Raw genomic sequence first — 57,137 nt, forward strand, 5'->3', positions numbered from 1 at the left:
TATCCGCGTGATCTCGTATCGGCCCTTCTCGCGCCGACGGATACGGCCACCGAGGCGTTCGAAGGCGGGGAGGAAGAACGCCGCGATGTATCCGGGCTGCAGGCGTCGCTCGCGGGCCTTCTCCATCCGCTCACGGATCTCTTCGAGATTGAGCGAGGAGTACATCTCGGGGTGCAAGGCTCGTTCAGCGACCATGGTGTCGAGCCCGTGGGCGACGCTCGCGTCGATGACTCGGTCGAGCTCGGCCTTGCGTTCCGGCTCGTCGCCGTACCGGATCGCCTCGATCAGCAGTTCACGGAGCGACTTCTCCTGGAAAGCATCCGCGTCGCCGAGAACGTTGAACAGGTTGCCGTTGTACGCGATCGACATCTGGTCGATCTTCGACAGCAACCGCGTGAACACGTCCCCCTCGCGTGTGTCCTTCGCGACCATGTTCCACAAGTGGCACACTTCCCGCTGGCCGATGCGGTGGATGCGGCCGAAACGCTGCTCGATCCGGTTCGGGTTCCACGGCAGGTCGTAATTGACCATGAGGTGCGCCCGCTGCAGGTTGAGGCCTTCGCCCGCGGCATCCGTCGCCAGGAGCACGACGGTGTTGCGGTCGTAGGTGAACTGCTCGCGCGCCGCCTTGCGGTCTTCGCGGCGCGTGCCGCCGTGAATCGTGATGACCGACTCCGGGCGACCCAGCTGCGTCGTGATCTTCTGCCGCAGGTAGTCAAGGGTGTCCTTGTGCTCGGTGAAGATGATGATCTTGCGCGGTTCGCCCGAGTCGTCGTGCACGAGTAGCCGAGGTTCTGTAAACGCACCTACCTCTCGATGAGAGCTAGGAAGGCGGTGGCTGAGATGAGCCACGATCAGCAGGAACGAACCGCAGGCAATGAGCCGAACGACCAGGCGACGGCGCAGGCGTCGCCGTCGTTGCGGGCGGTGGTGTATGTGCGGATCAGTGATGATCCCGAGGGCACCGAGCGCGGTGTTGACCGGCAGGAAGCTGACTGCCGGGCGTATGCGGCAGCGCACGGGTGGGAAGTCGCCCAGGTGTACCGGGAGAACGACACGTCGGCGTTCAAGCAGCGCACGATCACACTCCCGACGGGTGAGCGGGTGCGGCGCGTGGTGCGCCCGGAGTTCCGCGCGATGTTGAAGCACCTCAGCGAGCAGCGCGCCGGGGTGATGATCGCCTACGACCTGGATCGGGCGGTGCGCGACCCGAGAGACTTGGAAGACCTGATCGACGCCAAGGTACTCAACGGCTTCAGCGTCCGCTCCGTGACCGGCTCGCTGAGGTTGGATACGGATTCTGATGTGGCGATGGCGCGGGTGCTGGTCGCGATGGCGAACAAGTCCTCAGCCGACACCGCCCGCCGTGTCGCTCGGGCGGCGAAGCAGCAGGCCATCGAGGGCACTTGGCATGGTGGGCAGGTGCCGTTCGGCTACCGCGCCGAGAACCACACGCTCGTGATCGACCCCGAGGCTGCCGAGTTGGTGCGGGAAGCCGCGCGGCGGGTGCTGGCCGGAGAGACGTTGTACCGGATTCTCACCGACTGGAACCGGCGGGGTATCCGTACGACGCACGGGTGCCGGTGGTCGGATCGGACACTCAAACTGGTGCTGCGCAACCCCTCGATCAAGGGGGTACGGGAGTATCGACCGTTGTTGCCGGACGGCACCCGGTCGAAAACCTCCCTGATGCAGACGACCGCCGCGTGGCCCGCGATCTTGGACGAGGACACCTGGCAGCAGGTCTCCGATGTGCTCGATGCCCGCAAGCAGGCCCGAAACTTCCATCAGCCCGGCAGTGGGGCGGCGAAACGGCTGTATCCGTTCTCGGGTCTGATCCGCTGCTCGACCTGCGGACGCGCCATGCTGCATCGCGGCCAGGTGTATCAGTGTGTGCAACAGGTGCCGGGCGGGTGCAACCGCTCGATCCGTTCCGGCGACCTCACCAAACTCGTGGAGGAAGCCGTGCTCGCGACGTTCGAGCAGATCACCCTCAACCCCGCCAAGCGCCAGTCTCCGGGCGCGGATCAGGCCGCACGAGTGGGGCTTGCCGCGACGCTCGATGCCGACCGGGAACGCCTCGCCCGGCTCGATGATGACTACTACGACGGGTTGATCGACAAGTCGATGTGGGTGCGGCAACGCTCACGGATCGCCGAACGCATCGAACGCACCCGCCGCGAGTACGCCGCCACGGTGCCGGAGCACACTGGCCCGTCGATTGATATGACGACCGTCGCACAGGAGTGGGCCGACCGTACCCCGATGTGGCAGCACCAGGCCGCCAGTCTCGTCCTTGAAGCCGTCCTCGTTCACGCCCTGCCCAGGGGGATGAACGGCGCGACACCGGCGAGGCGGCGCAATGAGACCGTCGAAGCGTTTCATGCCCGCCGTGAGGTGTACCGGGCGGGGATTCTCGCACATCGGGTCGAGTTCGTCTGGCGCGCCTAACGCCCCCGCGCCTTCGGCAGGCCGCAGAGGGCTTGCAGTTGCTCACGCACCCGTGGGTCAGCGATGACCGGAGGCAGGCCCTGCGCTGCGCGGCTCTCCCGCGCGAGGCGTGCGCCGAGTGGTTCGGGGGCATCGGTCGAGGCTGGTTCGGGCGTGGTTGTGGTGGTCTGCGTCGAGGTATCCATGTAGACAGGTACGACAGGCAAACCACAACATCTAGTTGTACGGGGTCAGGACGTTGGTTGCAGTCGGCTGATCGGGGGGTTGCCTCCGAGGGCTGAGTGGCGTCGTCCAGTGTTGTAGTGCTCGAGCCAGGGGTCAAGTGCTGCGGTGCGGTCGTCGTTCGAGGTGAACGGTTGCCGGTAGGCCCATTCGGTTTGCAGGGTCCGGTTGAACCTCTCCACCTTGCCGTTCTGCCACGGGCAGTGCGGTTTGATGAACTTCTGCCGGATGCCGTGCGCGCCGCAGACGCCGCGCAGCGACCATCGGTAGGCCCAGGCGTTGTCGGTGATCAGCCGCTCGATGCGGGGGATGCCGTGCGCGGCGAAGTAGCCGATGGCGCGTTCGAGGAACGCGGCGCAGGTCGGGCCCTTCTCGTCGGGGAGGACCTCGGAGTATGCGAGCCGGGAGTGGTCGTCGACGACGGAGTGCACGTAGTCGTAGCCGACGACGGTCTGTTTCCGGGCGGCTGTGGAGCCCATCGCTCTGCCGTGCGCCTTCCACCCGCCGCCGTCGGGGATGCGACCGAGCTTCTTCACGTCCATGTGCACCAGCTCGCCGGGCTGCTCGCGTTCATAGCGGACCGCTGTGGTCTTCGACGCGCGGATCCGCTCCCCGGTCATCGGGTCCAGATCGACCAGACGAGGCAGCCCGGACCGGGCGATGATGCGCGACACCGTCCGCGCCGGCACCCCGGTGCGGGCCGCGACCTCGTCACGGCCGACTCGTTCCTTCTTCCGGATCGCGACCACCGCCGCGGCCCTGGCATCGGGGGTGCGGTTGGCGACGTGGTGAGGCCGCGAGGAGCGATCGTAGAGACCGGCTTCACCCTCGGCGCGGTAGCGGTCCAGCCACCGCTTCACGCAGCGTCGGGACACGCCCATTGCCGCGGCGATATGCGCCTGCTTCCACCCGGCACCGGCACGATGGACGATGAGCAGCCTGCCGTGCACGGTCAAGCGGGCATTACGGTGGGACACGAGAACCTCCGAGTTCGTGAAGACGTCAGACATCTCCACTAAGCCCGGAGGTTCTCCCCTTTCACAAGACCGGAAACGCCACCAACCTCATGGCCGGGTACATCTAGTACCTGGCATCGAGTTGAGGTACTATATGCAGACTTATCCACAGGGAGCTACCTGCGACCGACCCCAAACGGGGTATGTCACGGGGGTGCCGATTCGGTACCCTCGTGAACCGGCTCAACGGTGCCGCAAATTTTGCGGCACCGTTCGCGCCCGTGACGGCCAGCCGAGCGGAGCGAAAGCGCAGGTCCGACGGTGGTGGCGATTCGACACCACCGTGAACGGTCGCGGTGAGGTCGCAGCGGATGCGGCTTGGTTCGCGGGGGCAACGGCGAAACTCCTGGTCGGACGGTGGTGCCAATTTGCCACCACCGTCACGAGAACCACAACGAGCAGCACAGCGGGCCGAGGTCGCAGGCTGGACGGTGTGGGAAATTTTCCCCGACCGTCGCCCCGCGAGTGTGGTGCCGCCGATTCGACGGAACCACCCCGGCCGGGAGTAAAAGCCCTGGTCGCACGGTTCCGGCAATTTGCCGGAACCGTCACCCCCACCCCGACATGCAGGCGCGCCGGAGCGTATCGCGGTCGCGTGGTGGCGGTGCTCATCGTCGGGTTCCTCCGGTCGTGTGGGCAGGTGTCAGTAGGTAGGTGCGCACCCGTTCCCACGGGAGTCGTCGGCGCGTGCGGTGGCGATGCCGACGCCCGGCCCCGCCCGGCTCGCGGACGGTGGGCCGTAGCGCCGGTACTCGATGGGGGTCACGCCCATGTAGCGGCGGAAGATGCGCGAGGCTTGCCCGCAGTGGTGGCACCAGCCGACCCGTTCGGTGATCGTGCCGATGAGCAGATCGGTTTCGCGGATCAGGCGCGCCATCTCCTGTACGCGCAGGATCGACAGGTACACCGGCGGCGTCACCCCGAACGAGTCCTTGAACACCCGATTGAGCTGACTCGGCGACAGGCAGGCGTGCGCGTCCAGTTCGGTGAGCGGCCACTGCCTGGCGATGTTGCTCTGCATGAGCGCCGCCGTGCGCATAATCTCGCGGCGCACCGGCTTGAACTCCCGCCACCGGGGAGGCGCGACCCGCACGGCCCGCTGCCGAGAGGTCAGCGGCGGCACCTCCACCGGCGCGTGACGAACCAGCGGCGCGATGGCGGCGAGCACCGTGAACAGCAGCGCATACGCACGGAAGTAGCCGCGCGGCGATTGGTCTTCGCCGGTGAGTGTGGCGAGTTCATCGAGGATCGGCCCGAGCCGTTCGGCCTGCGATTCTCCGACGCGCAGCACCTGCACCGGATCGGGATACAGGTGAGTTGCGAGGTCGCGTGCGGCTTCGCCGTCCGCGAGCACGTCGAGGTGCTGCCAGAACAACTGCTCGACCAGTAATCGGTATCCACTGCCACTGTCCTCACCGTGACGGTGCCCTCGGGTTCGTACCCGAACTCGACGTTCGGGGCGACCAGCACCACATCACCCACCGACGCCGACCCGCCCGCATCGGCATCGGCATCGGCATCGGTGAGGATGATCGAGCCGTCGCGCACGACCACGAAGCGCACACAGTCATAGGCGGTCGCCGCCAATATGCGACGGTGACGGATGCTGGTGACATAGACGCAACTCCACGGCTCGACCGGCTGCACTATCGCGGGGTGCGGCGACTGCGGCGTCCTTGTAGGCTCATGACCGGTCGGCGTGGTCGCCGGGCGTTCGAGTAGCAGCGACATGACGACCTCCCTTCTCTGACCACCCCCGAGCAACCAGGGGGAAGAACCGGCCTACCAAGCACCGGCGGTCGCGGCGAAGCAGGAGACGAGCAGGCCGGGCGTTTCCCGGTCACTCCGGCACTTTGCCGGGCAGCGCGACCGGCTCGGTCATGGGAGGTCGGTCATGAGCGGGCGCATGTCTCGGTAGCGGCTCGGTGTCACTCCGGTGTGCGCTGTGGATGCTTCTACCGCGCGCGACCGGCTCCGCCACCCCACCCGCTGCCCGGTGGCGGTGACGGTGATGTTCGTCTCGCGTAGGAGCCGCGCCATCTCTTGCACGCGGAGCATCACCAGGTAGGCGGTCGGGGTCTTCCCGAACGTGTCCGTGAACACGCGCACCAGGTGCTTCGGAGAGAGCCGCACCAGGGCTGCCAGTTCCGCGAGCGTCCACGGGTGCGTGATCCGGCTGTGCAGCGCGTCGCGCACCAGCATCGCCTCACGACGCAACGGTTCAGGCACCCGACTTCGAGCGGAGAACGGGCGAGCGCGGGCACGTTGCAGCCGGGTCAGCCGCACCGTCGAGACGCGGATGCACGGCGCGATCACATCGGTGATGAGGAACCAGAGCGCCTGCATCCGATGGAACCGTTCCAGGTACTTGCCCTCGACGGTGAGGGCGACCAGCTCGTCCAGCCACGGCAACAACCGCCCGGCTCGATCCCGGCCCAGGTGCAGTACCTGGGCAGGTTCGGTGTACACCTTTCCCGCGAAGTCGTGGGCGTCGAGGCGGTCGTGCAAGATCGCGGAGTGTTGCCAGAAGAACTGATCCAGCGCCATGTCGGTGTCGATGTAGACCGTCGTATAGGTGACCCGCCCCTCGGGTTCGACGCCGAACAGCACGCTCGGCCCCAGCAGCACCGCGTCGCCAAAGCTGACGGGTTGCTGTCCGAACTCGCTGAACACGATGGCCGTGCCGTCACGGATCACAACGAGCCGGACAACGTTGTACGCCGCCAGGCCCACAGGTCGATGCGTCGTCCGTGTCCGAGCCGACAACGGCGGGGAGATGCGCCTATCCACTCATCGGGTGCTTTTCTGTCAGTTCACTGGGCCATGCGATGAGTTGCGTGCGAGTGTCGTCCTTGGTGGAAGTCTCCGCGACTGCCGCTCCGAAGTCGGCATAACTGATCGCTTGTCGGGTGAACGCAGTCTCGTCTGTGGAAGGGGAGACTCGTTCCCAGCGTGCTGTCGTCGGCCCCTCCGGTTCGTAGACGGGCGGCGGGATCAGATACGCCCATTCTGATCCTGCGTTGCCCGCTTCGAGGTGGTCGCGCAGCATGGCGTGTGCTCTCCCGCGCGGCAGTGTGGGTTCTGGGAACCGGGGGTCTTGCCAGAACCGTCTGTCTCCAGGGAGTCGGAGTGCTCCTGCTCCGCCGACCGTGACGATCCGGGCCGGAGCGCCGTTGGCCTTGGTGCTTGCCTCGATGAGTCGATCATGTACGGCCACGAGTTCGGTCGGGGCGATGTCCTCACGCAGTCGGATCGCGTTCATGACGACGTCGATGCCGTGCATTGCTTGCGTGAGACTGGCGTTCTCAGCGATGTTCACGACCGTGGAGGTCAGCGATGCAGCAGTCTTGGCGAGCCGCGTGGTGTCTGCCGGATCGCGCAGCGCAGCGGTCGCCTCGATGCCTGCGGGGAGATGAGCGAGGATGGCGGCTCCGGTGCGCCCGGTCGCGCCGAGAATCAGGATGCGAGTCATACAGGTACCTCCGAAGCGGGCGTGCGGGTGAGTCGGGCGAACCCGGTGAGGCTGGCGACGGCGAGCACCATGAGCGCGGCGAGACTGACGAGCAGGATCGGGAAGTCCAAGCCCAGGTAGGCAGTGAGTGGGCCGACGCTGGCACCGAGGAACAGCACGAATCCGTTGAGCGCCATCCCACCGGCCCGGTTCGGGGCGGCGGTCTCGCCGAACAGGGTGATCATCGCGGGCACCGCGAGCGCGACCCCAGTGACTCACACGAGACTCGCCAGCGCCGTGCCCGCGAGGGATGCCGAGAGTGCGGCTTCGATCAGCAGCCCAATCGCGGCGAGGGCGAACCCGGCACGTGCAACCCCCGCGCCGCCGAGACGCTTCGCAATAGCGCCCGCGAAGAGGGAGGCGAACATGCCCGGCAGCCCGACGAGGCGGAGCCAGATCACCTGCGATGAGTCCAGGCAGAGGTCGGTCAGGTGCGGGCCGAGGCCGGTGTACATGCCGACGAACGACAACAGCAGCGTTAGGTGCGCGAGGCTCAGTAGCAGCACCGAGGGGCGTGTGGCGACCCTCCCGACTACGGCGAAGCGACGCACCAGGCTCGCATCGTCTCTGCGACTGTGCGGCTCGGTGACGAGCACGGCGACGCCGATCATGCCGAGGCCGAGCATGATGCCGGAGAGGATGAACACCCACTGCCAGCCCAACGTCAGGCTGAGCGCGGAGGCGAGTACTTGGCCTGCGATCCCGGCAACGAGGAATGCCGTCGACATGGCCCCGATCGCCGTTGCCCGACGCTTCAGCGGGGTCGCTTCGGCCAGATACGCGAGCGCAACCGGCGCGAAACTCGACGCCATCACCCCCTGCACCCCGCGCAGCGCAGCAAGCATCGGCACCGTGGAGGCGAAGCCGCAGGCGATGGTCGCGACGGTGAGATACACCAGGCCGATGAGCATGATCCGCTTCCGCCCGTACTGATCGGCCAACGGCCCCCAGATCAGGAACCCGACCGCATAGCACACGCTGAACACCGTCGAGAGCGCGAACGTCACATCAGAGCCGAGTTCCGCACCGATCGGGGCGATCAGCGGGATTGCCGCGTACAACTGCGTGAGCACCAGCAGCGCCGTGACCACGAGCAGCACGACCACGCCGTTCCCTGCCGGGTGCTCGCGCGCCTCGCCTGCTCCCGCTATCTGTTCCGTCGAGTTCGCAGACACCACCACTCCAAATCCAACGTTTCCGTTGGATTTGACTGTAGTAGGCTAACCGCGAAGACGCAACGTGAGCGTTGGGTTTACCGCACGAGACGGGAGGTGGGAACGATGGGCTGGGATGTTGAGGGCAGGAAGCGCCGCATCCTCGACGCGGCGGTGGCCGAGTTCGCCGCGCACGGGCCGCACGGCACGACCATCGAGCGCATCGCCAAGGCCGCCGGGGTGAACAAGGAGCGCGTCTACACGCACTTCGGGGGCAAGGACAGACTTTTCGCCACCGTACTGCGCGAGGAACTGGCGAAGGTAGCCCGCGACGTGCCCGTCGAATCATTCGCAACCGAGGACGTGGGCGACTACGCCGGGCGCGTCTACGACTACCACCGCGAGCACCCCGAACTCGGCAGGCTCATGCGCTGGGAAGGGCTCGTCTTCGACACCGAAGTACCCGACGAGGCCGAGCGGCGCGAATACTACGGATACAAAGTCGCCGCCATGACCGACGGACAGGCCAAGGGCACAGTAACGAGCGACCTCGACGCCGACCACCTGATGTTCCTCGTGCTCTCACTCGCCGGATGGTGGTCAGCGGTACCGCAGGTCGCCCGCATGATCACCGGAGCCGAGAGCGACGCCGAACACGCACGCCGCCGTGCCTCCGTCGTCACCGCTGCCCGAAGACTCATCGGGCAGTAATCAGGTCACGAAGTTCGCCGAGAAGACTAGTCACTTCATCGAACCGAACTCCGAAAGTTCCCTCGAACTTTGTGACGCCAACTCTTGCCAGCGACACTCTGTGCGACGCTCTCGCGCTGACGCTCGGCTCCATCAGTCATCTGCCCCCTATCTCAGTGAGGCACGTATTTTACGGCGGGGCCGTAGTGCGCACCTCTCTCACGAGACGACTCGTGAGGGAGGCCAGAGTGAAGGGTGGAGTGAAGCTGTTCCACGGCAGCGGTGCTGCCGCGCGCGCCTATGTCGAGGCCGACCGCTCCCGCGCTGACGAGTACTACCTCGGCGCAGACCAGGCCGTGGCCGAGTACGCCGTGATCGACGCGACCGGCGAGGTCACCGCTGCTCGGTCGCTGTCGGCGGATGAGTACGAAGCCTGGGTCGATTGGGTGAACCCGGACACCGGGGAGTCGATGGGTACCCCGCGCAAGCCGGGCAAGGTGCGTCGGGGGTCGCCGTTGTTCGCGGAGATGACGATCAACGCGCCGAAGAGCCTGTCGGTCGCCGCCGCACTCCACCCGGACGTGTCCGAGGCGTTGGACGCGACGCAGCGGGATGCGGCGCGGGAGATTCAGCACTTCCTTGGTCAGCATTCGGTCACGTTGGCGGGGCCGCGCGGCGCGCAGGAGGTGCTGCCGGTCGAGCACATGCAGACCGTCGCGATCACGCACAAGACGAGTCGTGCGGGTGATCCGCACCGGCATATCCATTTCCAGATTGGCACGAGGGTGTGGGCGGGCGGGAAGTGGCGGGCGCTGACCACGGCGGCGTTGTTCCAGCAGCAGGGCGCGATCCGTGCTCTCGGTACGGCGGTGATCGCCGCGCACCCCCAGCTCGCCGCCACGCTCTCCGAGCATGGCCTGACCCTCGACCCCGTAAGCGGTGAGGTTGTGGAGTTGGAGCCGTTCAACGCCGTCATGTCGAAGCGGTCGGCGCAGATCAGACGCAACCTGGAACGCATGGAGGCCGAGTGGCAAGCGAAGCATCCCGGCGAGACGCCCGGCCCGGTGTTGACCGCTCGGATGCAGGACGCGGCGTGGGCGTTCCAGCGGCCCGGCAAGAAACCGGCGGACTTGAAGAACGAGCAGTGGTGGCAGCAGGAACTCCGAGACGCCGGCTACCACCCCGAGAGCTTGCAGCACCCCGACACCGTTGCGCCGGCATCGCTGGATGACCTCAGCGTGCAACAGGTCGCCAGTCGTGCGCTGGATCGCTGCGCGGCGGCTGCATCGACCTGGACACCGCACACCGTGCGAGAGCACGTCACCCGCATCACCACCGAGGCAGGCGTGCAAGCGACCCCGGCGGAGTTGCGCGAGTTCATCGACCTCGCCACCGGACTCGCCGCCTCGGATTGTTTCTCGGTGCTGCCGCCGGGCATGGTGCAACCCGAGCACGTCGCCCACCTCACCAGCCTTGGCGTCGTCGCCGCCGAGACCGCACTCCGCGACCAACTCACCGCCGCGACGCCGGAACGGGAGCCGAAGCACCCCGACGTGACCGACGCTGCGCAAGCCGCCGGACTCGACACCGGGCAGACCGTGGCCGCCGCTGCCGTCGCCTCGACCAACCCGCTCGTGATTGTCGAGGGCGCGGCGGGCGCAGGCAAGACCACCATGCTCGGCGTCGCCATCGAGGTTGCAGCCGAGCACGGGCGATCCTCGCGGGTGGTTGCGCCGACGTTGCGTGCGGCGCAGGTCGCCCACGAAGAACTCGGCGTGCCCGCAACCTCCGTCGCGGCGCTCGTGTATGCGCATGGGTGGCGGTGGAACGAGGACGGCGTATGGACACGCCTCGCACCCGGCGACACCGACCCTGCAACCGGGAACATCTACACCGGCCCACCAAACGACGCCGTGCTGTCGCGGGGTGAGCGGGTGATCGTGGACGAAGCGGGGATGCTCGACCAGGACACCGCCCTCGCTCTGCTGACCGTCACCGCCGAGGCAGGCGCGTCGGTCGCGTTCGTGGGCGACCGGGCGCAGCTCCCGGCGGTCGGGCGCGGCGGGGTGCTCGACATGGCCGCCCAGATTCGTGGCCGTACCTACGACATGACCGAACTCCACAGGTTCACCGATGCCGAGTATGCGGCGTTGACGTTGGTCATGCGTGACCGGGAGCACCCCGGCGACGTGTTCGACCGACTCGCCACGATGGGCCTCGTGACCTTGCATGCCGACGAGGAAGCGGCCCGCGAGCACATCACCGCCCACGCCCACGACGGCGAAGCGATCACCGTCGCCACCAACGACGAGGCCACCGAGCTGAACGAGCACATCCGCGCCGGGCGGGTCGAGCGCGGCGAGGTCGACGACACTATGACGACGACCGGCAGCGACGGGCTGAGCATCGGCGCTGGCGACCTGATCCAGACCCGGAAGAACAGCAGCGACCTCGGCGTGGCAAACCGGCAGCAATGGATCGTGCAGCATGTGACCGACGAGGGCAGCGTCTACGCCCGCGAAGTCAGCGGCGGAGGCAAGCACAGCCGCACCGTCGCCCTCCCCGCCGAGTACGTGAGCGAGTGGGCGCACCTGTCGTATGCCGCGACCGCCTACGGCGTCCAAGGCGCAACCGTCGATGCCTCCCACACGGCCTTGTCGGAGGCGACGAGCGCGGCAGGCGTCTACGTCGGCATGACGAGAGGCCGCCAACAGAACCAACTCCACGTCGTCGCCGCTGATATGGCGGATGCGCGGGCGCGGTTCGTTGAGGCGATGGAACGCGACCCGGCAGACCGTGGCCTCGACCACGCCACCGCCCAAGCCATCGACGCCGTGCAAGGCCTCGTCAGCGATGGCCCCGTGCAGCTCATCACCGAAGAACTCGCCCGCCTCACCGCCGAAGCCGAACGAGCCGAACGTGCGGCGGAACGCTGGGAGCAGACCGCTGCCAGGTTCGACGCCCAGCGCGCAACACACAAGACCGAGGACGACGAGCACGCCGACGTGCTCCGCCACGCCGAGGACGAGGCGGCGCGCATCCGTGCCGAAATCGCGGAACCGTTGACGGTGCAGGCCGAGGCAGACGGCACCACCTATCTCGATGCTGTCGAGCGCGAGGCCGCCGCAAGCAGCCGACTCGCCACCGTCGGCAGGCTCGGCAGGCGCAAGGCCCGCGCGGAGCACCGCCAGACGAGCGAGCACACCCGGACGGTTCGGGCACGGGTGCGCGAAACATGGGGCGAACCACCCCGCACCACCGACACCCTGCCCGAGTGGGCGGCACGACAGGCCGAGCGTCGCGCCGAGGCCGATCCCCGCGTGATCGACGCCGCCCAGCACGTCGAGGCCGCGCGAGCCGACCGTGACGAGTTGCGGCAGCGGCACGAGCAGGAACGCCGGGCGTTGCTGGTCAGCGAGTACGGGCCGCAGGCGGTGATGCGCCACCGGGTCGGGATGCGACTGCCGAACCCAGCACAGCAAGCAGGACAGGCGCACCAGCAAGCCACCGCGCTCCGAGCCGAGGCCGACTACCTCCGCGCGCTACCGATCCGCGACGCCGCCGCACGGATCGAAACCACCCGCGCCGAGCACGAAGCAAGGCAGCAAGCACTCGCCGAACGCGAACGGCAACTCCGCGAGCCGACCGAACGCGACCCGCGGCGCAACGACCCGCGACATGACGGGCCAGCACGCGGCCTATGAGCATCAGCAGCACGTCGCGTCGGCGTGACGTTCACAGCAGCCCCGCAACCCGAGCCACAGACGCCCAGCGCGATTGTCGGCCGTTCGACGTACACTTGAATACATGACACCCGACACCGCAACTCTGATCCGAGACGGCCTCGCGCTCGACGCCGATCAGCGCGCGGTCGTCGCTAACGCCCTGCTCGAAAGCCTCCATGATGCAGACGACGAGAGCGAGGTCGATGCAGCCTGGCGTGCCGAGGCTACCCGGCGACTGGCCGAGGTGCGTGAGGGTGCGGTCGATCTGGTGGATGCCGACGAGCACTACGAGCGTTTGCGCGCCTTGCTCACCGCATGACCTTGGCCCAGCGAGAGCACCCCGAGGCCGTCGCGGAGTTCGACGCCGCCGTGCGCTGGTACGAAGACCAGGAGCCAGGGATCGGCCTTGCGCTCATCGACCGAGCAAGGCAAGCCCGGAAAGACCTCGACCAATGGCCGAACGCCGCCCCACCATTCACGACCGCTGACGATGGCACCGTGATCCGCAGCAAGGCCGTTCGCGGATACCCGTACCGCATCGTCTACACGGTGGAGCCGGACACGATCCTGATCCTCGCCTACGCCCACGAGCGCCGCGAACCCGGCTACTGGCTCCACCGGCTGAACGACTGAACAGCACGCCGCCGGGCTCATGGCTCGGATCGGGTCTCGCGTACATTTCTGGCGCCGTCGAACCCGGTGGTGAGGTCAGCGAGGAGCAGCTCCGCCGTCTCATGGGGCACGGCCAGGACCCCAACACGAGCGAACAGTTGGGTCGTCCGTACCGCCGATTCGCAAGCACTGCCGAGCGAGTTGCCCGTCGGCTTGAGAAGCTTCCCGAGACCCTCGCTCCCGCTGATAGGGGTGCACAGGTGGCGTTGATCGAGGCGGAAGAGGCAGGGAAACCGACGGGTGTGTTCGGCGAAGTCGGTGAGGCGGGCGAGGTTCTGTCGGGTCTTGACGGCGAGGTAGCGGCCGTTGACTTTCCGGTCTTCGTTGATCTCAAGCAGGGCTTCGGCGGCATGCTGGCGGACGTAGGGGTCTTCGGCGTCGTCGGCGGCGATCTGTGGCCCAGACTTCGCGAATTCGGGCAGGGGTACTAAAGCCCACCCCCTGTTCCCGATCGGGCACACTGCAGAACTTACTCTCTCCCTCGCCGCCATCTGCAGTGCACGCGACTTCGCGATGGTTTGGACGCGGCTGTCGAGCGAGCCGAAGGTGAGGCGAGCAAGGCAGATCGCGCCTACGTTCGAGCCATCACCTTCGCCGCCGGTCAGTTGCTTCGCGCAGTCGCCGAAGTCCACCGGGCAAGCCTGGCGAGCCGTATTCGTCGGCGGTCTCGAGGCAGCGGTCGTGTGTGCAGCGCATGATGGCGGAGAGCCGGTCCTGCGTGTAGTCGAATGTCCAGGAGCCGCGCGAGGCGTTCTGCTGCGTCTCCAGAGCGCGCTGAATTTACCAGATCGGTGACGATTTTGGTGTTCTTGGTGGACTAATGACCGTTCTCGGGCAGGTCAGAGTCCCGCGCGGCGGCTTCGCCGTTGTCGAGGGACGCAAGCGTGGCCATCTGGTCGGTGCTAAGGCGGAAGTCGAAGACCGAGAGGTTCTCGACCAGGCGTTTGGGGTCTGACGATCTCGGCACCGGCACGAGGCCCTGCTGCACGTGCCAGCGGAGCACCACCTGTGCCGCCGTTCGTCCGACGTCCGCCGCGATCTGCACGATCGTCGGGTTCTCCCGCAGCTCGGGCCCGCGGCCGAGCGGGCTCCAGCTCTCGGTCACGATACCGAGCACCTCGTGCGCGCGTCGAGGAACGGTACGGGCGATGTCGGGGCTGAGCTGGATCTGGTTCACGTCGGGCACGACCCCGGTCGCGGAACCGACGACGGCGGTGCGAGTCGCTTCACGGTTGGGCAAGGAGATGCCGGCCCATTGCACCTCCACGGGAAAGGTTCTCCTGGCGCAGCTCCCGCGAGAACAATTGGACCGTCTCTACCCCGACGAGCAACTCTCACAGGTGACTCCGCAGTCGATCCGTACCAAGACCGAGCTCCTCGCACAACTGGATCTTGTCGCGAAGCAGGGCTATGCAACGAACCGGGAGGAGAGCGAGGAGGGCGTGGCCTCGGTGGCCGTGGCCGTTCCCTCGGCGAGCGGGCTGCGGTTGGCGATCAACGCATCTGCCCCGGTGTTCCGCTTGCCTCCCCGCAAGGTGAAGACCCTCGTCGCACTCCTCGATGAGGCAGCCGTACGTCTGGCCGACCTGACCTCCTGAAGGCTCGTCGTCTCTTTCCCCTGCGACCTGGTGCAGGGGTCGTTCGGCGCGTTCTGAAGAGAGCTCGAGCCATGCTGGACTGTTGGCGCCGCGCAAGCTATTGTGTCTTCTAGTTAGGAACAAGTTCTGCTCAGCAGATAAATATGCGAAGAGGATGATCAATGCAGATCGTACTGGTGCACGGCGGATGGGTAGGCGGCTGGGTGTGGGACGGCGTCGCCGACGAATTGCGCAGAATGGGGCACGAGGTGATCGCGCCGACGCTGCGCGGTCTCGAAGACGGTGACGTGGACCGCTCCGGCGTCACGATGAGCATGATGGCGCGCGATCTGATCGATCAGGTAAGAGAGCTCACCCAGCTCGACATCGTGCTCGTCGGTCATAGCGGCGGAGGTCCGCTCATCCAACTCGTCGCTGAGGCGATGCCCGAGCGCATCGGCCGGGTCGTCTTCGTCGACGCCTGGGTGCTGCGCGACGGCGAGACCATTAACGACGTGCTCCCCGATCCGTTGGTCGCAGCGACGAAGGCGCTTGCGAGTCAGTCCGACGACAACACCATCGTCATGCCGCCTGAGCTCTGGGCCGCGTCTATGCAGGACATGTCCCCGTTCGAGCAGCAGCAGCTCGCCGCGCTCGAGCCGAGGCTCGTCCCAGCGCCGGCAGGCTGGTCCGATGAGCCGATCCGCCTCGACCGGTTCTGGGCGAGCAGCATCCCGTCAAGTTATGTGTTCCTCGCTCAGGACCAGGCCGTTCCCGCTGAGATCTACCAGGCCGCGGCCGGGCGGCTTGATAGTCCGCGCACGATCGAGATCGACGGAAGCCATTTGGTGATGCTCACGCATCCGGAGAGGCTCGCACGGGCCCTCGACGCCGTCATTGCCTAACAGGCCTGGGGAAGCTATGGATTCGATTTCACGCCCAGACGACGTCGCGCCGATCTCGTACACCGAACTGGCGCCGTCGGGTGCGCCTGCTCGGTGGATCGTCCTCGTGCACGGGGGTGGTGCCTCGAACGAGTACTATCTCGAGACGCCCGACGGCCGACAGGGCTGGGCGGCACGATTCGTATCGCATGGCTACGGTGTGCTGGTGGTGGACTGGCTGGGGTTGTCCTATGAGGCGGCCCAACACGTCGATGATCGTGCGGCGTCTGCGCGGCTGGACTATGAGAGCGTGTGCCGAGGGATGGGCGTGTTCCTCTCTGGTCTCGGCCGGAACGTCGTGCTGGTCGTGCACTCGATGGCAGGTCCGATTGGCTTCCGCCTCCTAGAGACGCATGGCGATCTCATCGACGGGCTCGTAGCCGTCGCTCCGGGCCCGCCTGGAAATATACAGGCGGTGCCCGAGATCGTGAGGGAGTCCGACCAGGAGGTCTCCATCCGTGGAGCGGCCATCGACTGGACCATCCCGAAGATGGGTTTCTGGGAACCCACAAGCGCCTTCGTGAACGACAAGGCCATCGGACCCAGCCGGCGGTTCCCCCGCGAGTGCATCGAGGTGTTCCGCCGCACCCTTCGGCCGATCCCGGCCCGGATGCTTTATCAGCGTCAGAACATCGGTGGGAGCCAAATGAGGATCGGGCCGACCGACGCGTTCACGAACAAGCCGATTCTCGTCTTCACGGGTGGAGCCGATACCGACCACCCCTCGCAGCTGGATCAGGACATCGTGGCCTGGCTCACCGATCAGGGCGCCGCCGTCACCTTCTGGTCGTCCGAACTGCCTCTTCTCGCTGGGAACGGCCACTCGCTGATGGTCGAAGACAATAGCGACGAGATCGCTGACGAGATCGCGCGGTGGATCACGGCGCTCTGACTCGCCACCGTATCGTCCCGGCCATTATTTCAGCCGACCCGACGTCCCCAACAGCGGAGGAGAACGCCAGTCGTTTCCTTCGTGTCACTCGAGGGAACGCTGTGCCAGCTCGTTGCCGACTACGACTTGGTCGATCGGGCCCTTGCTCGAACTCCTCATTTCATACGTCTGGCGATGGACTCAAGGGAGATGTTCGCCGACGGCCGCGTGCAACTCCAGGTCATCGGTGGACAGCTGAGGCGTCTGCCACGACGCATCGAGACGATCGGTTCGCAGCTCGAACGGAACGTTCGGGCTGAGCATAAGGATGTTCCGAGACCTCCAGGAACGCGGATGGATCGGTTCGTTGGTCGGGGAGCTGACGACCACCCTGGTTGGCGTGGCGCTTATCGTCGCTGCGGTGCTACTTTCGGTCTCGGGGGGTGGCCCCCAGCTCGCCCCGACGTCGCACTCCTACCGTTCCTAGGGGCGGGGTGGTCGGCCTCGCGGGCAGGCTCCTCGTGCTGAGGCCGCTGCGCACCTCCTTGATGCGCACCACGCTGATCGCCGGATCCTGGCAAACTATCCCGCGACGCGAATTCGCAGGGGGTGTCGGCGCGACTTTCGATCGACGTACAGTGCCGTCCGTTAACAAACGATCGGTTCGTGCGACCGAACTGTCGAACGCCTGTGCATCGCTGCGGCGAGTTCCTCATGGCGCAGTACCTGGGTTTCGCTTCCGGAAGAAGATTTCACGAACCCCAGCGACACGGTGTTGCGGTGACGTTCGACGAAAGAGAAGAAGGATGGCCCGGCGAATCCCAATCGCGCGAAGTCTCGCCTTCGAAATGACAGAAGCGCTCCTGTGCTCGCGCGTCGGTTACTTCGCACCTTCTAGGTGTGACGTTATCAATTAGGGTGATGACGACCGGTGACGGGTACCGGTACCTGCTGAACTCTGTCGTGTCCGGTGACGGCGACCGCGACGCCTCGTCTGTGTTGACGCGGTATTACGCGGAGGCCGGGACTCCTGGCTCGATGTAGCGCCGAGGGGGTCGCTACTGGTCGGTTCCGACGTTGTGTTCAACCCAGTCGCGCAGATGCTTCAACGGGGCGGCTGCGCTGTGTCCGAGGTCAGTAAGTTCGTACTCCACGCGAGCGGGAACCTCGGGGTAGACGGTGCGAGTGAGCAGGCCGTGGTCTTCGAGACGCTTGAGGGTCTGGGACAGCACCTTGGGGCTGACGCCTTCCAAGCGTCGTTTGAGTTGCCCGTTGCGTTGCGGCCCGTCTTCGAGCGCACCGATGGCCAGGGCGCTCCACTTGTTGGCGAGCAGGTCGAGCATGTCGCGGCACGGACACATGGCCGCGTACACGTCGTTCCGGTCGCACTCATCCACGGTCTGACTCATACGTTCATGGTATCCGATGGGTACTAGGTTGCCTTGACGGTAACCAGTAGGTCTGGGGAACCATAATTGGCATGACGGCTACGACTGCGATCGGATACGAGAAGAACCTCCCCGCCACCGACCCCGAGGCGCTGACCGCCCGCGAGGTCGAGGTGCCCGAACTTGGACCGCATGACTTGTTGGTCGAGGTCGAGGCGGTCTCGGTGAACCCGGTCGATGTGAAACTGCGGGAAGGCGCTCCTGCGAACGGGTTCAAGGTGCTCGGCTTCGACGCCGCCGGTACGGTGCGCGAGGTCGGCTCAGCGGTGACGCTGTTCGCTCCGGGTGACGAGGTGTACTACGCGGGCAGCATCGACCGGCCAGGTACGAACCAGCGCCTGCATGTTGTGGATGAGCGGATTACGGGGCGCAAGCCGCAGGTGCTGTCGTTTGCCGACGCTGCTGCGCTGCCGCTGACGGCGATCACCGCCTGGGAGACCCTGTTCGAGCGGCTCGCCCTTACCGAGGACTCGACCGGCACCCTGCTGGTGATCGGCGCGACCGGCGGAGTCGGATCGATCATGCTGGCACTGGCCGACGCGCTCCTGCCGAACGTCACCGTGATCGCCACCGCCTCCGACGATGAACGCTCCGCCTGGGTGCGCAACCTGGGCGCGGAGCATGTGGTGAACCACCGCGACGACCTGGCTGAGCAGGTGCTCGCCGTCGCGCAGGATGGCGTGGACTGGCTGTTCACCGCGCATTCCGCGGGGCAGATCGAAACCTATGCGCGGATCGTTCGAGCGTTCGGGCATATTGTCGCCATTGACGACGGTCCGCGCGACGTGTTCCCGCTCAAGGGCAAGAGCATCGCTTGGCACTGGGAACTGATGTTCACCCGCCCGCTCAGGCAGACCCCGGACATGATTGAACAGCACCAGCTCCTGAACACTGTCGCTGACCTTGTAGATCAGGGCCGCATCCGCACCACGGCCACAACGACACTCGCGCCGATCTCACCGACCACACTCCGCGAGGCGCACGAGTTGGTCGAGAACGGCCGCACAGTCGGCAAGGTCACCGTCCACAGATGGGAGTAGACTGAAACCGCGCGCACGCGCATGTTCACAGGCGAGTGCGTTTGCAGAACCTCGGCTAGCTGGTCGTCGAGGATCGTGCGCAGCTCCACCCACTTCTTGTCGTCATCCAGCAACCGGACGCGGCGCGCGACGCGGATGAGGTCTTCGAGGATCGCGATCTCAGCGCGGAGTTCACCGATCGACTCGGCCGCAGTGGCAAGGTCGACCACCTGGTCGACACGGGCCTCGAACTGTGCTCGTTCTTCTTCGGAGATTTCTTCATCGAGGTCATCGAACTCGTCGGGGTTGAAGCTTGGCGCCGAAGCGGAGGCGTCCTCGAAGTCGAGTGCGACGCGGCCGGTTGACCACTCGTCAATAGACGCAGTCATGGAGGTGCTGTAGCGGGCCTCGTCGGTCGCGCGCTGCCATTCCCGCAGACGGGTCTCGAGTCGCACTTGGCGTCGCTCGAGCGATCGGAGGATCGCCTCCGGACTTGAGGCGAGGCGTCGCTGCAGCACGGTGAGCGCGAACCCCACGTTGTTGCCGCGCTTCTTGTCGCCCGCCTGCGCGAGCCGTTCCGCACGACCCATCTCGGTGCGCACGTAGCCGGTCACCAGCTCATATAGCTCACGCTCGGGGTCGCTCAGCTCGTACTCGACCGTGTACGCGCGACGCTCGGGGAACAGAGGCTTGCCCTCGAAGGTGAGGAGCTCTTCCTTCACCATGCGCCGCATCAGGCCGCGCGTGTCAGTGCGGTGCACGCCGGCGCGGAACTGGCCCTCGAACCGGTCGCGGTCCAGCAAGGACATGAACAGCTGGAAGTCTTCTTCCTTGCCTGCGTGCGGGGTCGCGGTCATGAGGAGGAAGTTGTGCGCGGTCTCGGCGAGCAGCCGCCCCAGCCGGAACCGCTTCGTCTCGTCGACTTGACCCGCCCATGACGAGTAGTGCGCGGACATGCGATGCGCCTCATCGACGACGACAGCGTCCCAGGTGACGTCGGAGAGCTGCTCGATCAGGTCATCGCTGCGGGAGAGTTGGTCCATCCGTGCGATGAGGAACGGGTGCTCGTCGAACACATTGCGGCCCTGCGCGTCGTCGACCATCTGACGGTTGAAGATCTCGAACGAGAGGTCGAATTTCTGCGACAGCTCTTCCCGCCACTGCTCCACGAGGCCGCCGGGCGCGACGATGAGCGCTCGTTCGCAGTCGGCGCGGAGGATGAGCTCCTTGAGGTAGAGGCCGGCCATGATCGTCTTGCCCGCGCCGGGGTCATCAGCGAGGAGGAACCGCAGCGGGATTCGCGGGAGGAGTTCCTCGTACACTGCGCGGATCTGATGCGGCAACGGATCGACGTCCGAGCTATTCACCGCCGCCATCGGGTCGTAGAGCGCGGCGTACTTGATGCGGAGCGCCTCGGCCGCGAGGCGGAACTCATCAGGGTCGCCGTCGAACGCGGGCGCGTTACCCAGCTCCGTGACTAGTTCGAGCTTGCCGGCATCGAGCTCGGTGATGGTGCGTTCGCCGGTCCGACCCGAGTCATCGCGGAAGAAGATCTCGACGAGCGCGTCGTCCAGCGGTGTCACGCCGACGAGTGTCACCGGCTGCCCGGGCAGGACACCGCGCAGGCGTTGCCCGGCGCGCAGCGATGCCAGCGTCACCGCAGGTGCGTCCACGTGGTTCCTCCCCTGGAAAATGGCAAGTCGATCAGGATACGTCGTGCCGCCGACATCGCGGCCGACTGGGTCAGTCCGGAGATCCTGCGTCCCCTCTGCGTACCCAGTCGTCGACCTCGCTCGCCTGGAACTTCCACAGACGCCCGACCTTGTGCGCCGGCATCCCCTTGTCGGAGATCCAGGCGTAGATCGTGTCCTTGGTCACGCCCAAGTGCTCAGCGATGTCGTCGGCAGAGAGCCACGGCTCGGACATTCACGCCCCCATGCGGATTGAACCGGATTTATCCGGGTATGGCCGATCCTATCGGGACCCCTTGCCCTCGTCGCCATTAAGGTGCCCGACTTCGTCAACGGCCGCCAGCAGCTCTTCGAGGTGCATGTGAATTTCGTCGTACGCCTGCATGAAGAACATCAAGTCCATGTTGAGTGGGGGCGTATCGTCCAGGTCGGCGAGGACCTCTCGAGCCTCGCGGACCGCTGTCTGCAGCCGAGTCTCGATTCCCGGCAGGCTCAGGATCCAGCCGTCGATCACGCTGAACGGGACTGGTGAGAAGTCGTGGGCGTCGACGCCGACGTGGAACTGATGCCCATTCGGGCCATGGTCCCGTGCGTGGGTGTGCCCGTGGATGAGCGGGATGCCGTCGTCCCAGCGCGGGCGATGCGAAGTGTGTCGATCCTGTTCCTGGCTGTCGCCGGCGTAGGGGTAGTGCGAAGCGATGATCCGGTACCCGCGGCGGGTGCCCTCGACGACCTCTGGGAGGATCTCCCAGCCCGCCGCTTCGTACATGGGCAGGAATCGCTCGATCGCCCGTTTCGACTGCGTCGCGGGCGAGACACGATCGTGGTTGCCGGGGACGAGGAGTCGGCGTCCGTGCAGGTGTGCGGTGAGCGGAAGGGATTCAGCGATCGCTCCGAGCGCGAGATCTCCCAGGTGCAGCACGACGGAGTCAGGAGCGACAACGTCGTTCCACCGGCCAATCAGCGCGGCATCCATCTCCGCGACGGTTGAGAAGGGACGGTCGGCGAGCTCGCTGATGCGGGCATGACTGAAGTGGGTGTCAGAGGTCACGAAGTCGACTTGGTCGAAGTCGAACCAGGGGTACTCACGCATCGCCAGGATCCGGGGCGTCGGGATCCATCTCGAAGGCGCGAAGCAGCGTTCGTTCGAGGTCGCTGACCGGCTCCGGCGGCATCCCAGCGATCTCGTCACGCAGCTGACCGAGAGCGGCCTCGATTGCGGTCCGATGCTCGTCGCGCCAGGCGCGAACGCTCGGATCGCGGAGGACTCCGTCGTCACGACTGCCCGGATAGTCGAGCAGGAGCTCGGTCTCGATCGCCGACGCCATTGCGCGTGCATCGACTGCGCTGGTCATGCGGAGAATCGAGAGGTGGGTCGCGGCGTCCGAGCCCGACACCTCGACGAGGTAGCGCTGGATATCGCCATCCTCGCCGTGCGTGGTCGCGACGAGCGAGACCGTGACCGTACGGCCTGCGATTGAGATCTCGCGCATGCTTCCTCCTCGACGTAGAACCGGCCAACCTATCAGGCGGTGATGGATCAGTCAGTCTCCGGCTCGGGATAGATTCGTCCCGGCCGTACGACGTCGTCGTGTCCGGGGATGAAGGCGATCGCGCCCAGTCGGGTCCAGTAGCTGATCAGCCAGCGCTGGATGAGCTCGGTCTGTTCACGGCGTTCGAGGAGTGTCCGTCCCGGGTCTTCGATGACGTCGTCCCACGCGATGCTCGTGAACATCGCGTTCAAGAGTTCGGCGCACGACGGCCCAGTGCCATGTGTGTCCCACCATGCGATCGTCAGCCTGCCGGCTTGGGCTGCGGTGCTGGATCCGGCGGGCTCCTCGATCGTTCCGATCAGGGCGGTGAGGTAGGGATCTTCCACCGCCATGACGAACGACTCCTGGTTGAGTTCCGCAGCGCCCATACAGTGCAGAATGCCATACAGATTAGGCCTCTCCTGGTAGTCGCGGGCTGTCACCCGCAACGCCGAAGTGCCTCAGCGGATCGTGAGGTCGGGCGTCACGCTGGGCAAGAGGTCGGTGAGCTGAACGTCGAGCACCTGAGCTACCGCCAGCAGAGTCTTGACGGTCGGATTCGCGGGAGTTCCGGGCTTCGACTCACCCTTCTCGAGCTTCTGGTACGTGTAGCGGCTCAGGTTGGACTCGTACGCCACACGGTCCTGGCTGTATCCGACACGCGCTCGTTCCCGCTGGATGTTCTGGCCGAGCTCGCGAGCGTAGTGGTCCCACGCATCAGGCGAGGTCGCGGGGGAAGGCACCCATCAAGCGTCACGAGTAGGCCTCTGCAGTAAGGCCTAATCTGTATGGCAATCTCGATGGCTCGACAACCCGGCTCGGACACAAAGACGCCCTCCACGAGGGAGGGCGTCGGGCCACGGTTGGGATGAACAACCGGGCGGGGTGTATCCACACTATACACACGATCGCTGGTAGGAAGGTGATCACCTCGTGCACCGATTTGGAGTCGTCTGTTGTCAGCCTCACCCGTTCCTGGACCGCCGCACGAGCGCCTCATCGTCTACATCGACGGCTTCAACTTCTATCACGGCATGCACGACAAGTTCGGACGCTCGACGCTCTGGATCGACTTCGTCGCACTCGCGCAGAGCCTGCGCCCACGCAGCCACATCGTCGCGGTGAAGTACTTCACCGCACCTGTGCTGGGCGATGCGGGCGCGGCCAGTCGTCAGGCCTACCATCAGGCAGCCGTCGCTGCGCGTCACACCAACGTCTTCAGCGTCACGCAGGGCCGATATCAAGCGAAGACCGTGACGTGCTTCAACTGTCGCGCAACGCGTACGGTGCACGAGGAGAAGGAGACCGACGTCAACATCGCCGTTGCTCTTGTGGGCGACGCCGCTGCGAACGCGATGGACTCGGCACTGATCATCAGCGCCGACAGCGATCTTGCGCCCGCGGTCAGGGCGGCCAAACAATTCCGCCCGCACATGTTCATCGGCGCCGCCTTCCCACCCAAGCGGTTCTCGAGCGAACTCAAGCAGCTGATGCCCGCGTCGTCGCAGATCGGTCGCGACAAGATCCGCCAGGCTCTTCTGCCCGAGAGCTTCACCGTCGGCGCGACCACGTACACCCGACCTCCGAAGTGGCGATGACACGAGCAGCAGCAGCGCCCGTCATCCCCGGCGTGAGTCCGCGTTCGGGCGCTTCATCGGAGTGACGTTGTGGCTCGGGTCATCGCCACGCAGCAACTGGTTCTCGACGTGCAGCTCGGCGATGGCGGTCGCGGCGATCGTCAGCTGTGCTTCGAGGCTGCTCACTCGCTCGCGGAGCTGTTTGATCTGGGCTGCACGATCGGCCAGCGAGCTTCGCAACGACTCGATCTCACGATCTCGCGGCTGGGACCCGTCGACGCGACGTGCCCACTCATCCATGACCGCAGTCGCACGGTTCATGGTGGCGCGGCTGACGCCAGCTTCGCGATAGAGGTTCTCCTTGATGAGGCGTCCGTCGGTGCGGATCGCCGCGCCGGTGAGCAGGCGCTCCATCGCGTCGCGCAGTCGGCGTTCGGTCGCGGCAGAGATCTCAGGCATCCGTGAACTTCCTCGTGATACGGCGAACGTCTTCAAGTTCTGTCTCGAGTTGTTCGCGATTGTGTGGTGCCATCTTTCGGTCGCGCAGCTTCGCGACGAGGTCGCGTTCCTCCGCGATCCAGATCGGCGCGTGCTCCTCGGTGACGACGGAATTGCCGCAGGCGGTGGGTTGGCAGCGATTAGGCATGACGCCTCCTGCGGCCGCTTCGGCGGGCAGCCCCTTCAAGCACGCCGCCTGCTCAGGGATGCCGAGGCAGTGGTTGACGGTTCCCCATCGGAGCGTGCTGAAGCGATCGCGCAGGAGTGCGCGCAGTGTGCGCTCGTCGCCGACTTTGACCTCGTTGCTTGCGACGGCCTCGACCTTCTCGAGCTCGTCTCGGAAGCGCTGTGCGCCTGCGCCTGCGAGCCTCATCTCGTGGTCTTGGTGAGAAGACCAGGCGCCGACCAACCGTGACGCGACAGCTTCCTGAAGCTCATGCTCGAACTCCGCGGCCCACTCCGGCGTCTCGCTCGCGTACCCGGAGGTCGTGCCGTTCGCGACGGCGCGTCGCGCTGCGTGCTTGAGCTGGATGCCGAGGGCGATCTCGCCGTCTGGCTGTTGCGCGGTGATCACGGCCATCGTCCGCCGGAACATGTGCGGTGCAAGCTGGAACGCGGGGATCGGTTCGAGACCGGCATCCGCGGATTGACCATTGAGCTGAGAGATGAACTGCTTCAGCTCGCTGTGACGATCGAACCGACCTGCTCCGTCGTGCGCTCGATGTTCACGTCGAACAGAGCTGAAGACGTCGTCGCCGAGAGCAAGTCGTTCCGCGACGGCGATTGCTTGCGCAACGGGTTCGATGATCCACCAGTTGCGTCGCTGGGTCCCACGCCGACCCTTCCGGAGCTGGGAGGTGACGGCGGGCGCCCCGTACGAAGTGGTGAGCGCTCCCTTCTTGATGCTCAGCAGTTCCGAGTCGCGCATCATCGTGAGAGCCGCGCAGAAGACGTAGCACGCGTTGCGGAGGAGCTTCAGTTGGACTCGGATCGTCGCCGGGTCGAATCCGTCGATCCACGGACCGACGGATCCATCGGCGCGTTCGATCGCCGTCGCTTTTGTGGCGAGCCCACCGCGCGCGGTCGCGAGCGTGCCGGAGCCGATCGCGTCGACGATGTCCTGACGTCGGCGGAGGACGTCAGGACGGTCCAACTCGGAGAACATCTGCTTGCTGTGCCCATCGGAGACGAGCAAGGAAAGAAGTGTCCAGTGGATCTCGCCCTCGCGGAATCTGCCGTACGTCATCCGATGCAGGGGCACCCGATTTCCGGGCGTTACGATCCATCGCGCGAGCGTGTCCTCGGGGTGTCGTACCTTCACGCGCTCGGCTTTGGGGCGGTCGAGCGCCGACCATTCCGCGGCGGCCGCAAAGATGTCGTGCGAGAACACGTTGATGTACTGCCAACACGCCCGCAGGAGCGGCCACCACACCTGCGGTGGAATCACCGGCGTGCTCAGCTCGGCGCTGGACTTCTGCCCGCTGAGCGCGATCGTGTGGAGATCTCCCCATGGACGGAATGGGATGCCTCCGCCAGAGAGGACTGCCGCGTAGGTGTGCAGTTCGCGAACAGCATCGACTGCTTGTCGCGTTCTGGAGGGGATCCCCATCGTCTTGACCTCAGTGAGGAAGCCGTCGAGGTGCGACTGATGGAGATCACGGAGTGGAGTGTCAGGGAGGTTGTCGGCGTACCACGCGGCGAACCGCTTCAGGCCCTCGAGCTTGGAACGGATCGTCTTCACATGGGCGGGCGTTGCTCGCAGATAGATCATCTGCCCGCGCAGCACGGGATGCACAGGGTTGAGAAGTGCCATTGCGAGTTCGCGAGCACGAAGGTTCCACTCACCGATGAACGAGTCGAACAACAGCACCGCGGAATGGCGGCCCGCAGCAGGGTTCCACCCCAGGGCGCTGAGGTCCCAGCGATCCTCATCTCCGAAGAAGGGGATGGGGAAGTCATGTTCGAGGTGTCGATCTGAGATGACCGCCGTGTCGCTCGCCCAGTAGTCGCTCGCGAACAGCGACACCGGCTCGGCAGAGTACTCGCGATCGACGCTCACAGGTGGACTCCTCTCTGGGTGAGCGGCACATGGACAGAGGCGGTCTCGCACGCCGTCCGCGCGTTCTCGATCTCCGTCGGGGAGAACTCGTGGAGGATGCGTTCGACGTTGACCAACTGCTGACCGTGTACCGCCGCGAACTGGGCCGGGGGCATCTCGTTCTCGTGACCGCGGAGAATCTCTCGGTACGCGAGGACTCGCGGCAGGTGATCTGCGAACACGATCGCGTTCGGGCACGCGAAGCACATCGATGGCCGATGCTCGCAGAGCCGCCCCGCCGGCGTGAAGGGCGATTCGTACGGTGACGTGCACTGAGTCACGTTGATTCCCTGGTCAGTGGCGCTCGAGGCCAACTCGGCGGCTGCGGCAGCACCCAGGTCGCCTGCTGCGTCGTCGACGGTGCTGGCCGCAGCACGAACGAAGACCGGCCCTCGTACTCGATCGAACACCTGACTCTGCGCCGCGTTGACTGCGTTGCCGGCCAGAACATGCACGGTTGTCGACTGCGCGTAATGGCGTTGGTAGACAGCGATGCTGTGGTCGTCTCCCGCCGCGGCGTCAGCGCTGCGGAGCACTGCTGCACGAACACTCTTCACTGTCTTGCGTAGCCGGCGGGAATCGTATGGCTTTGATATCTCGGGCGAGATCGCCATCAGAAGCGACGTGAAGGGGCGGCGCGAGAATGACTCCTGGCGCGCGACGAGATGCCTGGACGCGGTGCGCTGCACGGTGATGAACAAGGCGTCCGCGTCGGAGCCGCCCACCTCCTTTGCCTCCTCCCGAGCTGCCTCGGTGACAGCGATCAGGCGAAGTATGAGATCCCCTGCTCTCCACCCGGTGCCATCGCGAGACCCGGTGATCGCGCATCGCACGGTTCGAGTTCGGTGGGCTCGCGCCTTGTGGAGCCGTACGCGGACCGAGTCTGTCGTGTGCTCGATGTCTGTGAGTCGAACGTCCGACCACTCTTCCGGCGCCGCACCACTCTCCAACTGCAGGAGTGTGCGAAACGCAACGAGGTCCTCGCTGGACGGATAGAGGTGGGTCAGTAGTCGTCGCGTGATCCGGCCGGCATTGGCGCGGACCGGTGACTGTTCGAGCGCGAAGTCGTCGTGGAGGTCGTCGAGCACACCCGATGCGCACGCGCGGAGGACATCAGCCTCGATCGATGCTCCGGGACGTCGTCCGAGATGGCGAATGCCCCACAGGACATCGGCGCTTCGTTCCCACCCTGTGCTTCGGGGATCGTCTGCGCTGGCGAGCAGCCGACGTCCGACTGCCAGACGAGCCTCCAATTCGCGGATTCGGGCGCGGCAGGCGTTGCGAATCGCGAGTCGCTCCGCGTTCGAGAACTCATCGAGCGGCGTGGAGTCGCCGCCCTGGTGCAGCACGTGCGCCTGCGCCCAACGGAGCGTGGCGTCGCTGACGTCACGACCGTTCGCTGCGTGGACGCGGACGAGAGCGCGGATCTGTCTGCCGTACTTGTACGGGATCGCGCTCTCTGGCGGGTAGTTGCCGGCCAACGCGGATTCCCACGCGTGCAACGCGTCGATGAGGGCGAGTCCCGGCGTTGCGAGACTCACAGTTCGCGGGCAAGCGTCAGGTAGACCGCGCAGAAGGCTCATCAGCGCCCGGCGGTACTGATACGCGGTGCCGTCGGTGTGACCCATGGCTCGACGCATGTCGATCAGCGCGTCCGCGAGCTCAGCCGCAAGGACGGGGTGTGCGAAGTCGAGCGGGGCGAGTGTTCCATCGACGTTCGCGGTCGGAAGAACGAACAGCATCTGCCGCGGGGTGAGGTCGATGTTCGTCACGCGACGTTCCGATCAGCGAGGACTGCGTCCGCGTATGTCATGCCCTCGTCGCTCCAGCTCTCGAATACGTCCTGGATGAGCGCATCGGTGTCCTCGATGTAGCGCAGGTAGACCATGGTCGTCGCCGGGTTCGAGTGCCCCAGCAGCCGCTGCACTGTAAGTCGCGGGTTGATGGCGATGTGCTCGGAGATCGTGGCTGGTCCCACGTTGCCTGCCCGTCGCTCCGCCTCGCGGGCCAGCGCCACATCGGTCAGCGATTTCAGGAGCACGACAGCGAAAGTGTGGCGCAGATCGTGCGGAGTGATCCGTGCACGGCGACCGCCCATCTCGTCCTGAGCGAGCCTCAGAGCACGCCCGCTTGCAGCCTCGAACGTCGCGTGCCATTGCCTGCGGCTGATCGGCAAACCGCCTCGACCGACGAACAGCCCCAGCGCCTCCATCCCGTGGTCCCGCTCGATGACGGCAATTCGTCGCAGGTGCGGAGGCAGCTGGTGCAGCCGCCATCTCGATCGCCGCCCATTCACCCGGCCTCGCAGGATGCCTGCCGACACGTCGATCTCGTCGACGACGAACAGCTCGGAGCGGCGTCGCCAGAGGGAGGCAGCTGACGCGCGGACGACCGCTCGGCGCTCCGTCTGCCGGTAGAGATCGACCGCCCGAAGCGTCGTGAGGGGGACGTGGACGCGTCGACGCTTCTGGTACTTCGCGCACGCCTCGAGCAAGACGGAGATGCCGGTGCCCGTCGGCGGCGGGACTTCAGCGTCGAGCAGTGTGGAGAACTCACCGAGGCGCATCCCCGTCGTCACGGCCAGCTGCGCGCCCGCCTTTGAACGCAGGCTCGTTGTGCCCCGCCAACTCTCGTCCAGATCGCCCGCGGCGGTTCGTCCGCCGAGACCGACGTCGAGGAACGTGCGCCACTGCGCCTGCGTCAGCGGCCGAATGTCGGGCTCGCTCCTCCAACGCATCCGGAGCGGCGACGACCTTCCGATGGTGATCCACGGTTCGCGCTGGATCTGCCCGGTCTGAGTGAGCAGCTGATAGATCCCGCGTATCACGACCACGTCGCGTCGCCACGTCGCCGGCGACACCGGGCGCTCGGAGCCGCTCAGCCGCCATTCGCGGAACGCGACGATGTCGTCGCTCGACGCATGGATCACGTCGGTCTGTCGCGTGGCGAGGAACGACGCAAACCGCCTGGCGTCGTATGCGTACGCGCGCAGCGTCGCCGGGTCTGTCGACGCTGCGACGATCCGGAAGTACGTCAACCACGGCTCAACCGGCCGCCACCGATCGTCAAGAAGGATCGGCATCCCCTCGGGGAGCGAACGGGTGCGCGAGTAGATGTCGCTGGCGCGCGCGTCGAAGTCGGTTGAGGGGGCGAGTTGGTGGTCGACGAAACGCAGATACATCATGCTCCGGGGGTGCAGTCGGGTGGGTCGTTGAGACACTGACCGAACGTACACATAACCGCCGTCGGCACCGCCGGCTTCCTCGTCGCCGCGGAGGAGTACCTGCGCGACCACCACCCCGAGATGTGGGCGGATGCCGGGGCGCGGGCGCACTTCAACGGCCCGATGTTCACCGGCTATGACTCGGATGGCGCGATGGCCCGCATCGCGAGCATGAACATGCTGCTCCACGGCGTCGAGAACCCCACCATCGAGCGTGCGGACTCGCTCTCGGAAGGGCACCCCGGCGACGACCGCTACACACTCGTGCTCGCCAACCCACCGTTCGCCGGGTCGCTCGACCAGGAGACGGTGTCGAAGGACCTGCAGAAGCTCGTCAAGACCCGCAAGACCGAGCTGCTCTTCCTCGTCCTCATGATCCGGATGCTGCGCAATGGCGGCCGCGCCGCCGTCATCGTGCCCGAGGGGGTGCTGTTCGGGTCGAGCAACGCGCACAAGGCGGTGCGCAAGATGCTCGTCGATGATCACAAGCTGGATGCCGTCATCAAGCTCCCCAGCGGAACCTTCAAGCCCTACACGGGCGTCTCTACCGCGATCCTGCTCTTCACGAAGACCTCATCCGGCGGCACCGACGACGTCTGGTTCTACGACGTGCGTGCCGACGGCATGACCCTCGACGACAAGCGCACCCCGATCGAGGCGAACGACCTGCCCGACGTCCTCGCCCGCTGGCGGAACCGGGAGGCGGAGGCGGACCGGGCGCGCACGGATCAGAGCTTTCTCATACCCAAGCAGGAGATCCTCGACAACAACTACGACCTCAGCCTGAACCGCTACAAGGAGATCGAGATCGAGGAGGTCGAGCATCGTTCGCCGGTCGAGATCCTCGACGAGTTGGATGCACTCGAGGTCGAGATCCAAGACGGTCTGAAGCGGCTGCGGAAGATGCTCGCGTGAGCATGGTCCCCCTGAACCAGCTGATCGCGCCAGTACAAGGTCGCGCCGGAGCAGCGGAGCTCCCGGTGTACTCAGTGACTAAGCGCGCAGGCTTCGTGCCCTCTGCCCAATACTTCAAGAAGCAGGTGTTCTCTAGCGATCTCTCGACATACAAGGTCGTAGACAAGGGCCAGTTCGCGTACGCGACCATTCACCTCGACGAGGGATCGATCGGTATCGCACCGACCAGGTGCGTGATCAGTCCGATGTACACCGTGTTCTCAATCGATGAGTCGCGGGTGTCCGCTGAGTACCTCATCCGCTTCCTGAAGTCCCCGCGCGCACTAGCGTCGTACCCGCGTCTTGGCCGTGGAACGGCAGAGCGCCGCAAGTCGATATCGCTGGATGCGCTCGGGCGCCTTGAGGTCCCCCTCCCACCCCTCCCCGAGCAGCGTCGCATCGCCGCAATCCTCGACGAGGCCGACGCTCTCCGCACGCGCACGGGGGTCTACCTCGACGCGCTGAGGGCGGCGAACGCCGCTGCTCTTCGGTCAACGAGGACTGGCGACTGCGCCGAGCGACTGCTCGGCGACTTCGTCACGCGAATTAGCTCGGGCAAGAGCATCGTCGGCGCCGATCATGAAGCTGGTGCCCAAGTCCTCAAGATCAGCGCCGTGACGTCTGGAGCATTTCGGGAGGAAGAAGCCAAGCCGCTCCCTGTCGGGTATGTGCCGCCACCTGAGCACTTCGTTCGGGCGGGCGATCTCCTGGTCTCGCGCGCCAACACCGAAGCGCTGGTCGGTGCGAGCGCGTATGTCTGGGGCGAGCCGTCGGAACCAAGAGTGCTCCCCGACAAGCTTTGGCGCGTAGCCGTCAAGGATATCGATCCGATCTACCTTCAGGCAGTAATCTCGGCCCCGGACTTCCGTCGCCAAGTATCTCGCCGGGCGTCTGGTAGCGGTGGTGCGATGAAGAACATCGGTCAGCGTGATTACCTTTCGATTCCGGTGACCGTCGCTCCGCGCAACGTCCAGGAGCAATTCGTAGAGCAAGTACGTGAACTGCGACGCGTCGAGAATTCAGTCATTGTACGTGCGGCAGGCCTCGACGGTCTCTTCACGTCCCTCCAGCACCGCGCCTTCCGTGGAGAGCTATGAGCGGCAAGCCGAACAAGCTATTCCTCACCGACGAGAGTTCACAAGGGCGTCACCGTCCCGCCTCCGCGAGCCAATGTCAGAACTCGCGGAGGGCCTGCGTCGCTTCCCATCCGTCGAAGTCGGAGGGAGGCTGCACGCTCCAGCCGTTCTCACGAAGAACCTCCGCAACTTCCGCCGGATAATCACGCGCGATGGTGCGAACCTGAAAGCGACGGCCCAGCTCCCGGCTGTCTTCGAGCACACGCCGCCAGCCCTGCATCGAATCGAACCCGCATTCCTGGACGAGAAACTGGATGAAGTCCTCAATGCCTGGGCGGAAGCGTCGCCCACCCGTCGGAAAATGAAGGGCTGACAGCGACATCGGTACGCCCTCGTGCTTGCCGTCCTGCCGGGTTCTCGCCAGCATGAATGACAGTGCACCGCGCTCAGCGTGGAATTGCCAATGGGATACCGGCGGCTTGGTAGAGCGATTCTCATACTCGAGTCGCACGACGGGTGACTCATCGAATGCGGGTGTCATCCAGAGACGGAGCTGGTCGACCTTCAGGAATCCGTCGGATGATGCCTCCGCGAACATGACGAATGACCAGTCGGCGAGACGTACCCCGTCGCCAGTTAAGGGGAGCGTCACCTCGTTGATTGGGTCCGATGGGTCGACCGGGGAGACGCGCACACGTCCGTTCCGCGGGTGCAGTATCGCTCGCACCGAAACCGGGCCGGGGAGTGTGCGCGCAATCGTGTCCTCCATACGTGCAGCGAAATCCTGCGCCTGTCCCAGCACGGTATTCAGTCGGTGAGATCGTCCTCGCCGAGCAGATAGGCGAGGGAGTCGAGCTCGTTTCGATGCGCCCACTCGCGGTCGGTCAGGATTCCCGCATCGGCGCGCTCACGGAACTCGTCGTAGGACGCGAGGTGGAGAGCGCCGAGCAGCTCGTCGCGCCGAGCAGTCAGCTGCTCGGTGGTGAGTTCAATCACGGGTGCCATCGGACAGGTCCTCTCTGTGTTGCCAAGAGTAGATCACGAGACACCGACATGGCAGAGCCGCGCGGACCGGTACCGAAGCGGCGGCGGGCCTTCCCCCCAAGGTGCCCGCCGCCGCGGTCTCAGTCGTCCTCGGGCTCAGTAGCCGACGGCGTCGAGCGCGTGTTCCGCCTGCTCGGCGGTGAAGCTCTCGCCGTACTCACTGGTCAGCTGCTCGTACAGCCCCTGCCGCGAGAACGACGAGAACTCCAGGTACGACTCGGCTGACTCGACGGCCTCGGCATCCCAATCGACGAGCCCGTTCTCCTCGAGGTGGGCCAGAGCGAACTCAGCGTCGGCGGCTTCGAAGCCTTCGCCGTATTCGCTCGTGAGCTGATCGAACAGCCCGGCGCGCGAGAACGCGCTGAAGTCGAGGTAGGACTGAGCCGAGCGGATGGCGTTCTCCTGGCCGAGGGTCAGCTGCGGCTTCTCTTCGAGAGTCAGGGTGATCGTCGAACCCTCCTCGACCTCGGTGCCCTCGGCGACGTCCTGCGCGATGACGGGCATGGTGTCGTCGCCGTCGTACGACACCTCGATGCCCAGGTCCTCGAGGGTGGCGCGCGCGGTCGCGCCGTCCATCCCGACGACGTCCGGCACCGCGACCATCACCGGTTCGGGTTCGGGCTCGTCCTCGACCACCGTCGACTCGTCCGGCTGCACGACGGGCGACGGATCGGCGACCGTCTGGCCGTCGTCACCGCCGCTCACCGCGCCGCCGATCCCCGAGATCACGATGATCCCGGCGACCACCGCGAGCGGGATCACGATCGCCTTGCGCTTGTACCAGGGCCGCTTCGGCGCCGCGGCGGCCGGGGCATCCTTCACCGCCGAATCGGCGGGCGTCGCGGACGGGTTGTTGCTGCTGTCAGACATGACAGGACCTTTCGGTTCGCAGAGGACACGCACCCGCAGGCGCGTGCCACCGGCCGATGGCCAGTAGAACAGGACACACCATGCCTCCGACATCGCGTCTCGCACTGCCACTCAAAGCACGGACGGTGCCCGAGCTCGCAGCCGTTGTCGCATCCGGATGGGCGAGCGGGTGACCGCTCGCCAGCTCGCGGACCGGTCCCACCAGGAGGGGCCGCGCACCTCGGGCAGTCCGTCGCGCATCCGCACGCGCCATCCGCTCGAGTCGAGTGTGCGGTGATGGTGCCAACAAAGGAGCACGCCGTTGCCGGTATGCGTCGGTCCACCTCGGGAGTGCTCCTCGACGTGGTGGATCTCGCACCACGCGGCGGGCACATGACAGCCCGGGATCACACAGCCGCCGTCGCGGAGGGCGATCGCCCGGCGCTGGTACTGGTCGAACACGCGCTCCAGCGTGTGGATCGCGCGGATGCGTCCCGTGCTGTCGGTGATGACGCGCTGCACCCCGCCCGCACAGGCCACCTGGCGAGCCGCCGCGACCGACACGGGTTCATCGCAGCCGTCGATGTGCGCGTGCCCACGACCGGATCGCAGCTCGTCGACCGTGACCGAGACGACAAGCGTCGGAGCGGCCCCGCCGATCGTGGGGAGCTCTCCCGACCGCGCGGCGACCGAAAGGATCGACGCCAGTGCATCGTGCTGCCGCTGGGTTCGGCTGCGCGTATCGGCCGCGGACGCGAGGGGGCCCTCGGAGACGTCTGCGTCGGCGTCGACGAACTGCGGTCCCGCGGGGGCCTCGGGTCCATCGCCCTTGGGGTTGAGGATCGCGTGGAAGATCGTGTCGAGCTGCGCCGCGACCTCTGGCAGCAGATTGCCGCGCACCGGCACCGACCCATCACGGCAGGCGCCGAGGCTGAACCCCCGCTTGCGCATCGCACGCGCCTCGCGCGGTTCGGCGCCGTCCTGGTCGAGGTACATCGCCCACACCTGCGCCTGCATGCGCAACTCGTCAACGCACGGCGGAGGGCCCCCGTCGCTTCCCACCCCTCGAGCGGATGCCGCGAGTTCCTCATCGGCGGCGAGGCGTGCCTCGCCGGCGCAGTCGGCGGCGTCGAGCGTCGCGGCGACGACGGCGAGCGCCTCGGCCCCGAGGTCGCCGTCGGCGAGCGCGTCGCGCATCGCGGGATACGGCGCGGGCAGTGACTCGCCCGCCGTCAGAGCCATCGGTTGCGCGACCGCGCGGGCGGCTCGCAGCAACTCACCCGCGGAACGCGACGAACCGCGAGTGAGACGCTGAACCAGCTCTTTCTTCGACCGGCAGCCGTGCGTCGTGGTGATCCGTTCGGCGCGAGGTGCGGCATCCGCCCGCTCTTGCACCTGACCGACCGCCTCGACGAGCACCGCATCGACCAGTCGCGCGACCGCCGCCGCCTGCGCCACCAGCGACAGCACCGACTCGTCGTCGACTGCTCGCAGGTCACCCTCGCGGAAGGTTTTCGTGACCGCCTCGCCGAGCGCTCGCTGCACCTCATCGAGGGTGGCGGCGAGCTCTTCCATACCCCTAATTCTGCCGAGGGCCTCCGACATTGGACGGGCCGAAAAGCCAGATCAAGCACAGAAAGTAGAAGGCGTTGAGGTGTTCCCGAATCGCCTCCGATATTGCGAGCCCGCGGCGCCGCGAAAGGGCATTCCCGGCGCCTTGGATAGCATCGGTTCGGGGCCGGACGTCGGCTCCGATCGGAGGAGCCGCTCGTTGGGAAACTTCGACTTCGTGGCGCAGGCATGGCCGCAGCTCGGTGAGGCCGCTGTGCGCGCCGAGAGCTACCTGCGTGCAGATCCTCGGACGGCGGCCACGTACGGGCGCCGCGCCGGTGAACTGTTCACGGCGTGGATCTACTCCATCGAGAACCTGCCCCGCCCCGTCGACGACTCGTTCTCCAACCTGACGCGCCAGCCCGCGTTCCGCGACTGCGTCGGCGAGACCGTCGCCGGGAGCCTCAGAATCGTTCGGCTCATCGGCAACGACGCCGTGCACAAGGACGACGACATCCCATTCGCCCGCGCCCGCAGTTCCCTCGAGCAGCTGCACCGCATCTTTCTGTGGCTCGTCCACCACTACGGCGATCCGTCGACTCCCGCTCCCGCGCCGTTCTCGTTCGATCTCGTGCCCCCGGCCCCCGCGACCGTGGTCAGACGCGCTCGGGCCGATCTCGAGCGATTGCAAGCCGAGTTCGACGCGACGCGTGCGCGACTGACGGAAGCCGAAACCCTCGGTCTCGAGGCCAATGCTCAGATCGAGGAACTGCGCGCCGAACTGGCGCGTGTGAAGGCAGCGAATATCGCGCGCAACGCTGAGCAGCACATCCCCGACCCGACGGCCGTCACTGAGGCGGAGACTCGAGAGACACTCATCGACCTCCTGCTCCACGAAGCCGGGTGGAAGCTCGACGACCCGCGCGACCGGGAATGGTCGGTCACCGGCATCCCGAGTCCCTCCGGTGGGGGCAAGGTCGACTACGTGCTGTGGGGTGACGACGGCAAACCGTTGGCCGTTGTCGAAGCCAAGCGCACCTCCAAGAGCGCGAAGGAGGGCCGTGAGCAGGCGAGGGTCTACGCCGACGCGCTCGAGCAGGAGTTCGGGCAGAGGCCGCTCATCTTCTACACCAACGGCTACGACGCCTGGTACTGGGATGACCGACGCTACCCGCCCCGCAAGACCGCGGGCTTCTTGACGAAGGACGAACTGCAGCTCGCCGTCCAGCGGCGCAGCACGCTCAAGCCGCTGAACACGATCGACATCGACAGGGCGATCGTGGAGCGGCCCTACCAGCTGCGCGCGATCCGTGCCGTGAGCGAGACGCTCGAGCAGAAGCGGCGCCGTGCACTGCTCGTGATGGCAACGGGCACCGGCAAGACCCGCACCGTGATCGCGCTGGTCGACGTGCTGCAGCGCGCGAACTGGGTCAAGCGCGTGCTCTTCCTGGCCGACCGCACCGCGCTTGTGAACCAGGCTGTCGGAGCCTTCAAAGAGCACCTGCCCGACAGTGCGCCGGTCAACCTGCTCACCGACCGCGACAGCGAGGGTCGTGTCTTCGTCTCGACCTACCCGACCGTGATGAACCTGATTGACGCGGGCGACGACGACCTGCGCCGCTTCGGCCCCGGCTACTTCGACCTCATCGTCGTCGACGAGGCGCACCGCTCGATCTACAACCGCTACGGCGAGATCTTCGACTACTTCGACGCACTCGTCGTCGGCCTCACCGCCACCCCGCGTGCCGACATCGACCACAACACCTACCGCCTGTTCGAGCTTGAAGACGGCGTTCCGACCGACGCCTACGAACTCGACGACGCGATCGCCGGCGGCTATCTCGTGCCCCCGGCCGCGCGGGTGATCGACCTCGGGTTCATGAGCCGCGGCATCCGCTACGCAGACCTCAGCGACGCGGAGCGCGAGCAATGGGATGCGCTCGAGTGGCAGGACGGCGAGATCCCCGACGAGGTGGATGCCGCGGTGATGAACCGGTGGCTGTTCAACGAGGACACCGTCGACAAGGTGCTCGAGGTGCTCATGGACGAGGGGCACTACGTTGCGGGCGGTGACGTGCTCGGCAAGACGATCGTCTTCGCCAAGAACCAGCGGCACGCCGAGTTCATCCAGGAGCGCTTCGACGCGCACTTCCCCGAACTCCGGGGCGAATTCGTCGAGATCATCACCCACGCCTCGGGCCCGTACGCGCAGAAACTGATCGACGACTTCTCGACACCCGGCAAGAAACCGCACATCGCCATCTCGGTCGACATGCTCGACACCGGCATCGACATTCCCGAGGTCGTGAACCTCGTCTTCTTCAAGCCCGTGCACTCGCAGACCAAGTACTGGCAGATGGTCGGGCGCGGAACGCGCCTGCGGCCCGACCTGTATGGGCCCGGTGTGCCGAAGGCGGACTTCATCATCTTCGATGTCTGCGGCAACATCGACTACTTCAACGTCGACATCCCGGAGGTAGCGGGCGGACGGGTGCCGTCGGTGATGGAGCGCACGTTCCTCGCCCGACTGCGGCTGCTCGGATTGCTGGCGGGGCGGGATGACGAGGGTGCCGTCGAACTGCGAGACAAGACCTCCGCGCGGCTGCACGCCGCCGTTGCGGGCATGAACCGCGACAACTTCCTCGTGCGCAAGCACCTGCGTGCGGTCGATCGCTTCGCGCCGGCGCAGGCATGGCAGGAGTTCGGTGCGGCAGACGTGGATGCCGCCGCCGAGCTGGCCGGCCTGCCCACGGCATCCGAATCCGACCCGGACGAAGCAGCCAAGCGGTTCGATCTGCTGCTGCTCGAGGCGCAGGTGGCGGTCGCCGACGGAAGTCCTGTGCCCCGCGGGGTGGTGACCCGTGTCGTCGATCTCGCACAGGCGCTGGCCGAGCGTCGGGGTATTCCGGCCGTCGACAAGCAGGCGGCGCTCATAGCGGCGATCGGCGACCAGGAGTGGTGGGATGCCGCGGACCTGACGCTTCTCGAGACCGTGCGTGTGCGGCTGCGGGATCTGGTGCGGCTGATCGAGACGTCCAGCCAGGCGCCGGTCTACACCGACTTCATCGACACCGTCGCCGACAAGCGCGAGGTCGGCGTCTCTCGCGTGATGCCCGGCCTCAACCGCCGCGCGTTCCGCGACAAGGTCCTCGGCTTCCTCGACGCGCACAGTGACAACCTGGCGCTGCGCAAGCTCCGCACCGGGCGGGAGCTCACCGCGCTCGACCTGGAGGAGCTCGAGTCGATCCTCGTCAGTGTCGGGGGAGTGGATGCCGAGCAATTGAGGTCTCAGGCCGGTGAGGCTGGCGGACTCGGTCGCCTCGTCCGCTCGATCGTCGGCCTCGACCGCTCAGCGGCCGAGGAGGCGCTGGCGGAATTCGTCTCGGCCGCGGGCTTCGGTCATCGTCAGCACGCCTTCGTCGACCTGATCGTCGAGCAGCTCAGCATCGCCGGCTATCTCGACCCGCGGCGGCTCTACGAGGACCCCTTCACCGGTGTGGCGCCCGAGGGACCGGACGCGCTGTTCAGCGACGCCCAGGTGACCGACCTCATTGCGCGCCTGCGGCGGATCGATGAATCGGCTGAGCCGCGCGGAGCGGCGGGTGCTTCATAGCGTGGTGCGGATCCAACCCCGACTCGCTTGGTCGATTGAGCATCGGTTGTTTGACTAGAGCTCGATCGGATGCGGCTCCGAGGCGCCGAGTCCGGCCTGTGGACCCTCGCGCGCTTTCATGTCCGGATCGGTGAGGGACTAGGTGTTCCGACCCAACAGGAGCTCCTGGGCGACTCCGTGTGTGGTTGCGCCCTCCGCCATCGGCTTCAAGTGTTCGCGCACGCACTGGGCGAAGCAGGGGCGGAACTTGTCAAGGCGGATGAGACCGGTGGGTGTTAGGCGGCGAGTTGGTGTTCGTCGGCGGGTGGCTGGTTGATCCAGGCGACTGGGTCTCGGTCGAGGATCTTCGGTCGCGCCTGCGCGCGGCTGCCGAAGCGTTCGGGATGGGCGCGGCGGGCGGTCTCGAGTGCGGCGTCTCGATCACGGTCGATCGCGTCGGCGTGGCCGTAGTGGACATCGGCGGGGGTGTGCATCCCGATCCCGGTATGCCGGTGATGGTGGTTGTAGGCGTGCGCGAACTCGTCGAGGAACTGGCGGGCGTGGGTGAGGGAGACGAACCGGTCGGGGAAGACGGGCAGGTACTTCATCGTCTTGAACAGCGCTTCCGAGTACGGATTGTCGTTGGACACGTGCGGGCGGGAGCGGGAACGGACGATACCGAGATCGGACAGGAACGTCTTCACGGTCTTCGACGTCATCGACGGACCGCCGTCGGAGTGCACCACCTGCGGGGTGCCATGCAGCCCGAACGCGTCAGCCATCATCTCTTTCGCGAGAAGCCCGTCCTCGGTGGTGTGCACCATGGCGCCGACGATGTAGCGGGAGAAGATGTCGATCATCACGTACGCGTCGAAATACACGCCCTTGACTGGGCCGGCGAGTTTGGTGATATCCCACGAGAACACCTGACCGGGTGCTGTGGCGATCAGCTCGGGCACCTTCCTCGGCGGGTGCGTCGCGAGACGGCGTCGTTCCCTCACCTGCGTGTTCTCGCGCAGCATCCGATACATCGTCGCGACCGACCCGACGTATTCGCCGCGTTCGAGGAGGATCGCGTAGACTTGCAAAGGCGGCTTGTCGACGAACTCGTCACTGTTCAATGTCGCCAGCAAGACGGATCGTTCCTCGTCCGTCAGCCGGTTCGCCGGCGCCGGACGCGGTTGCGCCGGCTCCGGGTCAGGCCTGCTCACCTGGGCCGCGGCCCGCGCCGCGGTCGCTCGCGGCACCCCAGTCAACACCGCGGCCTGCCGGGTCGACACACCCACGTCGGTCAGCTGAACGTAGGCGTCCATCAGCGCTTCTTGCGCGGCTCGTCGGGGTCCGCGCTCTCGGAGATCTGCTCCAAGAGCGCGTGTGCTTTTCCCATGATCTGAAGCGCCATCTCCGTCGTGACGAGCTTCTGCTCCGCCTTCGCGAGCTGCTGCCGCAACCGGGCGATCTCGGCCTGCTCCCGCGACGGCGCACCCACCTTCTCGCCGGGCTTCTTGCCCTCCAGCAGGCCCGCGTCGCGTTGCTTGCGCCACTCCGAGATCAACGACGAGTACAAGCCCGCACGCCGAAGATACGCGGCGCCCTGGCCCGTCTCGCACGCCGTCTCGTACTCCGACAGGTACTTCAGTTTCTGGCCCGGCGTGAACGAACGCCGCCGGGTCGGGCTATCAGGATTCGAGGGAGCGGACACCACTCCATCATCCGCGCCCAGCAGCGCGACAGGGGAACTCAAACTCATTGAACAAGTGATCCTTCAACGCCCTGCGAGGCGAACTTGCTATGAACCGGTGGACTCACCCAACCCTGACACGCAGGGGGGCACCCGGCATCCACTAGAGCGACATCGAGGGGCTTGGAAGCAGGCTTGTCCGCATAGTGCCTGAGTTGACGCGTGATCACCGCATCAACTGCCGTCGGGGCATTGGCGGCGATGAGCATGAGGAATGAGTCTGCTGTATGCGCTTCATAGGGCAACAGATCAGGTTCGATCTCTGCGAACCCCTGATCGTTTGCGATGAGGTAGCGCGCGTGACACTCCAATGCGGCGGCATGCACATGATGGTCGTTCTTGTCTAAGCCTGGGAAGTCGACATCTCCCGAGAACGAATCGAGGATGTCGTCGAGGCTCCTCCGGAGCAACTGTTGCCGATTCGAAGTAAGGCTGCCATCTGCCGACGGGTTCCGTCTCCGCAGGTTGTACAGCGTTTCGGTAATGCTGTCCTCGGAGCTGAACAAGACGAACATGCCGCCATTGGTTTCCAGGCGCAACAGGAACAGCCAGTCGCACAAAGTCCGCGAGAACAAGATGTTCGCGTCGACGAAAGCTACTGGGGTGCGCACCACGCCAGACTAGCTGGCGCATTCTTGATCAGTCGTCCTCGAGTTCCAACAGTTCCGCCACTGCCATCCGTCGTGCCTTCTCGCGCTCTGCGCGAAGTGCAGCAACGTCCTCGAGGCGGAGTCGATGATGCGTTCCCACCATTATTGGCTCAAGCTCGCCGTTCCGAATGAGCTTCATGAGAGTGGGCCTAGATACGCCCAGGAAGTCAGCTGCAGCGGATGTTGTGAGGATCTCTGGCACTGTGTGCATCGTGAGCTCGCCACCCTGCGCAACTCGTTGAAGCACATGAGCGACTAAGTCAACAACAGCCGGGGCCAGTGACACTTCGCGCCCTGTGCTTGTCGTCAGCGTCAGGCGGACAATCTTCTCGTCGGCAGCAGCCTCAACCGCTTCGGTGGCGCTTTCCTGGAGTGCCTCATCGACGAGCACAGTCCCTCGCGTAAGAAGCGTGGAAGTCATTTCGTCCCTCTTTCGGGTATGCGAAACCATAAGATCCGAGCGGCGGGGTTTCACTTACGAATGCAACCATACGCGCTGCGTGCGTGGCTGTCTAGGTCGCTAGTTCGCTTCAGGGTGCGCGCTTCTCAGTGGCGCACAGCAGATGCTCGCCTTCTCCGCAGTGACCATCTTGTCTCGCGGGCTCTGGGCGGGCGACCTACGGCAAGCTGGGAAAGGAAAGGCGCGTAGCGCAGCGCCGCGTCCTTCCATCTTCCGCTGCGCTCGCGTAACCATCGCCCGGACGGTGGGATAGGTGAACTAGTCCTTAGCGACCCACGGCAGCGCACCGAGAAGGCTGGGTGAATCGTGGCAAGCTGCGAGACTGCCCGGGCTTGATCGGCCCTGGATCCTCACGAGTTTGGGACATATTCCCTCGCAATCAGACGCGACGGCGGGAGTCGAACCCGCACCACGACCGGGTATGAACCGGCGTCCGGGACCACCCGGATCGTCGCGATGCCCCCGACGCTAGCGGGCGAGTGAGAACCGTGTCGAGCGGTTTACGAGATGTTTCCCGAGATGTCCGTCTGTTGCGCGACCCACGCGCGACCCGGCCTGAGGCCGCGCGCGAGCGCCTGTCAACCCCGTTGGCCTCGACGGCCGAACACGCGGATGCTGGCACCACCCGACGCAAGGAGCAGCAACCGTGCGCGACCCATCCAGCGAACCGTCCCCGCCGTACCGTCGCCGGCGCGACCGCCGAACGCCTGATGCCACCGACTGGTCGAACCAGGCCTCGCTGCAGACGGGCAGCGTGCGGCGATGGCTGATCCCCGGCAGCATCCTGGCCGTCATCGCGATCGCGCTGTTCGCGTTCGCCCTCACCCTGCAGCTCGTCGTGCCGATCCTCGGTCTCGCGCTGGTCGTCGTGCTGTGGGTGCTCATGTTCGTCGTCGCGCGGCGGCCCGGCGATGCCCCGAGCCGCAACCGCACGCTCGCGTGGCTGATGGGCAGTATGGCGCTCGGCTCGCTGCTGCTCGTGCTCGTGCTCTACTGGCTCGAGGCCTCCGCCGCCCGCGAGACGGTGGGCGCGCTGGCCTGAACCGGCGGCGGGGCGTCGAGCGCCTCGAGCATCCGCCCCACCAGCTCGCGCAGCTCCGAGCGGGCGGGCTCGGCGAGGTCGGTGGTGTATGCCACTCCGGCGGGAATCCACGACATGCCATACATCGTCTCGCGCACGTCGCGGCCGCCCACCGGCCACCGGGTGTGGTGCTCCCCGGCGGCCTCGGCCCCCTGCGACCACTGACCGAACGCCGCGCGCATGTGCGCGAGCGGCATCCGCATCACCACGTTCGCCTCGTTCTCGGTGCGCACCCACGCGGTCGCGACCGTGATGTACTCCTCCACCTGCTCGGGGGTGAGCGCGTGGGGCTCGAACAGCACGCGCGTGTGCTCGACGCCGGCGAGGCGGTCCACGCGAAAGGTGCGCCAGTCGTCGCGATCGAGGTCCCAGCAGAGCAGATACCAGTGGCGGTCGGCGGGCGAGAGGGATTGCGGCTCGACGCGGCGGCGGGTCTGGGCGCCCTCGGCCGAGGTGTAGGTGAAGCGCACGCGCTCGTGGTCGCGGCACGCCAGCGCCAGCTCGCCCAGCACCTGGGGCGACACGGTCGAGCCCGCGCCCACCCCGGCGGGCTGCACGGCCTCGGCCAGCGCCGAGACACGGCGGCGCAGCCCCGCCGGCAGCACCTGCTCGAGCTTGGCCAGCGCCGTCAGCGACGTCTCGGGGCCGCCCGCCAGCCGCTGCGTCGCCGCGACCCGCAACCCGATCGCCATCGCCACCGCCTCCTCGTCGGTGAGCAGCAGGGGCGGCACGGCGCTGCCGGCCTCGAGGCGGTATCCGCCGGCCGACCCGGGGGAGGACTCGATGCGGTAGCCCAGTTCACGCAGGCGCTCCACGTCGCGGCGCACGGTGCGCTCGGTCACGCCCAGGCGTGCGGCCAGCTCGCGGCCGGGCCAGTGCCGGTGCGTCTGCAGCAGGTTGAGCAGCGACAGGGCGCGGCTCGTCGTATCGGCCATGCGCCCCAGTCTGCTCCTCTTGCGGACTCGAACTGACCGCAATGGGTCCTAGCTTGTGATCATGGCGCAACCACCGATCATCGAGGCCCGTGGCCTCACCAAGAGATTCACCGTCAAGAAGAAGGTCGTCGACGCCGTCACCGACCTGTCGTTCTCGGTCGACCGCGGCGAGCTCGTCGCGTTTCTCGGCCCCAACGGCGCCGGCAAGTCGACCAGCCTGCGCATGCTCACGACGCTGCTGCCGCCCACCGAGGGGTCCGCGCGGGTCGTCGACCACGACATCCTGAGCGACCCCGCCGGGGTGCGGGCGCGCATCGGCTACGTGGGACAGCTCACCAGCGGCAGCTACTCGCAGCGCACCCGCGACGAGCTGCTCAGCCAGGGCGCGTTCTACGGCATCCCGCGCGCCGAGTCGGTGCGGCGGGCCGACGAGCTGATCGACTCGCTCGACCTGGGCGGGTTCGCGACCCAGACGGTGCAGCGGCTGAGCGGCGGACAGAAGCGCCGGCTCGACATCGCGCTGGGCCTCATGCACGCCCCGCCGCTGCTGTTCCTCGACGAGCCGTCGACCGGGCTCGACCCGCAGAGCCGCGCCAACCTGTGGGAGCACATCCTCACCCTGCGCCGCGAACACGGCACCACCATCTTTCTCACCACCCACTACCTCGACGAGGCCGACCGCTACGCCGAGCGCGTGATGGTGATGGACAAGGGTCGCGTCATCGCCGACGACACCGCCCCGGCGCTCAAGGCCACGCTCGCGGGCGACGTGCTCACGTTCGGGTTCGCCTCGGCCGGCGACGCGGATGCCGCGCAGCCCCTGCTGCAGGGTCTGGTTGCGCGGGCGGGGCTCGAGGGTCGCGAGGTGCGGCGCGAGGATTCCGCGTCGCTCGGGGTCACGGTGCCCGAGGGCGACGCGCTGCTGCCCGAGGTGGTGCGAATGCTCGACGCCTCCGGCATCCGCGTGACGCGGGCCACCGGCGTGCCGCCGACCCTCGACGACGTGTTCCTCACCCTCACCGGCCGCACCCTCCGCGAGGCGGGGGAGGGCGCCGGGGGCGAGGGGCCGGTGCAGGACGGGCAGGCGGATGCCGCGGCATCCACGACGACGGGAGCGAACCGATGACCACGCAGACCAGGCGCGACACGTCGGTGCGCCCGAACGTGACGCGTGACACGTGGAACGTGCTGAACCGGGAGCTCAAGCCGCTCTTGCGCGACCCGTTCTCGCTGATCTTCAGCCTGCTGCAGCCGCTGATCTTTCTGGGGCTGTTCGCGCCGCTGCTGATCGGGCAGTCGGGCACGCCGGCCGCCGAGACCCTGCAGTGGTTCGTGCCCGGGGTGCTGGTGATGATCGTGCTGTTCGGCACCGGCATCACGGGGTCGAACCTGCAGTACGAGATGATGACGGGCTCGCACGAGCGCACGCTGGTGGCTCCGCTGGCGCGGTCGTCGCTGCTGGTGGGCCGGGCGCTCAAAGAGATCGCCCCGATCGTCGTGCAGGCGCTGATCATCGTGCTGATCGCGTGGCCCTTCGGGTTCGTCATCAACGCCCCCGGGCTGGTGGTGGGGGTGGCGCTGCTCGCCGTCTTCGGCGTGGGGCTCGGGTCGCTGTCGTACTCGCTCGCGCTGGCGACCAAGAACCGCGAATGGCTGTTCTGGGGCGTGCAGCAGACGCTGATCTTTCCGCTGCTGATCCTGTCGGGCATGCTGCTTCCCCTGGATGCCGCTCCGGGCTGGATGCGGGCGGTCTCGACCGTCAACCCCGTCAACTGGGTCGTGCAGGCCGAGCGGGCGCTGTTCGCCGGCGACTTCGGCGACGTGACGGTGCTCTGGGGATGGGTAGCCGCGCTGGCGCTCGCGGCCGTGGGTCTGGCCGTCGGCATCCGCTCGATGCGTCGCACCGGGTGAGTGGGGCGGCGGCGGGCCGGGGAGAAGCTGCCCGTCGCTGTCAACCCCGTCCCGCTGCGTGCTCGTGAAGTCGATCCTCGGGCCATGACCTTTCACCCCACCCGCGCGATCGTGACCGGCTCCGACTCGGGCATCGGCAAGGCGACGGCGGTCGCGCTGGCCGCGGCCGGCATGGACGTCGGAATCACCTGGCACTCCGACGAGGACGGCGCGCGCGATACGGCGCGCGAAGTGGAGGCGCTCGGTCGAATGGCCGTGGTGCGACGCCTCGACGCCACCGACATCCCGGCGTGCGGCGATGTCGTCGACGACCTCGCGGCCGAGCTCGGCGGGCTCGATGTCTTCGTCAACAATGCCGGCACGGGCGACAACGCGCCGTTCCTCGACCTGGCGCTGGATCAGTGGCGCCACACCGTGAGCGTCGATCTCGAGGCGGCGTTCATCTGCCTGCAGCGCGCCGCGCGACACATGCTCGGCGGCGGCGGGGGCCGGCTCATCGCGATCACAAGCGTGCACGAGCACCAGCCGCGGGTCGGTGCGGCCGCCTACGACGCTGCCAAGCACGGTCTCGGCGGCCTCATGAAGACGGTGGCCCTGGAGCTCGGACGCGAAGGGATCACGGCCAATACGGTCGCCCCCGGCGAGATCGCGACTCCCATGACCGGCCAGGCGGACGAGGACCCGCGGAGCAAAGACCGGCCGGGCGTGCCTCTCGGTCGTCCGGGCGATGCCCGCGAGGTCGCCGCCGTCGTCGCGTTCCTCGCCTCTGCCGAAGCCGCCTACGTGACGGGAGCGTCGTACGTCGTCGACGGCGGGATGCTGCAGATGGGCCCCCAGGCCGGCTCGCACCTCGAGTCGGACGACTGGCGCCGAGGCTGAGTGGGAGCGGATACGACGGTGGCGCGGTTCGCGGTTCGCGGCTCGCCCACCCTGCGAGAAACCACAAATCGCGCGAGACACCACGCGATGCGGGTGGTTTCGCGCGAACGGTGGTTTCTCGGGCGGCCAGAGCGACCAAGTTCGGTGCGGTCGCCGGGATGCGGGACGCATGACCCCACGGGTGCGGCGCCCGCGGGGCACCCGCCCCGCCCGGCCTAGGATGGAGCCTCGTGGCAGCCCGTTCCCGACACCGCAAGCACTCCGGCTCGACCAAGCGCACGGGAGGGCATCCGGCAGGACCCCGCACCCGCACTCCTCGCGCCGCCCCCGTCGCCCCGGCCACCGCCGGCGACTGGATCGATGCGGCGCGGCTGCGCACCCTGCCGCTCGCGGTCTCGCCCGTCATCGCCGGCACCGGCGCCGCTGTGCTCGTCGACGGACTGTTCCACTGGGCGCTCGCGCTGGCCTGCCTCGCGGTCGCGGTGCTGCTGCAGATCGGGGTCAACTACGCGAACGACTACTCCGACGGCATCCGCGGCACCGATGACGAGCGTGTCGGTCCCGCCCGGCTGACCGCGTTGGGCAAGGCCCGCCCGCACACCGTGCTGATCGTGGCGCTGGTGTTCTTCGCGCTCGCCGCGGTCGCCGGCCTGGCTATCGTCATCCGCACGCAGGAGTGGTGGCTGCTGCTCGTGGGCGCTGCGGCGATCGTCGCCGCCTGGTTCTACACCGGCGGCAAGCGGCCCTACGGCTACATGGCCCTGGGCGAGGTGTTCGTGTTCGTGTTCTTCGGGCTGGTCGCCACGCTCGGCACCACCTGGGTGCAGGTGCGGTCGCTGCCGCAGGAGGCGTGGTTCGCCGCCGTCGCCGTGGGCCTGCTGGCCGTCGCGGTGCTGCTGGCCAACAACCTGCGCGACATCGATCAGGACCGCGCCGTCGGCAAGCGCACCCTCAGCACGCTCATCGGCCGGCGCGCGACACAGGCGCTGTTCACGCTGTGCCTGCTCGCGCCGTTCGGCATCGCGGCCTACCTGGCGCTGTTCTATCCGATCGCCTGGCTCGTGATGCTCGCGCTGCTCGCCGGCGCCCCGGCGCTGCTGATCGTGTGGACCTACCGCGCGCCCCGTGAGCTGGTCGTCGCGCTCGCGCTCACGTCGGTGACGTCGCTGGCGTACTCAGCGCTGCTCGCCTGGGCGTTCATCGGCTGACGCGTCACGAACGTCGGATGCCGCGCCCTCCGCGGAGCGGTCGGCGTGGCTCTCGGCCGCCGCAGCATCCGCGTCGGCATCTTCGACGTCTTCGTCACGCTGCCGGTCCTCGCGGACGCGGCGGGCCCGGCGCTCGGCGATCTCTTCGGTGACGGCATCGAGCGGGCGCCGCAGGAACAGGATCGACAGGGCCAGGCCGATGATCGCCGCGAACAGCACGGCGAGCACCCAGTTCTGCCGAAAGATCGGCAGCAGCATGAACAGCCCGAGCGGGACGAAGAAGGCCAGCAGCCGCAGGACGGTGTAGACGAGCACGGGCGGCAACTTCACACCAGCGATTCTAGGTCGCGGCTGCTGTGCGCTCCCTCACAGTCCGCGCTCGACGAGGACACCCGCATCGCCGCGCGCCTAGACTGATCCCTATGCCTCGCGTGCTGCTGGTCCTGGCGGTGCTCGCGCTCGTGTTCTACGTCGTCAGCATCGTGGATTGCGCAGTGCAGCCGCCCCACCGTCATCGCGGCGTGTCGCGGGGCGTGTGGATCCTCATCATCGTGGTGCTGCCGGTGCTCGGCGGCATCCTCTGGTTCACGATCGGCCGCGCCCGCAAGCAGACTGCCGCCGCCCGCCGCGCCCCCGACGACGATCCCGAGTTCCTGGGCACGGTGGGCACGGTCAACCCGATCTCGGATCAGGACGAGCGCATCCGCCGCCTCGAGGAGGAGCTTGCGCAGCTCGACTCCGAGGCCGACGACCCGGTGCCGCCCTACCCGTCGCTCGCCGACAGCGACCTTCCCGGCACGACGGATGTGCCGGGCAAGACCGACAAGCCCGGGAAGACCGACAAGCCGGGCAAGACCGACAAGCCGGGCAAGCCCGGCAAGAACGGCCCCCCGACGGATGCCGCCGATCCGGCCCGCTCGAGCGACGCCGACGGCGACGACCCCCGGCACGGCGCCGGCTGACGCGTGGGCTCCGTATCGTCCGCTGATGCCGACCGTGCGCCCGCGAGTCCCGCGACGGACGCGGCGGCGGTGCTGATCCACGCCCTCATCTCGCGGGGCCTGCGCGACGTGGTGCTGAGCCCCGGCTCGCGCTCGCAGGCGCTCGCCCTCGTCGTCGCCGAGCTCGAGCAGCGCGACGCGATCGACCTGCACGTGCGCATCGACGAGCGCGTCGCGGGCTTCACCGCCCTCGGCATCGCCCGCGAATCCCGCCGCCCCGTCGCCGTGATCTGCACGTCGGGCACCGCGGTGGCAAACCTGATGCCGGCCCTGCTCGAGGCCCACCACGCCGGCGTGCCGCTGCTGCTGCTCACCGCCGACCGCCCGCCCGAGCTGCGCGGCGTCGGCGCGAACCAGACCACCCGCCAGCCCGGCATCTTCGGCCAGGCCGTGCGCTACGCCCTCGACGCCCCGGTTCCCGAGCGGCGCGAGCCCGACGGCGACGGCGAGCAGTCCGCCACGTTCGCGGCGATCGCCGACGAGGCGTGGGATGCCGCGGCCGGCGTCGGCAGCGGCGACCCCGGACCGGCGCACGTCAACCTGCCCTTCCGCGAGCCCCTGGCCGGGGCGTCGCCCGCCTGGCTCACGGCATCCGCGGCGGTGGAGTGGGCGAGCCCCGACGACGACACCTCCGGCGCGCTCTACCAGGGTGGCGGCGGCATCGGCGGCCTGGGCGCGGCCGACGCCGAGGAGAGCACGACGCTGCTGCCCCGCGGCCCGCGCACGGTCGTCGTCGCGGGGGCCGATGCGGGGGCGGATGCCGAGGCCCTCTCGCACGCCGGCGGCTGGCCGCTGGTGGCCGAGATCGTCAGCGGCGCGCGCTTCGGGCGCCTGATGGTGCACGGCTACCGCGAGCTGCTGAGCGACCCCGAGCTCGGGGGAGCGGTCGAGCGCGTCGTGGTGTTCGGGCGCCCGACCCTCAGCCGCGAGGTCGTGGCGCTGCTCTCGCGCGACGACGTCGAGGTGATCGCCATGCACCGCGGCGGCGAGCGCATCAACCTCAACGGCGCCACGGCGTGCGTGTGGGCGGTCGCCGTCGAACCGGGCGAGACCGACCGCGCCTGGCTGGGCGCGTGGATGACCGCGTCCCAGGCGCAGACTGTCGACCTGGCGCCGGCGGCCCCGGATGCCGAGGGTCTCGCCTCGACCGACCCCCGCGTCAAGCGCCGGGCCCTGGATGCCGAGCTCGAGGCCGTGCGCCGGCCCCTGGACCGCGCCACGCTCGTCGACGCGGTGTGGCGGGCGACGTGGCCGCACGACCGGCTCGTGTTCGGCTCGTCGCGCCTCGTGCGCGTGGCCGACCGGATGCTGCCGGGCAAGAAGGTGCCGGTGCACGCCAACCGAGGCGTCGCGGGCATCGACGGCACCATCGCCACCGCATCCGGTGTCGCGATCGCCAGCCAGCGCTCGGCGGGCGTGGGCACGACCCGCGTGCTGCTCGGCGACCTCGCCCTGCTGCACGACGTCGGCGCACTCTCGGTGACGCCGGGCGAGGACGAGCTGCGCCTGCAGGTGATCGTCGGCAACGACGGCGGCGGCACCATCTTCGACGGGCTCGAGGTCGCCGCGATGGCGGATGCCGCGGCGATGGAGCGCGTGCTGTACACCCCGCAGCGGGTCGACCTGGCGCAGCTCGCCGCCGCCTACGGCTGGGGCTACGTGCGGGCCACGACCCGGGGCGAGCTCGATCAGGCGCTCACCGCGGCATCCCCCGCGCGCGTGCTCATCGAAGTCCCCCTGCCGCGCTGACGCTGCCGGCTGAACACCCCCGCCTGACGGCCCGCCGACCCGATGGGGGAGGATGGCCCCATGAGCGCGAGCAGCCGATATTCCTGGACAGCCGAGGCCCGCGACGTGCTGCGCGTGCGTGACGGCTTCGTCATCACCGGCACCGACCCGTCGTCGACCCCGGCATACGACGGCGAGAAGGACGAGGGCCGCGCCGACCTGGCCGCGGGACTGGACGAGCTGGGCCAGTACCAGGAGAGGCTGTTCGCGGCCCGGCAGACGGGCGACGCCGACGACGCGGTGCTGCTCGTGCTGCAGGGCATGGACACGGCGGGCAAGGGCGGCATCGTGCGCCACGTCGTCGGCGGCGTCGACCCGCAGGGCGTGGAGCTGGCGTCGTTCAAGAAGCCGACTCCCGAGGAGCTGGAGCAGGACTTTCTCTGGCGCATCGCCCGCCGCGCCCCCGAGCCGGGCATGATCGGTGTGTTCGACCGGTCGCACTACGAGGACGTGCTCGTGGGGCGGGTGCGCGGCCTGGCCGACCCCGCTGAGATCGAGCGGCGCTACGACGCCATCAACGAGTTCGAGGCCGGCCTGGTCGAGCGCGGCATCCGCGTGGTCAAGGTGATGCTGCACATCTCGTACGAGGAGCAGCGCGAGCGCCTGGCCGAGCGACTCGAGCGCCCCGACAAGCACTGGAAGTACAACCCGGGCGACGTCGACGAGCGGCTGCTCTGGCCGCACTACATGTCGGCGTACCAGCGCGTGTTCGACCGCACCTCCACCGAGCACGCGCCGTGGTTCGTGGTGCCCGCCGACCGCAAGTGGTACGCCCGGGTGGCAGTGCAGACGCTGCTGCTCGAGACCTTCGAGCAGATCGATCCGGCGTGGCCCGGCATCGACTACGACATCGAGGCCGAGAAGGCGCGGCTCGCCGCCACCTGACCGCCGGCCACCCGAGCAGCCACCGCCGGCCTCGTCAGGCGAGGGCGTCGATGATGGGCCGGAACTTCATGCGCGTCTCGAGCAGCTCGGCCTCGGGGTCGCTGCCCGCGACGATGCCGGCGCCCGCGTGGGCGGTCACCGCGCGCGCCGCGTCGGGCCCGAACCGCCATCCGTCGTCGCCGTCGTCATCGGCCGCCGCGAACTGGGCGCAGCGCAGCGCGATGGCCCACTCGCCGTCGCCGTGCGCGTCGATCCACCCCACGGGGCCGGCGTATCGGCCGCGGTCGAACGGCTCCAGCCTCCGGATCACCTCGAGCGCGGCGGGCGTGGGAGTGCCGGCGACCGCCGCGGTGGGATGCAGGGCGCCCACCAGATCGAGCGCCGTCGTACCCCCGGCCAGGTCGCCCTCGATGTCGGTGGCCAGGTGCCACACGTTCGGCAGCTTCAGCGTGAACGGCTGGTCGGTCGCGGCCAGCGCCGTCGTGTGGGGGCGCAGCGACGCCATCACGCTGCGCACCGCGTAGCCGTGCTCGTCCTGGTCCTTGTCGCTGTCGGCGAGGGCGAGGGATGCCGCGGTGTCGGCATCCGGATCCGCTCCGCGCGGCGCGGTGCCCGCCAGCACGCGCGCCGTCACCGATCCGCCGTGCACCGTGACGAGCGTCTCGGGGCTCGCGCCGATGATGCCGTCGACGGCATAGGTCCAGACGTCGGGGTAGCCGGTCGAGAGGGCGCGCACCAGTCGGCGCAGGTCGGCATCGGCGGGAACGGTGCCGGCCAGGTCGCGCGCGAGCACCACCTTGCTCACCTCGCCGGCGGCGATGGCGGCCAGGGCGCCCTCGACGGCGGCCTCGTAGCCGGGGGCGTCGAGCGATCCCGGTCCGAGCGCCGCCGACCACGGCGCGCCCCACGGTGCCGCAGCGGGCAGGCCCGCGTCGGTCGCCGTCGCCTCGGTGCCCTCGACGTGGATGCGGGTGATCCACGACCGGCCGTCGCGCCGGCCGAGCACGAGGCGCGGCACCACGAGCGAGCTGGTGGCGCGCGACGAGGTGTCGAACGCGAGGGCGCCGAAGGCGACCAGGCCGGTTCCCGGCATCCGCATGTCGTCGTCGACGGATGCCGCGTCGCAGACGGACCGCCACATCTCTGCCAGCGCGGCCGCCTGCGTGCCCTCGTCGGGACCGGGGCGGCGGCCGCCCACCTCGAGCGTCGTGAGGCAGCCGAGCCCGATGAACCCCTCGCCGCGGCGCAGCCACGCGAGCGGGGAATGCGGGTCGGCGTGCGAGAGGATGTCGTCGATCGGCTCGACCTCGCGCGTGTGGACCGCGAGCCGGCGCACGCGTGGCGGAGCGGGGACGGTCACCCCTCCAGCCTAGACTCGCAGCGTGAGTGAGAGGCCCGAGCCCGGCACGCGCCTGATGTTCCGGTGGCGCAAGTGGGACGGCGGCGTGCACTGGCTGCACGAATGCGTCTTCCTCGGCACGGATGCGTGGGGCGACTGGGTGGGTCAGCGCGCGGGGTGGCGCTCCGAGCGCCCCGGCCGCGCGCTGACCGCGCCGCACGACAACGTCACGCTGATGGCCCCGTCCGGCGATCACGCGCTGACCATGAACGCCGCCGGGCACCGCACCCGGGTCTACATCGACCTGGCCTGGGACGTGCGCTGGCAGGACGGCGAGCCCACCGGCATCGACATGGACCTCGACGTGATCGACCGCGCCGAGCGCGTCTTCATCGACGACATCGACGAGTGGGAGGAGCACAGCGTGCTCTACGGCTACCCGCGCGACGTGATGACGCACCTCGAGGATGCCGCGGCCGACCTTGAGCGGCGGGTGCGCGCCCACGAGCCGCCCTACGACCGCCCCACCGCCGAGCGCTGGCTCACCGAGCTCGCCCGCCTCGCCCCCGAGTAGGCCGGCTCCCGGTCACGCGGCCCGGCTCGGGCCCCGCGCCCCCGCGTAGACTCGAGCGGTGACCCGCGACCCCGATTCCACGCCCGGCCGCGCCGACCTCGCGAAGGACCCGCGTGCCGTCAGCGGCATGTTCGACGGCGTCGCCCGCGGCTACGACCGCACCAACACCGTGCTGAGCGTGGGCAACGACCGGCTCTGGCGCATCGCGACGACGCGGGCGGTCGCGCCGAAGCCGGGGGAGCGCATCCTCGACCTCGCCGCCGGCACCGGTGCGTCGTCGGTCTCGCTCGTGCGCAGCGGCGCCGAGGTCGTGGCCGCCGACTTCTCGCCCGGCATGATCGCCGAGGGCCGCCGACGCCACGGCGACGTGCCGCGCCTGTCGTTCGTCGAGGCCGACGCCACCGCGCTGCCGTTCGCCGACGACGAGTTCGACGCCGTGACGATGTCGTTCGGCCTGCGCAACGTCAACGAGCCGCGCACGGCGCTGGCCGAGCTGCTGCGCGTGACCAGGCCCGGCGGCCGCATCGTCGTCTGCGAGTTCTCGCACCCGCCCTCGCGCGCCTTCGCCGGCGTCTACCGCTGGTACAACGACCGCGTGCTGCCCGTCGTCGCCCGCGCGGTCAGCTCGAACGCCGATGCCTACGACTACCTCAACGAGTCGATCCGCACCTGGCCCGACCAGGCCCGCCTGGCCGCCTGGCTGCGCGAGAGCGGCTGGGAGAGCGTGGCGTGGCGCAACCTGTCGTTCGGAATCGTCGCTCTGCACCGGGGCGTCAAGCCCGCCGGTAGGCTGGAGGAGTGACCCCGAGCCCCTCCGCGCCGGGCTCGCCCCTTGCGAGCCGCCTCGGCATGACCGAGCGCGTCTTCGCCGGTCCCCGCGCCCGAAAGCTGCTCGCGACCGTCGAGGACGGTCTCGAGCGCGTCGAAGCGCACCTGGCCGGTGAGCTGCGGATGACCGACGCGCTCGCCGACACCACCAGCCGCTACCTCTACCAGGCGGGCGGCAAGCGCATCCGGCCCATGCTGGCGCTGCTCACGGCCCAGCTCGGCGACGGGGTGACGCAGGACGTCGTCGAAGCGGCATCCGCCCTCGAGATGACCCATCTGGGCTCGCTGTACCACGACGACGTCATGGACGGCGCGGACGTGCGCCGCGGAGTGCCGAGCGCCCACGCGGTGTGGGGCAACAACATCGCCATCCTCACGGGCGACCTGCTGTTCTCGCGCGCGAGCCAGATCATGGCCCGCTTCGGCGAGCGCGCCATCAAGCTGCAGGCCGACACGTTCGAGCGCCTCGTGCTCGGGCAGATGCACGAGACCGTCGGCCCGCAGGAGGGCGAGGACCCGGTCGCGTTCTACCTGCAGGTGCTCGCCGACAAGACCGGTTCGCTGATCGCGACGTCGGCGCGGGCGGGCGTGGTGTTCGGGCACGGCCCCCTCGAGTTCGAGGAGCCGATGGCGCTGTTCGGCGAGAAGGCGGGCGTCGCGTTCCAGCTGCTCGACGACGTCATCGACCTCTCGGCCGACCCGGGCGAAACCGGCAAGGTGCCCGGCACCGATCTGCGCGCGGGCGTGCCGACCATGCCGTACCTGCTGCTCGGTCAGCGCAGCGACGAGACCTCGGTCGCGCTCTACGAGCGCATCGACGCGGGCGTGGCCCGCATCGCGGAGGGCGCCGACAGCGGCATCCTCGACGACGACCTCGCGCTGCTGCGCGATCACGAGGCGACGGCCGAGACGCTGCGGCTGGCGCACGAGTGGTCGCACGCGGCGACGGCCGCGCTCGACCCGCTGCCCGCCGGCCCGGTGCGCGAGGCGCTCGCCCGCTTCGCGCGCGCCGTCGCCGACCGCAGCAGCTAGCGCCCGCGCACCGCCGCTTCGCCGGCAATCGACAACGCCCGGCCGACCGGGATGTGAAGAGAGGAACACATGACCAAGCTCAGGCTGGCCATCGTCGGGGCAGGCCCCGCGGGAATCTATGCGGCCGACATCCTCCTGAAGGCCGAGCGCAAGTTCGACGTGTCGATCGACCTGTTCGAGCGGCTGCCCGCGCCCTACGGCCTCGTGCGCTACGGCGTCGCGCCCGACCACCCGCGCATCAAGGGCATCGTGTCGGCGCTGCGCGGAGTGCTCGACCGTGGCGACATCCGCGTGTTCGGCAACGTGAACTTCGGCGAGGACATCACGCTCGACGACCTCAAGCACCACTACCACGCCGTCATCTTCGCCACGGGGGCCGTGCGCGATGCCGCCCTCGACATCCCCGGCATGGACGCCGAGGGCGCGTACGGCGCCGCCGACTTCGTCAGCTGGTTCGACGGCCATCCCGACGTGCCGCGCGAGTGGCCGCTGGATGCGGCATCCGTCGCCGTCGTCGGCAACGGCAACGTCGCGCTCGACATCTCGCGCATGCTCGCCAAGCACGCCGACGACCTGCTTTCCACCGAGATCCCCGCCAACGTGTACGAGGGTCTCGCCGCATCCGCCGTCACCGACGTGCACGTGTTCGGTCGGCGCGGCCCGGCGCAGGTCAAGTTCACCCCCCTCGAACTGCGCGAGCTGGGCGAGCTGCGCGACGTCGACATGGTCGTCTACGACGAGGACTTCGACTACGACGAGGCATCCAAGGCCGCCGTCGCCAGCAACAAGCAGGTCATGGTGATCGACCGCATCCTGCAGTCCTGGCGCAAGCGCCCCAGCGTGAACAACGCCGGGGGCGAAGCCTCGCGCCGCCTGCACCTGCACTTCTGGGCCAAGCCGCTCGAGGTCAAGACGGATGCCGACGGCCGTGTCGCATCGTTCGTCTACGAGCGCACGCGGCCCGACGGCGAGGGCGGCATCGCGGGCACCGGCGAGATCCGCGAGGTGCCGATTCAGGCCGTCTACCGCGCGGTCGGATACTTCGGCTCGCCGCTGCCCGGCGTGCCCTTCGACAAGCGCCACGGCGTCATCCCCAACCACGAAGGCCAGGCGCTGCACAAGGACTCGAACGAGCGGGTCTCGGGCGTCTACGCCACCGGCTGGATCAAGCGCGGACCCGTGGGCCTGATCGGGCACACCAAGTCCGACGCGATGGAGACGGTGCGCCACCTGATCAACGACCAGGGTTCCTGGTGGCAGCCGGCCGACCCGTCGGAGGAGGCGATCCCCGCGCTGCTGGCCGAACGCGGCGTGCGCTGGACCGACCTGGCCGGCTGGCACCGGCTCGACGAGCACGAAATGTTGCTCGGCGCCCCGCACGAGCGCGAGCGCATCAAGGTCGTGCCGCGCGACGAGATGGTCGCCATCTCGCGCGGCGAGTGATGGCGGGGCGCCGCCTCACCCCGGCACTGCTCACGGTCCTCGGCTTTCTGGCGGCCGTCGGACCGCTCGCTGTCGACTTCTTCCTGCCGTCGTTCACCGACATCGCGACCGACCTCGACGTCAGCGCCTCGACGGTGCAGCTCACCCTCACCGGCTTTCTGATCGGCGTCGCCGGCGGCCAGCTGGTGCTGGGTCCGGCATCCGACCGCTTCGGACGCCGCCCGGTGCTGGTGGTCGGGATGGGACTGTTCGCGCTGGCGTCGATCGGTCTCTTCTTCGTGCCGAACATCGGTGTGTTCATCGCCCTGCGCGTGGTGCAGGGGTTCGGCGGTGCCGCGGGAATGGTCGTGGCGCGCGCCGTCGCGGTCGACCTGAGCACCCGCTCGGCGTCGGTGCG

56 protein-coding genes, 1 tRNA gene and 1 pseudogene (2 of these 58 cut by a window edge) are annotated in these 57,137 nt (G+C 67.7%); 27 read left to right on the plus strand and 31 right to left on the minus strand.

The window, feature by feature from the left end; translation table 11 throughout:
- On the minus strand, positions 1-780 hold the start of the coding sequence (locus M4I32_RS10735; protein ID WP_195694482.1) for a helicase-related protein. 1,221 nt of this gene lie to the left of the window's left edge; 780 of the gene's 2,001 nt are visible here — the first part of the coding sequence; it begins with the start codon at positions 778-780; its stop codon lies beyond the left edge, outside the window.
- A gap of 63 nt (positions 781-843) precedes the next feature.
- On the opposite strand from M4I32_RS10735, the gene M4I32_RS10740 reads away from it, so the two are divergent.
- Entirely contained in the window at positions 844-2,451 is a 1,608-nt protein-coding gene (locus M4I32_RS10740) for a recombinase family protein (RefSeq protein ID WP_024476692.1), read from the plus strand.
- 230 nt (positions 2,452-2,681) lie between these two features.
- On the opposite strand, the gene M4I32_RS10745 is transcribed toward M4I32_RS10740, so the two are convergent.
- The 6 genes from M4I32_RS10745 to M4I32_RS10770 form a co-directional block, all read right to left on the minus strand.
- The gene (locus M4I32_RS10745) at positions 2,682-3,650 is read right to left on the minus strand and encodes an IS481 family transposase (RefSeq protein WP_101852925.1); all 969 of its coding nucleotides are present in this window, start codon (positions 3,648-3,650) and stop codon (positions 2,682-2,684) included.
- A gap of 682 nt (positions 3,651-4,332) precedes the next feature.
- Positions 4,333-4,986 (minus strand): helix-turn-helix transcriptional regulator, encoded by a 654-nt coding sequence (locus M4I32_RS10750; protein ID WP_175987534.1) that lies wholly within the window; start codon positions 4,984-4,986, stop codon positions 4,333-4,335.
- Between the two features lie 581 nt (positions 4,987-5,567).
- Complete coding sequence (locus M4I32_RS10755) at positions 5,568-6,422, minus strand: helix-turn-helix transcriptional regulator (protein WP_024476689.1); 855 nt, start codon at positions 6,420-6,422, stop codon at positions 5,568-5,570.
- Positions 6,423-6,471: 49 nt separating this feature from the next.
- Positions 6,472-7,161 carry an NAD(P)-dependent oxidoreductase gene (locus M4I32_RS10760; RefSeq protein ID WP_024476688.1) on the minus strand — a complete coding sequence of 230 codons (690 nt, stop codon included), beginning with the start codon at positions 7,159-7,161 and terminating at the stop codon, positions 6,472-6,474.
- Positions 7,158-7,385, minus strand: a complete 228-nt coding sequence (locus tag M4I32_RS10765; RefSeq protein WP_197425747.1) for a hypothetical protein — start codon at positions 7,383-7,385, stop codon at positions 7,158-7,160. Before M4I32_RS10765 ends, M4I32_RS10760 begins: the two co-directional genes overlap by 4 nt.
- Before the next feature lie 30 nt (positions 7,386-7,415).
- Positions 7,416-8,378 (minus strand): MFS transporter, encoded by a 963-nt coding sequence (locus M4I32_RS10770; protein WP_319034491.1) that lies wholly within the window; start codon positions 8,376-8,378, stop codon positions 7,416-7,418.
- 102 nt (positions 8,379-8,480) lie between these two features.
- On the opposite strand from M4I32_RS10770, the gene M4I32_RS10775 reads away from it, so the two are divergent.
- The 5 genes from M4I32_RS10775 to M4I32_RS10795 all read left to right on the plus strand — a co-directional run bounded on the left by M4I32_RS10775 (position 8,481) and on the right by M4I32_RS10795 (position 13,872).
- Positions 8,481-9,065, plus strand: coding sequence for a TetR family transcriptional regulator (locus M4I32_RS10775; protein WP_024476687.1), 585 nt, complete (start codon positions 8,481-8,483; stop codon positions 9,063-9,065).
- 227 nt (positions 9,066-9,292) lie between these two features.
- Positions 9,293-12,748, plus strand: coding sequence for a MobF family relaxase (mobF, locus tag M4I32_RS10780; RefSeq protein WP_024476686.1), 3,456 nt, complete (start codon positions 9,293-9,295; stop codon positions 12,746-12,748).
- A gap of 103 nt (positions 12,749-12,851) precedes the next feature.
- Positions 12,852-13,088 carry an addiction module protein gene (locus M4I32_RS10785; RefSeq protein ID WP_024476685.1) on the plus strand — a complete coding sequence of 79 codons (237 nt, stop codon included), beginning with the start codon at positions 12,852-12,854 and terminating at the stop codon, positions 13,086-13,088.
- Positions 13,085-13,402 carry a type II toxin-antitoxin system RelE/ParE family toxin gene (locus M4I32_RS10790; RefSeq protein WP_024476684.1) on the plus strand — a complete coding sequence of 106 codons (318 nt, stop codon included), beginning with the start codon at positions 13,085-13,087 and terminating at the stop codon, positions 13,400-13,402. The genes M4I32_RS10785 and M4I32_RS10790 overlap by 4 nt, the downstream gene beginning before the upstream one ends.
- Before the next feature lie 44 nt (positions 13,403-13,446).
- Positions 13,447-13,872 carry a hypothetical protein gene (locus tag M4I32_RS10795; RefSeq protein WP_231734932.1) on the plus strand — a complete coding sequence of 142 codons (426 nt, stop codon included), beginning with the start codon at positions 13,447-13,449 and terminating at the stop codon, positions 13,870-13,872.
- A gap of 154 nt (positions 13,873-14,026) precedes the next feature.
- Here the strand turns inward: M4I32_RS10795 and M4I32_RS10800 are convergent, their stop codons facing one another.
- The gene (locus tag M4I32_RS10800) at positions 14,027-14,221 is read right to left on the minus strand and encodes a hypothetical protein (RefSeq protein WP_120298671.1); all 195 of its coding nucleotides are present in this window, start codon (positions 14,219-14,221) and stop codon (positions 14,027-14,029) included.
- Between the two features lie 37 nt (positions 14,222-14,258).
- The gene (locus M4I32_RS10805; RefSeq protein ID WP_257606235.1) at positions 14,259-14,546 is read right to left on the minus strand and encodes an aldo/keto reductase; all 288 of its coding nucleotides are present in this window, start codon (positions 14,544-14,546) and stop codon (positions 14,259-14,261) included.
- Positions 14,547-14,589: 43 nt separating this feature from the next.
- Here M4I32_RS10805 and M4I32_RS10810 point away from each other — a divergent pair, with 43 nt between their 5' ends.
- The 3 genes from M4I32_RS10810 to M4I32_RS10820 all read left to right on the plus strand — a co-directional run bounded on the left by M4I32_RS10810 (position 14,590) and on the right by M4I32_RS10820 (position 16,854).
- The gene (locus M4I32_RS10810; RefSeq protein ID WP_084423838.1) at positions 14,590-15,039 is read left to right on the plus strand and encodes an IclR family transcriptional regulator; all 450 of its coding nucleotides are present in this window, start codon (positions 14,590-14,592) and stop codon (positions 15,037-15,039) included.
- Between the two features lie 161 nt (positions 15,040-15,200).
- Positions 15,201-15,923 carry an alpha/beta fold hydrolase gene (locus tag M4I32_RS10815; protein ID WP_005054944.1) on the plus strand — a complete coding sequence of 241 codons (723 nt, stop codon included), beginning with the start codon at positions 15,201-15,203 and terminating at the stop codon, positions 15,921-15,923.
- Between the two features lie 16 nt (positions 15,924-15,939).
- Positions 15,940-16,854, plus strand: coding sequence for an alpha/beta fold hydrolase (locus tag M4I32_RS10820; protein WP_005054941.1), 915 nt, complete (start codon positions 15,940-15,942; stop codon positions 16,852-16,854).
- A gap of 1,037 nt (positions 16,855-17,891) precedes the next feature.
- Here M4I32_RS10820 and M4I32_RS10825 read toward each other — a convergent pair.
- On the minus strand, positions 17,892-18,242 hold the full coding sequence (locus M4I32_RS10825; protein WP_024476679.1) for a winged helix-turn-helix transcriptional regulator: 351 nt from the start codon (positions 18,240-18,242) through the stop codon (positions 17,892-17,894).
- A gap of 71 nt (positions 18,243-18,313) precedes the next feature.
- On the opposite strand from M4I32_RS10825, the gene M4I32_RS10830 reads away from it, so the two are divergent.
- Positions 18,314-19,321, plus strand: coding sequence for a zinc-binding alcohol dehydrogenase family protein (locus tag M4I32_RS10830; protein WP_024476678.1), 1,008 nt, complete (start codon positions 18,314-18,316; stop codon positions 19,319-19,321).
- Positions 19,322-20,088: 767 nt separating this feature from the next.
- Here the strand turns inward: M4I32_RS10830 and M4I32_RS10835 are convergent.
- The 6 genes and pseudogenes from M4I32_RS10835 to M4I32_RS10860 form a co-directional block, all read right to left on the minus strand.
- Positions 20,089-20,676, minus strand: a pseudogene (locus M4I32_RS10835) (DEAD/DEAH box helicase); the annotation flags it as partial.
- Positions 20,677-21,043: 367 nt separating this feature from the next.
- A complete protein-coding gene (locus M4I32_RS10840) occupies positions 21,044-21,226 on the minus strand; it encodes a helix-turn-helix domain-containing protein (protein ID WP_036294314.1) in 183 nt (60 codons plus the stop codon).
- A 48-nt stretch (positions 21,227-21,274) separates the two neighbouring features.
- A complete protein-coding gene (locus tag M4I32_RS10845) occupies positions 21,275-22,084 on the minus strand; it encodes a hypothetical protein (RefSeq protein ID WP_195692259.1) in 810 nt (269 codons plus the stop codon).
- On the minus strand, positions 22,077-22,484 hold the full coding sequence (locus M4I32_RS10850; RefSeq protein ID WP_195692258.1) for a hypothetical protein: 408 nt from the start codon (positions 22,482-22,484) through the stop codon (positions 22,077-22,079). Before M4I32_RS10850 ends, M4I32_RS10845 begins: the two co-directional genes overlap by 8 nt.
- A 47-nt stretch (positions 22,485-22,531) precedes the next feature.
- Positions 22,532-22,912 (minus strand): hypothetical protein, encoded by a 381-nt coding sequence (locus M4I32_RS10855; protein WP_195692257.1) that lies wholly within the window; start codon positions 22,910-22,912, stop codon positions 22,532-22,534.
- A gap of 72 nt (positions 22,913-22,984) precedes the next feature.
- Complete coding sequence (locus M4I32_RS10860; protein WP_036295200.1) at positions 22,985-23,266, minus strand: helix-turn-helix domain-containing protein; 282 nt, start codon at positions 23,264-23,266, stop codon at positions 22,985-22,987.
- Between the two features lie 213 nt (positions 23,267-23,479).
- Here M4I32_RS10860 and M4I32_RS10865 point away from each other — a divergent pair, with 213 nt between their 5' ends.
- On the plus strand, positions 23,480-24,121 hold the full coding sequence (locus M4I32_RS10865; protein ID WP_036295197.1) for an NYN domain-containing protein: 642 nt from the start codon (positions 23,480-23,482) through the stop codon (positions 24,119-24,121).
- Between the two features lie 21 nt (positions 24,122-24,142).
- Here the strand turns inward: M4I32_RS10865 and M4I32_RS10870 are convergent, their stop codons facing one another.
- The 4 genes from M4I32_RS10870 to M4I32_RS10885 are packed head-to-tail and all read right to left on the minus strand — an operon-like array spanning position 24,143 to position 29,880.
- Positions 24,143-24,559 carry a hypothetical protein gene (locus M4I32_RS10870; protein WP_195692256.1) on the minus strand — a complete coding sequence of 139 codons (417 nt, stop codon included), beginning with the start codon at positions 24,557-24,559 and terminating at the stop codon, positions 24,143-24,145.
- Complete coding sequence (locus M4I32_RS10875) at positions 24,552-26,657, minus strand: hypothetical protein (protein WP_195692255.1); 2,106 nt, start codon at positions 26,655-26,657, stop codon at positions 24,552-24,554. The genes M4I32_RS10870 and M4I32_RS10875 overlap by 8 nt, the downstream gene beginning before the upstream one ends.
- Positions 26,654-28,468, minus strand: coding sequence for a hypothetical protein (locus tag M4I32_RS10880; protein ID WP_195692254.1), 1,815 nt, complete (start codon positions 28,466-28,468; stop codon positions 26,654-26,656). Before M4I32_RS10880 ends, M4I32_RS10875 begins: the two co-directional genes overlap by 4 nt.
- The gene (locus M4I32_RS10885) at positions 28,465-29,880 is read right to left on the minus strand and encodes a tyrosine-type recombinase/integrase (protein WP_195692253.1); all 1,416 of its coding nucleotides are present in this window, start codon (positions 29,878-29,880) and stop codon (positions 28,465-28,467) included. The genes M4I32_RS10880 and M4I32_RS10885 overlap by 4 nt, the downstream gene beginning before the upstream one ends.
- A gap of 51 nt (positions 29,881-29,931) precedes the next feature.
- Between M4I32_RS10885 and M4I32_RS10890 the strand changes: the two genes are divergently transcribed.
- Both M4I32_RS10890 and M4I32_RS10895 read left to right on the plus strand, forming a co-directional pair.
- Positions 29,932-30,834: a class I SAM-dependent DNA methyltransferase gene (locus M4I32_RS10890; protein ID WP_319034526.1), complete on the plus strand. Its 903-nt coding sequence runs from the start codon at positions 29,932-29,934 to the stop codon at positions 30,832-30,834.
- A gap of 2 nt (positions 30,835-30,836) precedes the next feature.
- Positions 30,837-31,970: a restriction endonuclease subunit S gene (locus M4I32_RS10895; RefSeq protein WP_319034527.1), complete on the plus strand. Its 1,134-nt coding sequence runs from the start codon at positions 30,837-30,839 to the stop codon at positions 31,968-31,970.
- Between the two features lie 76 nt (positions 31,971-32,046).
- On the opposite strand, the gene M4I32_RS10900 is transcribed toward M4I32_RS10895, so the two are convergent.
- The 4 genes from M4I32_RS10900 to M4I32_RS10915 all read right to left on the minus strand — a co-directional run bounded on the left by M4I32_RS10900 (position 32,047) and on the right by M4I32_RS10915 (position 35,417).
- Complete coding sequence (locus M4I32_RS10900) at positions 32,047-32,601, minus strand: hypothetical protein (RefSeq protein WP_319034492.1); 555 nt, start codon at positions 32,599-32,601, stop codon at positions 32,047-32,049.
- Between the two features lie 155 nt (positions 32,602-32,756).
- The gene (locus M4I32_RS10905; protein ID WP_319034493.1) at positions 32,757-32,945 is read right to left on the minus strand and encodes a hypothetical protein; all 189 of its coding nucleotides are present in this window, start codon (positions 32,943-32,945) and stop codon (positions 32,757-32,759) included.
- 144 nt (positions 32,946-33,089) lie between these two features.
- Positions 33,090-33,863: an Ltp family lipoprotein gene (locus M4I32_RS10910; RefSeq protein ID WP_319034494.1), complete on the minus strand. Its 774-nt coding sequence runs from the start codon at positions 33,861-33,863 to the stop codon at positions 33,090-33,092.
- A gap of 111 nt (positions 33,864-33,974) precedes the next feature.
- Positions 33,975-35,417 (minus strand): HNH endonuclease signature motif containing protein, encoded by a 1,443-nt coding sequence (locus M4I32_RS10915; protein ID WP_319034495.1) that lies wholly within the window; start codon positions 35,415-35,417, stop codon positions 33,975-33,977.
- A 196-nt stretch (positions 35,418-35,613) separates the two neighbouring features.
- Here M4I32_RS10915 and M4I32_RS10920 point away from each other — a divergent pair, with 196 nt between their 5' ends.
- The gene (locus tag M4I32_RS10920) at positions 35,614-39,006 is read left to right on the plus strand and encodes a DEAD/DEAH box helicase family protein (RefSeq protein ID WP_319034496.1); all 3,393 of its coding nucleotides are present in this window, start codon (positions 35,614-35,616) and stop codon (positions 39,004-39,006) included.
- 275 nt (positions 39,007-39,281) lie between these two features.
- Here M4I32_RS10920 and M4I32_RS10925 read toward each other — a convergent pair.
- The 4 genes from M4I32_RS10925 to M4I32_RS10945 form a co-directional block, all read right to left on the minus strand.
- A protein-coding gene (locus tag M4I32_RS10925) for an IS3 family transposase (protein WP_413466813.1) occupies positions 39,282-40,735 on the minus strand; the annotation gives its coding sequence in 2 pieces (ribosomal slippage) (positions 39,282-40,363 and positions 40,363-40,735; 1,455 coding nt in all).
- Entirely contained in the window at positions 40,732-41,337 is a 606-nt protein-coding gene (locus M4I32_RS10935; protein WP_319034499.1) for a PIN domain-containing protein, read from the minus strand. Before M4I32_RS10935 ends, M4I32_RS10925 begins: the two co-directional genes overlap by 4 nt.
- Before the next feature lie 28 nt (positions 41,338-41,365).
- A complete protein-coding gene (locus tag M4I32_RS10940) occupies positions 41,366-41,797 on the minus strand; it encodes a helix-turn-helix domain-containing protein (RefSeq protein ID WP_319034500.1) in 432 nt (143 codons plus the stop codon).
- 422 nt (positions 41,798-42,219) lie between these two features.
- Positions 42,220-42,292 (minus strand) — tRNA-Met (locus tag M4I32_RS10945).
- 190 nt (positions 42,293-42,482) lie between these two features.
- Here M4I32_RS10945 and M4I32_RS10950 point away from each other — a divergent pair.
- Entirely contained in the window at positions 42,483-42,878 is a 396-nt protein-coding gene (locus tag M4I32_RS10950; RefSeq protein WP_319034501.1) for a hypothetical protein, read from the plus strand.
- Here the strand turns inward: M4I32_RS10950 and M4I32_RS10955 are convergent.
- Positions 42,827-43,852, minus strand: coding sequence for a YafY family protein (locus M4I32_RS10955; RefSeq protein WP_319034502.1), 1,026 nt, complete (start codon positions 43,850-43,852; stop codon positions 42,827-42,829). The two genes, M4I32_RS10950 and M4I32_RS10955, sit on opposite strands and share 52 nt — an antisense overlap.
- Positions 43,853-43,913: 61 nt before the next feature.
- On the opposite strand from M4I32_RS10955, the gene M4I32_RS10960 reads away from it, so the two are divergent.
- The 4 genes from M4I32_RS10960 (at position 43,914) to M4I32_RS10975 (ending at position 47,850) form a co-directional block, all read left to right on the plus strand.
- Positions 43,914-44,978: an ATP-binding cassette domain-containing protein gene (locus tag M4I32_RS10960; protein ID WP_319034503.1), complete on the plus strand. Its 1,065-nt coding sequence runs from the start codon at positions 43,914-43,916 to the stop codon at positions 44,976-44,978.
- On the plus strand, positions 44,975-45,763 hold the full coding sequence (locus tag M4I32_RS10965) for an ABC transporter permease (RefSeq protein ID WP_319034504.1): 789 nt from the start codon (positions 44,975-44,977) through the stop codon (positions 45,761-45,763). Before M4I32_RS10960 ends, M4I32_RS10965 begins: the two co-directional genes overlap by 4 nt.
- 84 nt (positions 45,764-45,847) lie before the next feature.
- Positions 45,848-46,642: an SDR family oxidoreductase gene (locus tag M4I32_RS10970; RefSeq protein ID WP_319034505.1), complete on the plus strand. Its 795-nt coding sequence runs from the start codon at positions 45,848-45,850 to the stop codon at positions 46,640-46,642.
- 230 nt (positions 46,643-46,872) lie between these two features.
- Complete coding sequence (locus tag M4I32_RS10975) at positions 46,873-47,850, plus strand: 1,4-dihydroxy-2-naphthoate polyprenyltransferase (RefSeq protein ID WP_319034506.1); 978 nt, start codon at positions 46,873-46,875, stop codon at positions 47,848-47,850.
- Here the strand turns inward: M4I32_RS10975 and M4I32_RS10980 are convergent.
- Positions 47,818-48,180 (minus strand): DUF4229 domain-containing protein, encoded by a 363-nt coding sequence (locus M4I32_RS10980; protein WP_319034507.1) that lies wholly within the window; start codon positions 48,178-48,180, stop codon positions 47,818-47,820. The two genes, M4I32_RS10975 and M4I32_RS10980, sit on opposite strands and share 33 nt — an antisense overlap.
- A gap of 92 nt (positions 48,181-48,272) precedes the next feature.
- On the opposite strand from M4I32_RS10980, the gene M4I32_RS10985 reads away from it, so the two are divergent.
- Genes M4I32_RS10985 through M4I32_RS10995 form a run of 3 tightly spaced genes read left to right on the plus strand, consistent with a single transcriptional unit; the run spans position 48,273 to position 51,524 of the window.
- Positions 48,273-48,812 (plus strand): PLD nuclease N-terminal domain-containing protein, encoded by a 540-nt coding sequence (locus tag M4I32_RS10985; protein WP_319034508.1) that lies wholly within the window; start codon positions 48,273-48,275, stop codon positions 48,810-48,812.
- 3 nt (positions 48,813-48,815) lie between these two features.
- Positions 48,816-50,600 carry a 2-succinyl-5-enolpyruvyl-6-hydroxy-3-cyclohexene-1-carboxylic-acid synthase gene (gene menD, locus M4I32_RS10990; RefSeq protein WP_319034509.1) on the plus strand — a complete coding sequence of 595 codons (1,785 nt, stop codon included), beginning with the start codon at positions 48,816-48,818 and terminating at the stop codon, positions 50,598-50,600.
- 60 nt (positions 50,601-50,660) lie between these two features.
- Complete coding sequence (locus tag M4I32_RS10995; protein ID WP_319034510.1) at positions 50,661-51,524, plus strand: PPK2 family polyphosphate kinase; 864 nt, start codon at positions 50,661-50,663, stop codon at positions 51,522-51,524.
- 34 nt (positions 51,525-51,558) lie between these two features.
- Here the strand turns inward: M4I32_RS10995 and M4I32_RS11000 are convergent, their stop codons facing one another.
- A complete protein-coding gene (locus M4I32_RS11000) occupies positions 51,559-52,884 on the minus strand; it encodes an isochorismate synthase (RefSeq protein ID WP_319034511.1) in 1,326 nt (441 codons plus the stop codon).
- Between the two features lie 22 nt (positions 52,885-52,906).
- Here M4I32_RS11000 and M4I32_RS11005 point away from each other — a divergent pair, with 22 nt between their 5' ends.
- The 5 genes from M4I32_RS11005 to M4I32_RS11025 all read left to right on the plus strand — a co-directional run.
- Complete coding sequence (locus M4I32_RS11005) at positions 52,907-53,437, plus strand: DUF402 domain-containing protein (RefSeq protein ID WP_319034512.1); 531 nt, start codon at positions 52,907-52,909, stop codon at positions 53,435-53,437.
- 58 nt (positions 53,438-53,495) lie between these two features.
- Complete coding sequence (locus tag M4I32_RS11010) at positions 53,496-54,239, plus strand: demethylmenaquinone methyltransferase (RefSeq protein WP_319034513.1); 744 nt, start codon at positions 53,496-53,498, stop codon at positions 54,237-54,239.
- Positions 54,236-55,297: a polyprenyl synthetase family protein gene (locus tag M4I32_RS11015; protein ID WP_319034514.1), complete on the plus strand. Its 1,062-nt coding sequence runs from the start codon at positions 54,236-54,238 to the stop codon at positions 55,295-55,297. Before M4I32_RS11010 ends, M4I32_RS11015 begins: the two co-directional genes overlap by 4 nt.
- A 69-nt stretch (positions 55,298-55,366) precedes the next feature.
- A complete protein-coding gene (locus M4I32_RS11020; protein WP_319034515.1) occupies positions 55,367-56,740 on the plus strand; it encodes an FAD-dependent oxidoreductase in 1,374 nt (457 codons plus the stop codon).
- Positions 56,740-57,137, plus strand: partial view of a multidrug effflux MFS transporter gene (locus M4I32_RS11025; RefSeq protein WP_319034516.1) — the 5' portion only. It continues 814 nt past the right edge of the window; only the first 398 of its 1,212 coding nucleotides appear in the window; it begins with the start codon at positions 56,740-56,742; its stop codon lies off the right edge, out of view. The genes M4I32_RS11020 and M4I32_RS11025 overlap by 1 nt, the downstream gene beginning before the upstream one ends.

Source organism: Microbacterium sp. LRZ72, from assembly GCF_033792225.1.
Taxonomy (GTDB): Bacteria; Actinomycetota; Actinomycetes; order Actinomycetales; family Microbacteriaceae; genus Microbacterium.

Bases quoted from the DNA above. Each gene is read 5' to 3' on its own strand.
- M4I32_RS10995 (WP_319034510.1), top strand. From the start codon at position 50,661: ATGAGCGCGAGCAGCCGATATTCCTGGACAGCCGAGGCCCGCGACGTG.
- M4I32_RS10885 (WP_195692253.1), bottom strand. From the start codon at position 29,880: ATGATGTATCTGCGTTTCGTCGACCACCAACTCGCCCCCTCAACCGAC.
- M4I32_RS10895 (WP_319034527.1), top strand. From the start codon at position 30,837: ATGGTCCCCCTGAACCAGCTGATCGCGCCAGTACAAGGTCGCGCCGGA.
- M4I32_RS10765 (WP_197425747.1), bottom strand. From the start codon at position 7,385: ATGATCACCCTGTTCGGCGAGACCGCCGCCCCGAACCGGGCCGGTGGG.
- M4I32_RS10850 (WP_195692258.1), bottom strand. From the start codon at position 22,484: ATGCGCGAGATCTCAATCGCAGGCCGTACGGTCACGGTCTCGCTCGTC.
- M4I32_RS10815 (WP_005054944.1), top strand. From the start codon at position 15,201: ATGCAGATCGTACTGGTGCACGGCGGATGGGTAGGCGGCTGGGTGTGG.
- M4I32_RS11020 (WP_319034515.1), top strand. From the start codon at position 55,367: ATGACCAAGCTCAGGCTGGCCATCGTCGGGGCAGGCCCCGCGGGAATC.
- M4I32_RS10915 (WP_319034495.1), bottom strand. From the start codon at position 35,417: ATGGAAGAGCTCGCCGCCACCCTCGATGAGGTGCAGCGAGCGCTCGGC.
- M4I32_RS10830 (WP_024476678.1), top strand. From the start codon at position 18,314: ATGACGGCTACGACTGCGATCGGATACGAGAAGAACCTCCCCGCCACC.
- M4I32_RS10825 (WP_024476679.1), bottom strand. From the start codon at position 18,242: ATGAGTCAGACCGTGGATGAGTGCGACCGGAACGACGTGTACGCGGCC.
- M4I32_RS10960 (WP_319034503.1), top strand. From the start codon at position 43,914: ATGGCGCAACCACCGATCATCGAGGCCCGTGGCCTCACCAAGAGATTC.
- M4I32_RS10760 (WP_024476688.1), bottom strand. From the start codon at position 7,161: ATGACTCGCATCCTGATTCTCGGCGCGACCGGGCGCACCGGAGCCGCC.
- M4I32_RS10790 (WP_024476684.1), top strand. From the start codon at position 13,085: ATGACCTTGGCCCAGCGAGAGCACCCCGAGGCCGTCGCGGAGTTCGAC.
- M4I32_RS10910 (WP_319034494.1), bottom strand. From the start codon at position 33,863: ATGTCTGACAGCAGCAACAACCCGTCCGCGACGCCCGCCGATTCGGCG.
- M4I32_RS10810 (WP_084423838.1), top strand. From the start codon at position 14,590: ATGTCGGGGCTGAGCTGGATCTGGTTCACGTCGGGCACGACCCCGGTC.
- M4I32_RS10940 (WP_319034500.1), bottom strand. From the start codon at position 41,797: ATGACTTCCACGCTTCTTACGCGAGGGACTGTGCTCGTCGATGAGGCA.
- M4I32_RS10955 (WP_319034502.1), bottom strand. From the start codon at position 43,852: ATGGCCGATACGACGAGCCGCGCCCTGTCGCTGCTCAACCTGCTGCAG.
- M4I32_RS10840 (WP_036294314.1), bottom strand. From the start codon at position 21,226: ATGTCCGAGCCGTGGCTCTCTGCCGACGACATCGCTGAGCACTTGGGC.
- M4I32_RS10855 (WP_195692257.1), bottom strand. From the start codon at position 22,912: ATGGGCGCTGCGGAACTCAACCAGGAGTCGTTCGTCATGGCGGTGGAA.
- M4I32_RS10820 (WP_005054941.1), top strand. From the start codon at position 15,940: ATGGATTCGATTTCACGCCCAGACGACGTCGCGCCGATCTCGTACACC.
- M4I32_RS10785 (WP_024476685.1), top strand. From the start codon at position 12,852: ATGACACCCGACACCGCAACTCTGATCCGAGACGGCCTCGCGCTCGAC.
- M4I32_RS10775 (WP_024476687.1), top strand. From the start codon at position 8,481: ATGGGCTGGGATGTTGAGGGCAGGAAGCGCCGCATCCTCGACGCGGCG.
- M4I32_RS10845 (WP_195692259.1), bottom strand. From the start codon at position 22,084: ATGCGTGAGTACCCCTGGTTCGACTTCGACCAAGTCGACTTCGTGACC.
- M4I32_RS10870 (WP_195692256.1), bottom strand. From the start codon at position 24,559: ATGCCTGAGATCTCTGCCGCGACCGAACGCCGACTGCGCGACGCGATG.
- M4I32_RS10965 (WP_319034504.1), top strand. From the start codon at position 44,975: ATGACCACGCAGACCAGGCGCGACACGTCGGTGCGCCCGAACGTGACG.
- M4I32_RS10740 (WP_024476692.1), top strand. From the start codon at position 844: ATGAGCCACGATCAGCAGGAACGAACCGCAGGCAATGAGCCGAACGAC.
- M4I32_RS10985 (WP_319034508.1), top strand. From the start codon at position 48,273: ATGCCTCGCGTGCTGCTGGTCCTGGCGGTGCTCGCGCTCGTGTTCTAC.
- M4I32_RS10970 (WP_319034505.1), top strand. From the start codon at position 45,848: ATGACCTTTCACCCCACCCGCGCGATCGTGACCGGCTCCGACTCGGGC.